39 protein-coding genes, 2 tRNA genes and 6 pseudogenes are annotated in these 47,334 nt (G+C 34.1%); 20 read left to right on the forward strand and 27 right to left on the reverse strand.

What is annotated here, in order from left to right; translation table 11 throughout:
• Positions 1 to 539 (reverse strand): annotated as a pseudogene (locus tag OUY_RS05650) (helix-turn-helix domain-containing protein); the annotation flags it as partial.
• Positions 540 to 617: 78 nt separating this feature from the next.
• On the opposite strand from OUY_RS05650, the gene OUY_RS05655 reads away from it, so the two are divergent.
• A complete protein-coding gene (locus tag OUY_RS05655) occupies positions 618 to 1,352 on the forward strand; it encodes a leucine-rich repeat domain-containing protein (protein WP_139686921.1) in 735 nt (244 codons plus the stop codon).
• Positions 1,353 to 1,438: 86 nt separating this feature from the next.
• Here the strand turns inward: OUY_RS05655 and OUY_RS05660 are convergent.
• Positions 1,439 to 1,510 (reverse strand) — tRNA-Asn (locus OUY_RS05660).
• Positions 1,511 to 1,986: 476 nt separating this feature from the next.
• Positions 1,987 to 3,507, reverse strand: coding sequence for a bifunctional phosphoribosylaminoimidazolecarboxamide formyltransferase/IMP cyclohydrolase (gene purH, locus OUY_RS05665; RefSeq protein ID WP_006013536.1), 1,521 nt, complete (start codon positions 3,505 to 3,507; stop codon positions 1,987 to 1,989).
• Positions 3,508 to 3,658: 151 nt separating this feature from the next.
• Between purH and OUY_RS06770 the strand changes: the two are divergent.
• A pseudogene (locus tag OUY_RS06770) lies at positions 3,659 to 3,814 on the forward strand (WPE palindromic element domain-containing protein); the annotation flags it as partial.
• 87 nt (positions 3,815 to 3,901) lie between these two features.
• Here the strand turns inward: OUY_RS06770 and fmt are convergent.
• From fmt to OUY_RS06625, 8 genes are all read right to left on the reverse strand, one after another.
• A complete protein-coding gene (fmt, locus tag OUY_RS05675) occupies positions 3,902 to 4,801 on the reverse strand; it encodes a methionyl-tRNA formyltransferase (protein ID WP_029237620.1) in 900 nt (299 codons plus the stop codon).
• Between the two features lie 12 nt (positions 4,802 to 4,813).
• Positions 4,814 to 5,170 carry a 50S ribosomal protein L20 gene (gene rplT, locus OUY_RS05680; RefSeq protein WP_063630562.1) on the reverse strand — a complete coding sequence of 119 codons (357 nt, stop codon included), beginning with the start codon at positions 5,168 to 5,170 and terminating at the stop codon, positions 4,814 to 4,816.
• A 21-nt stretch (positions 5,171 to 5,191) separates the two neighbouring features.
• Positions 5,192 to 5,398 (reverse strand): 50S ribosomal protein L35, encoded by a 207-nt coding sequence (rpmI, locus tag OUY_RS05685; RefSeq protein WP_010402777.1) that lies wholly within the window; start codon positions 5,396 to 5,398, stop codon positions 5,192 to 5,194.
• A gap of 98 nt (positions 5,399 to 5,496) precedes the next feature.
• Positions 5,497 to 5,940: a PAS domain-containing protein gene (locus tag OUY_RS05690; RefSeq protein WP_007302082.1), complete on the reverse strand. Its 444-nt coding sequence runs from the start codon at positions 5,938 to 5,940 to the stop codon at positions 5,497 to 5,499.
• 205 nt (positions 5,941 to 6,145) lie between these two features.
• Complete coding sequence (locus OUY_RS06610; RefSeq protein ID WP_246038767.1) at positions 6,146 to 6,559, reverse strand: hypothetical protein; 414 nt, start codon at positions 6,557 to 6,559, stop codon at positions 6,146 to 6,148.
• A gap of 113 nt (positions 6,560 to 6,672) precedes the next feature.
• The gene (locus OUY_RS06615) at positions 6,673 to 6,906 is read right to left on the reverse strand and encodes a hypothetical protein (RefSeq protein ID WP_246038769.1); all 234 of its coding nucleotides are present in this window, start codon (positions 6,904 to 6,906) and stop codon (positions 6,673 to 6,675) included.
• 289 nt (positions 6,907 to 7,195) lie between these two features.
• Entirely contained in the window at positions 7,196 to 7,789 is a 594-nt protein-coding gene (locus OUY_RS06620; RefSeq protein WP_246038771.1) for a hypothetical protein, read from the reverse strand.
• Positions 7,790 to 7,923: 134 nt separating this feature from the next.
• Positions 7,924 to 8,151 carry a hypothetical protein gene (locus OUY_RS06625; RefSeq protein WP_246038773.1) on the reverse strand — a complete coding sequence of 76 codons (228 nt, stop codon included), beginning with the start codon at positions 8,149 to 8,151 and terminating at the stop codon, positions 7,924 to 7,926.
• A 218-nt stretch (positions 8,152 to 8,369) separates the two neighbouring features.
• Between OUY_RS06625 and alaS the strand changes: the two genes are divergently transcribed.
• Positions 8,370 to 10,943, forward strand: coding sequence for an alanine--tRNA ligase (gene alaS, locus OUY_RS05705; RefSeq protein ID WP_139686922.1), 2,574 nt, complete (start codon positions 8,370 to 8,372; stop codon positions 10,941 to 10,943).
• Positions 10,944 to 11,313: 370 nt separating this feature from the next.
• Here alaS and OUY_RS05710 read toward each other — a convergent pair.
• Positions 11,314 to 12,401: pseudogene (locus tag OUY_RS05710) on the reverse strand (IS481 family transposase).
• Positions 12,402 to 12,589: 188 nt separating this feature from the next.
• On the opposite strand from OUY_RS05710, the gene icd reads away from it, so the two are divergent.
• The 6 genes and pseudogenes from icd (at position 12,590) to rho (ending at position 18,771) form a co-directional block, all read left to right on the forward strand.
• Positions 12,590 to 14,017 (forward strand): isocitrate dehydrogenase, encoded by a 1,428-nt coding sequence (gene icd / locus OUY_RS05715; RefSeq protein ID WP_139686923.1) that lies wholly within the window; start codon positions 12,590 to 12,592, stop codon positions 14,015 to 14,017.
• 66 nt (positions 14,018 to 14,083) lie between these two features.
• Positions 14,084 to 15,387 (forward strand): annotated as a pseudogene (locus OUY_RS05720) (molecular chaperone DnaJ).
• A 21-nt stretch (positions 15,388 to 15,408) separates the two neighbouring features.
• Complete coding sequence (gene nth, locus OUY_RS05725; RefSeq protein WP_010402332.1) at positions 15,409 to 16,056, forward strand: endonuclease III; 648 nt, start codon at positions 15,409 to 15,411, stop codon at positions 16,054 to 16,056.
• Positions 16,057 to 16,335: 279 nt separating this feature from the next.
• Positions 16,336 to 16,450 (forward strand): annotated as a pseudogene (locus tag OUY_RS06635) (IS5/IS1182 family transposase); the annotation flags it as partial.
• Between the two features lie 114 nt (positions 16,451 to 16,564).
• Positions 16,565 to 17,170, forward strand: coding sequence for a cell cycle transcriptional regulator TrcR (locus tag OUY_RS05730; protein ID WP_139686924.1), 606 nt, complete (start codon positions 16,565 to 16,567; stop codon positions 17,168 to 17,170).
• Between the two features lie 194 nt (positions 17,171 to 17,364).
• A complete protein-coding gene (gene rho / locus OUY_RS05735) occupies positions 17,365 to 18,771 on the forward strand; it encodes a transcription termination factor Rho (protein WP_139686925.1) in 1,407 nt (468 codons plus the stop codon).
• 272 nt (positions 18,772 to 19,043) lie between these two features.
• On the opposite strand, the gene guaB is transcribed toward rho, so the two are convergent.
• Together guaB and rsmA are read right to left on the reverse strand one after the other, a co-directional pair.
• Positions 19,044 to 20,531 carry an IMP dehydrogenase gene (gene guaB / locus OUY_RS05740; RefSeq protein WP_010402276.1) on the reverse strand — a complete coding sequence of 496 codons (1,488 nt, stop codon included), beginning with the start codon at positions 20,529 to 20,531 and terminating at the stop codon, positions 19,044 to 19,046.
• 123 nt (positions 20,532 to 20,654) lie between these two features.
• Complete coding sequence (gene rsmA / locus OUY_RS05745) at positions 20,655 to 21,449, reverse strand: 16S rRNA (adenine(1518)-N(6)/adenine(1519)-N(6))-dimethyltransferase RsmA (RefSeq protein WP_010402279.1); 795 nt, start codon at positions 21,447 to 21,449, stop codon at positions 20,655 to 20,657.
• 77 nt (positions 21,450 to 21,526) lie between these two features.
• On the opposite strand from rsmA, the gene OUY_RS05750 reads away from it, so the two are divergent.
• The 4 genes from OUY_RS05750 (at position 21,527) to OUY_RS05765 (ending at position 24,626) form a co-directional block, all read left to right on the forward strand.
• Positions 21,527 to 21,599, forward strand: a tRNA-Thr gene (locus OUY_RS05750).
• Positions 21,600 to 21,623: 24 nt separating this feature from the next.
• Entirely contained in the window at positions 21,624 to 22,334 is a 711-nt protein-coding gene (locus tag OUY_RS05755; protein WP_010402280.1) for a triosephosphate isomerase, read from the forward strand.
• 150 nt (positions 22,335 to 22,484) lie between these two features.
• Positions 22,485 to 24,017 carry a Mur ligase family protein gene (locus OUY_RS05760; RefSeq protein WP_139686926.1) on the forward strand — a complete coding sequence of 511 codons (1,533 nt, stop codon included), beginning with the start codon at positions 22,485 to 22,487 and terminating at the stop codon, positions 24,015 to 24,017.
• An 18-nt stretch (positions 24,018 to 24,035) separates the two neighbouring features.
• The gene (locus OUY_RS05765; RefSeq protein WP_139686927.1) at positions 24,036 to 24,626 is read left to right on the forward strand and encodes a COQ9 family protein; all 591 of its coding nucleotides are present in this window, start codon (positions 24,036 to 24,038) and stop codon (positions 24,624 to 24,626) included.
• A gap of 357 nt (positions 24,627 to 24,983) precedes the next feature.
• On the opposite strand, the gene OUY_RS05770 is transcribed toward OUY_RS05765, so the two are convergent.
• Positions 24,984 to 25,184, reverse strand: a complete 201-nt coding sequence (locus tag OUY_RS05770; RefSeq protein ID WP_010405605.1) for an ankyrin repeat domain-containing protein — start codon at positions 25,182 to 25,184, stop codon at positions 24,984 to 24,986.
• A gap of 421 nt (positions 25,185 to 25,605) precedes the next feature.
• Between OUY_RS05770 and OUY_RS05775 the strand changes: the two genes are divergently transcribed.
• Positions 25,606 to 26,946, forward strand: a complete 1,341-nt coding sequence (locus tag OUY_RS05775) for an ankyrin repeat domain-containing protein (RefSeq protein ID WP_010406927.1) — start codon at positions 25,606 to 25,608, stop codon at positions 26,944 to 26,946.
• 938 nt (positions 26,947 to 27,884) lie between these two features.
• On the opposite strand, the gene OUY_RS05785 is transcribed toward OUY_RS05775, so the two are convergent.
• Complete coding sequence (locus tag OUY_RS05785) at positions 27,885 to 28,913, reverse strand: class I SAM-dependent methyltransferase (protein ID WP_010406924.1); 1,029 nt, start codon at positions 28,911 to 28,913, stop codon at positions 27,885 to 27,887.
• Between the two features lie 95 nt (positions 28,914 to 29,008).
• Here OUY_RS05785 and OUY_RS05790 point away from each other — a divergent pair, with 95 nt between their 5' ends.
• Together OUY_RS05790 and OUY_RS05795 are read left to right on the forward strand one after the other, a co-directional pair.
• Entirely contained in the window at positions 29,009 to 29,380 is a 372-nt protein-coding gene (locus OUY_RS05790; RefSeq protein WP_010406921.1) for a hypothetical protein, read from the forward strand.
• The gene (locus OUY_RS05795; RefSeq protein WP_010406917.1) at positions 29,381 to 29,662 is read left to right on the forward strand and encodes a DUF2610 domain-containing protein; all 282 of its coding nucleotides are present in this window, start codon (positions 29,381 to 29,383) and stop codon (positions 29,660 to 29,662) included.
• Here OUY_RS05795 and dapD read toward each other — a convergent pair whose 3' ends face one another.
• Positions 29,663 to 30,505, reverse strand: coding sequence for a 2,3,4,5-tetrahydropyridine-2,6-dicarboxylate N-succinyltransferase (dapD, locus tag OUY_RS05800; protein ID WP_139686928.1), 843 nt, complete (start codon positions 30,503 to 30,505; stop codon positions 29,663 to 29,665).
• A gap of 38 nt (positions 30,506 to 30,543) precedes the next feature.
• On the opposite strand from dapD, the gene OUY_RS05805 reads away from it, so the two are divergent.
• Positions 30,544 to 30,954, forward strand: coding sequence for a zinc-ribbon domain-containing protein (locus OUY_RS05805; RefSeq protein WP_139686929.1), 411 nt, complete (start codon positions 30,544 to 30,546; stop codon positions 30,952 to 30,954).
• 208 nt (positions 30,955 to 31,162) lie between these two features.
• A complete protein-coding gene (gene sdhA / locus OUY_RS05810; RefSeq protein WP_139686939.1) occupies positions 31,163 to 32,962 on the forward strand; it encodes a succinate dehydrogenase flavoprotein subunit in 1,800 nt (599 codons plus the stop codon).
• Here sdhA and OUY_RS05815 read toward each other — a convergent pair.
• The 9 genes from OUY_RS05815 to rpmE form a co-directional block, all read right to left on the reverse strand.
• Positions 32,934 to 34,940 (reverse strand): ankyrin repeat domain-containing protein, encoded by a 2,007-nt coding sequence (locus tag OUY_RS05815; protein ID WP_139686930.1) that lies wholly within the window; start codon positions 34,938 to 34,940, stop codon positions 32,934 to 32,936. The genes sdhA and OUY_RS05815 overlap by 29 nt on opposite strands.
• A gap of 243 nt (positions 34,941 to 35,183) precedes the next feature.
• Complete coding sequence (gene gmk / locus OUY_RS05820; RefSeq protein ID WP_139686931.1) at positions 35,184 to 35,792, reverse strand: guanylate kinase; 609 nt, start codon at positions 35,790 to 35,792, stop codon at positions 35,184 to 35,186.
• 35 nt (positions 35,793 to 35,827) lie between these two features.
• Positions 35,828 to 37,594, reverse strand: coding sequence for a pentapeptide repeat-containing protein (locus tag OUY_RS05825; protein ID WP_139686932.1), 1,767 nt, complete (start codon positions 37,592 to 37,594; stop codon positions 35,828 to 35,830).
• Positions 37,578 to 38,552, reverse strand: a complete 975-nt coding sequence (locus tag OUY_RS05830) for an ankyrin repeat domain-containing protein (protein ID WP_139686933.1) — start codon at positions 38,550 to 38,552, stop codon at positions 37,578 to 37,580. The genes OUY_RS05825 and OUY_RS05830 overlap by 17 nt, the downstream gene beginning before the upstream one ends.
• A gap of 660 nt (positions 38,553 to 39,212) precedes the next feature.
• Positions 39,213 to 40,100: an aspartate carbamoyltransferase catalytic subunit gene (locus OUY_RS05840; RefSeq protein ID WP_010402823.1), complete on the reverse strand. Its 888-nt coding sequence runs from the start codon at positions 40,098 to 40,100 to the stop codon at positions 39,213 to 39,215.
• An 80-nt stretch (positions 40,101 to 40,180) separates the two neighbouring features.
• Entirely contained in the window at positions 40,181 to 41,197 is a 1,017-nt protein-coding gene (locus OUY_RS05845; protein ID WP_139686934.1) for an extracellular solute-binding protein, read from the reverse strand.
• 123 nt (positions 41,198 to 41,320) lie between these two features.
• On the reverse strand, positions 41,321 to 42,583 hold the full coding sequence (locus OUY_RS05850; protein WP_139686935.1) for a hypothetical protein: 1,263 nt from the start codon (positions 42,581 to 42,583) through the stop codon (positions 41,321 to 41,323).
• An 83-nt stretch (positions 42,584 to 42,666) separates the two neighbouring features.
• Positions 42,667 to 43,452, reverse strand: a complete 786-nt coding sequence (locus OUY_RS05855; RefSeq protein WP_139686936.1) for an NAD kinase — start codon at positions 43,450 to 43,452, stop codon at positions 42,667 to 42,669.
• A 24-nt stretch (positions 43,453 to 43,476) separates the two neighbouring features.
• Positions 43,477 to 43,689, reverse strand: coding sequence for a 50S ribosomal protein L31 (gene rpmE / locus OUY_RS05860; RefSeq protein WP_006013575.1), 213 nt, complete (start codon positions 43,687 to 43,689; stop codon positions 43,477 to 43,479).
• A gap of 125 nt (positions 43,690 to 43,814) precedes the next feature.
• Between rpmE and fabD the strand changes: the two genes are divergently transcribed.
• Both fabD and OUY_RS06920 read left to right on the forward strand, forming a co-directional pair.
• Positions 43,815 to 44,780: an ACP S-malonyltransferase gene (gene fabD, locus OUY_RS05865; protein ID WP_179949533.1), complete on the forward strand. Its 966-nt coding sequence runs from the start codon at positions 43,815 to 43,817 to the stop codon at positions 44,778 to 44,780.
• 168 nt (positions 44,781 to 44,948) lie between these two features.
• A pseudogene (locus tag OUY_RS06920) lies at positions 44,949 to 45,898 on the forward strand (IS5 family transposase).
• A 168-nt stretch (positions 45,899 to 46,066) separates the two neighbouring features.
• On the opposite strand, the gene gpmI reads toward OUY_RS06920, so the two are convergent.
• The coding region (gpmI, locus tag OUY_RS05880; RefSeq protein WP_139686938.1) for a 2,3-bisphosphoglycerate-independent phosphoglycerate mutase at positions 46,067 to 47,334 on the reverse strand (1,268 nt) is incomplete at its 5' end.

Below are 47,334 nucleotides of genomic sequence, written 5' to 3' on the forward strand. Positions count from 1 at the left end.
AATACCTTTGATATTACCAACATAATAACTGTCTTGGCTACCTAAGTATCCTGGATGCTCTGTTTCAATTTCTCCATGGGCCTCTTTTTCTTCCTTAGCCTTTTCTAGAGCTGTTATCTGTTCTTCTGTTAAAATGATACCATCCTGAGCTACTTTTGCTTCTAATGCCTTTAACCTCTTTTTAAAATTTTCAAGATCGTTTCTTTGCCACACTGATCTTATTCCACTTGCAGAGATGAGAATTCCTCTCTTTTTCAGTTCGTTTGCTGCTCTTTCTTGTCCGTATGCTGGAAACTCTATTGCTATTTCAACTACTGCTTTTTCTATATCCTCCGACACTCTATTTGCATACAATGGCTTGCTTTTGCTTATCTCGTGTAAAGCCTCTTCTCCTCCTGTTTCATACAGTTCTTTGAAGCGGTAAATGTATCCCTTGAATATCCCATTACTTTACACGCCTGTGATACATTTCCTAATTGCTTTGCAAGTTCTAGCAATCCCAACTTTGGTTTTAGTATTTTTTCTTGTGTTGTATTCATATCTGACACTCCTTTAAAACTTGTCTATATTTTTATCTTACTTTGTTTGCTTGTCAGATCAAGTCTAGACTATTACAGATGAGTTATAGTCAATATGTAAAGGATAATACTTTAGCAACATCAGGTGCTATAATTAATGTTGATAGATTAGTAAACTTTTTAAAAAGCAATACAAACATTACAAGACTTATTTTACGATGTTCAAAAATTAATTATGAGGTTATAAAAGAATTAGCTCAGCTTTCTCATCTTACTTCACTTGATCTAAGTTGCAGTTATGTTGGTACAGAAGGTGCAAAGATTTTAGCAAGCGGGAATCTTATAAATCTTACTTCGCTTGATTTAGGAGGAAACGAAATTGGTGATGAAGGTGTAGAGGCTTTAGCCAGTGGAAATCTTACAAGTCTTACTGAGCTTAAATTATATGATAATAAAATTGGCGATAGGGGGGCAAAAGCTTTAGCAAGTGGAAACATTAAAAAGCTTACTTTACTGAGTTTAGGATGGAATGAAATCAGTAATGAAGGTGCAGAGGCTTTAGCAAGTGGAAATCTTAAAAATCTTATTACACTTAAAGTATATGATAACAGCATTAATTACAGAGGTGCACAGACTTTGGCGAGTGGAAATTTGGTGCGTCTTACTTCGCTCATTTACAATTATTGCAGTATTGATGAAACATTGCCAAAAAATGTCCTTCCTCAATTAAAAAGGAAATGTAATAAAAGAAAAATAGGAGAGGAGCCAGATAGCAAGCTAAGTGAAGCGCAGACATCTTTGCATTTTGACAGTAAAGGCTTTAAACCTATATAACTTCACACGTTTTGTCTGTTTAAGAGACAAAAAAAAGGTAGTGAATTTGGGCTAAAAGTGAAATGTACAGATTGTATAAAATAGTGCTCCCCGGGCCGGATTCGAACCAGCGACCAATTGGTTAACAGCCAACTGCTCTACCACTGAGCTACCGAGGAATAAACTGCTTTCAACTTATCACATTGAACGCCGATTGTAAACGATTTTTATGTAGACTTTAGACCTAGATATCATTCCAGTGCATCGAGCTGTAATCCAGTCTTTCTTACCAACAAAAACTTAGAATAACTTTTGTTCTTAAAAAATTTCTAGATTCCAGACTCATGTTTCAATGTTAAACAAGGTACAATAGAATTGAGTAGGGTAATTTCTAGGGAATTATTATATTCTAGAAAAAGTAAAATGTCATCCAGATAGACTAATGTACAAGGTAAGCTGAATGTCTATAAGGAAAAACAGCAAGGCATTTTAGGATTTGCTATAAATCGCATCAGGAGCTCAAGAGTACAGCTTACAATTACAGATAGGTATAGTTGAGTTTAAAGTAACTACATAAATTTACTACAATTTTCATACCTATAAGCTGCTATGCAACAAAGCCCTGTGTGGGTATAATTTTGACAGGATACAAAGCTTAATGGAGAAAGTTACGAACATCAGTGAAAAACATGGCAATTTTATTCTCATTTGCAGCTGCTATCACGTCTTGATCTTTCAATGAGCCACCTGGCTGAATTATAGCTGTAATTCCATGCTTTGCACTTTCTACTATACTATCTGGAAATGGAAAAAATGCATCCGAAGCAAGCGCTGCGCCTTTACATTTTTCACCTGCTTTTTTTACTGCAATATTCACACTATCTATTCTGCTTGTTTGTCCTGCACCGATGCCAATAGCACAACCGTCTTTTGCTATCACTATTGCATTGGATTTTACATGTTTACATATTTTCCAAGCAAAAATAAGATCTTCCTTCTCTTTTTTTGTTGTAGTGCATTCTGTCACTCGGTTTATTTCTTCTACTTTTACTGTATGGTTATTATTTTCTTGCACTAAGAAGCCGCCAACAACATTTTTGATTTGATATTTTGCATTTTGCTGAAGAGATTGATGAATAATCACTCTTAAATTTTTCTTTTTTTGTAAAATTTTTAGTGCCTCATTGTTTACCGATGGTGCTATCACCACTTCCAAAAATATCTCGTTTAATTTCTCTGCTAGCTTTAAATCTATCTCCCGATTGAAAGCAACTATTCCACCAAAACTGCTTATTTCATCACATGATAGAGCTTTTTCATATGCTTTTAAAGCACTATCACTAACAGCAGCGCCACATGGATTATTGTGCTTTATTATCACTGCTGCAGGTTCTTGAAACTCAGAAATTATGTTAAGTGCAGACTCTATGTCGACTATATTATTATAGCTCAACTCTTTTCCATGTATTTTCTCCAGTGGATACTTGCTAAATTGATTGCTATAAAATGCAGCTTTTTGATGAGGATTTTCACCATATCTGAGTCCTTGTGCTTTACATCCATATAAAGTAAAAAACTCTGGTAACTCATTGCTTTTACCCTGTGATAAAAACCAATTGTAAATATTAGAATCATACTGTGCAGTCAGAGCAAATGCTTTAGTTGCTAGATGTTTTCTATATTCTAATGTTGTCTGATTGTTATTTTTGATCATCTCAGCTTTCAGTGTTTCGTAATCTTGAATGCTAGAAATCACTGAAGTGAAATGAAAGTTTTTTGCTGTAGCTCTAATTAATGCTACTCCACCTATATCTATTTGTTCTATGATTTGCTTCTCACTTGAGTTGCTATTAACCGTTTTCCAAAATGGATATAAGTTAGTTATAAGCAGATCTATCGGCTTAATTTCTAGATTCTGCATTTCCTTTTCGTGCCTTTTTCGATCACAGAGTATTCCTCCATGAATTTTAGGATGTAAAGTTTTCACTCTGCCATCTAGTATTTCTGGAAATTGTGTGTAATCTGAAACTTCTTGCGTTTTTATTCCCGCACCTGATAGCACTTTATAAGTATTCCCTGTTGAGAGAATTTCTATTTGTTGCTGCATCAAAAACGATGCAAGTTCAATTATATTTGTCTTATCGTATACTGATATTAAAGCTCTTTTAATTTTCATATGGAAGGTTTCTTAAGATTATATCTAAGAAAAGAAAATTTGTCTATATATAGCTACTACGTCATACCACTGCGGTATCTCGTGTAGATTCCGCTAACAAGCACATAGCTGTACGAACATTGTGATACAAGAGACCAAGAAAGATGTCATCCCAGTCCCCAGACACTGGGATCCAGAAAACTTCACTTTAAATGAGCACACCAGGTGGCTGTACAATAGAAACTGGATTCCAGTGTCAAGCACTGGAATGACACCATCTACTACTCAAATTACCTGCAAATTGCAATGTTCGTACACCAAAACGCGGTATCTTGTTGTAGATTCCGCTAACAAGCAGCGGAATACCAAATTGTAGAAGTTGCTTTAGCTCTCCTCACCCTCCTTTCAAAGTAGTCTATTCTATAAATTTTTTTGTTAAACTTGATTTTAAGCCACGAACAAAATCTTTAATATCGCAAGGATTTCTTCCTTCCATTTGTACAACTTTAGGAATTAAAGTACCACCTTTTAAACTTATATGCATATTATCATTAATGATCTCACCTTGTCCTGAAGTGAAGGCTTCAAATTCAGCATCAAGTATCTTGATACGTTTATTCTCTACCTTAATGAATGCTTTTGGATAAAATGCTTTAACCTTTCTATAAGCAATTTCACAGGCGTCACTTGCGTAAATTTTATAGTCTTTTACTTTGTCAGCATAGCACGCATCGTTATCGCTCTGTTTTAAGGGAACTTGCTTTTCAATTTCGTTTAGTACTTTCAGCAGTAAATCACTACCTAATTCAGACAATTTATCATACAACGTCTTATAATTATCGCTTTTTTCAATAAGAAATTTTTTCTGTTTTAAAATAGGTCCAGAATCTAATCCTTCATCTAGCTGCATAATGCTAACTCCGGTTTCTTGATCTCCGGCTAAAATTGTGTGCTGTATCGGAGCTGCACCGCGCCACCTAGGCAGCAATGATGGATGAATATTAATACAACCATATTTGGGAATATTTAAAATTTCTTTTGGAAGTATCAATCCATACGCAGCAACAACTGCAACGTCTGGCTTAAAATTTCCAAACTTTTCTTGCTCTATCGAAGATTTTAAAGAGGCAGGAGTACATACCTCTATGTCACTTTTTTCAGCAACGATGTGTACTGGGGATTTTGTTAACCTCTGCCCACGTCCAGAAGGTTTTGGAGCTTTGGTATATACTGCTACTATTTCACTCTGTAATTTCAATAGTAAGTTTAACGCACCAACAGCAAACCCCGGCGACCCCATGAAAATAATTCTCATGGTGTTTTTGCTTTAAGCTAACTTACTATTTACAATTTCTATTAATTTAGCAAAATCATCCTTATGATTAACAGCCATCTCAGCAAGAATTTTCCTATTTAAATCAATTTCAGCAAGTTTAAGACCATGCATAAATCTACCGTAAGTAAGTCCATGTTCTCTTACTGCTGCATTAATACGTATTATCCACAAACCACGAAAATCACGTTTACAGGTTCTTCTGTCTCTGTAAGCATATTGGAGTGCTTTTTCAACTCTTTGTAATGCAATTCTATAACAATTTTTTGCCCGTCCTCTATAACCCTTTGCTAGTTTCAATATTTTTTTATGACGAGCATGAGTAGTGACTCCACGTTTTACTCGAGCCATTTTTATTTTACCTCCATTTTGTTAAATACCATAAGGCATATAAAGCTTAACTATACGCGAGTCAGATTTACTAAGAATCGTCGTACCACGCTGATTACGAATATTAGATTTACTTCTCTTTACCATACCATGTCTTTTACCTGACTGAGTAGAGATGACTTTACCCTTAGCTGTAAGGTGAAAGCGCTTTTTGACAGAAGATTTGGTTTTTAATTTTATTTTCGTCATATTCTAAACAAATTTACAAACACCACTATTTAGTTCTTTATTAGTAATTAAGTATGAGTATAGATAATTTTATTAAAAAATCAAATTAAAATTGTATTTTAAAGCAGCTTGAATGTAATCACACCCAGTATATGTGTTATACCTTCTTTATCTCCAATTGGCAACAATACTTGCCTCATTTTAACACTTTCACTTTCTTCCTCTTCGTTAATTGAGCATTTACTCTCTATTACAGTCTCAAGTTTATCAATAACTGCATCTATTTTATATAGCCGCAAAAATGGTGCATCAATTGCATACTTATCATCGATGTACATCTTTTTTTCAAAACCATAGAATTCAATAGCTTTTTCTCCTGCATTTTCACAAATATAACCTCGATCTTTAACTTCAATGATAAAACAATGCTGCCATGACTCCATGATTTCTGCAGTGTCTATTTCATGTCTTTCTGGCCATTCTCTATCTGATCCTTTTATATCACTCCAATGTTGAGTAACTATATTCACTATTCTTCTTTCTTTGCCTGCATAATTTTCCATTCGAAATTCCACATATAAAACACAGATATGAGGTAAATTTATCGTGAATGTATTGATTTTTTCTTACTAAAGGATGTAGATTATTGAAAATTCTCATCCTGTTTACACAACAGGTAATGATAAATTAAGTATAACAATTAGAGCATAAAAATTATTAAATGAGGAAACTGTGAAATAAAAAAATTCTATTTTTGCAATATTTTGGCTAACGAATAGAATTAGTTCCACTTTCTAAAGTTATTGCACTTAATAAATAACTAGATGGAGTTTCTTCCTTAGCACTACTATGGCTTTTATTTTTTCTATTATAAAACCAACATTTAAATGGTACAGCTGCTGCGATAGCTGCTACCAAAGCTACTGCTACTGCTAACATACCTACTGTGAACACTATATTATTTTTCTCGTTTGAAGGTGTTTCCAATAATTTAAACCCTCTCAAGTTTGTATCATGAATCATAGGATTACCCAAAATATTCGTCGTATTTTGAACACTTTCTATATTTCGCATTGTAATTCCATTGCTAGCGTTTGATTTTTTCATTTCTTCCATTACTTGTTTTAAGTTTGGTAGTTCTGTTGTTGTATTTTCAATATCACCAGCTTCCAGCTTTTGCAAGTTCTAATTACTCAAAAACTCTTTGAGATACTTTTCATAAAACTCTTTGGCATTATATCTTTTATAACTTCGTATTTTCCCACTCTTGAGATCAGAAACAATATCATCAATCATCACTTTGGATTTTCTGCATGCACTATTTCTCCTTCAGCAACAAGAATACGATAAGATGTATCGTCAAGCATACATACATACTTAAGTTTTAAATCACCTCCTCCCAATAGAAAATATATTGTTCTGTTTTGTTCTACATCTCGCAATTCTGATTCAATACTAATCCATCTATTCCTTTTTTCCTTATTGATTGATCTTTTTTTTCCTACAGTATTTTTAAATCTTCTTGACATATATGACCCCCAAGCTGACCAATATTTCCTTATGTATAAAAGATAAATTATTTAAGTCCACATCTTTTCACTAAGATTTTTATATTTTTATTATACTAAATAATACATATATTAATATCTGAATTTCTCATTGCAATTTATTATACCTTAGTAAAAACGATATAAAATTAGAGAAAGAGTTATAAAATTTTTTGTAAGACAGGAAAATTTCTTCTCCTTTGGTTCCAGAGCATATAAGTGCTGTAAGAGCTAAGTTGATGGCACTGTTGTGCCATCAAACTCTGGAATCTTACTCGACACTAATCTGAGAAGATAGATGTGCTACCGATGTAGCATTGCTGAGCAAAGATTCTATTTCTGATGTAGATCCGGAATGCTCAAGTTGAGCTTGTTCAGGAAGGTTTTTCATCGCTTTTTCAACATCGTAGCTACCTTCCCTATTTTTTCTATGCCATACAAAGTATCCTAATCCTGCAAAAGCTACTGCTAGCACTCCACCAAATATACCACCAGCAATCCCTGCTATTCCTATATACTGTCCTCCATTTATTTCGGGTAATTTAGGCCCTTCCACATCTGTGCTATTAAATATAGAATGATCTAACACTTCTTGTGAATTACTATCAAAACGGGAAACACTACTTATATCTTCAGGAGTAATTCCATAACTAGTATTTGATTCTTCTATTTCATTTATTACGTCATTAATCTCTTTAGTAGTTACTTTGCTTGATGCAAAATCGAATTCTTGTTTTGTTAAAGAAGCTGATTCGATAGTTACATCTTCCTGCATCTGATAATCAATTTCTTCAGTAGTAGATTCTCTCAATTGGCTATTTTCATCAGTTCTTTCTTTTAGCTTTTTTGAACTATCCTTACCCAATTCATCTACAAGGTTTTTTAGATATATTTTCTTAAATTCTCTATAATTATATTCTTTACCTTTTTCTATTTCTCCACTCTTAAGACCTAAAATAATTCCATCTATTGTCGATTCACGAATTGCTTGAGGAATGTCTATTGAATTACTATTCCTGTAACCAAGCCTATCTCAGCTGCTCTAGAAGATATAGAGAGGTCTTTTACTGTTAAATTCTCTCCTTTAATTAAAAATTCTACTCTTCTGTTTTGTTTTATACTTTCCAAGTCAGATACAATTCTAATTGTTGGACCATCCATCTCCTGCTTATTTGTTGTTTCTCTCTTTCGCATGCTATTCTTAGTGTTTTGGAATTTTTTTGGCATTTCACACTCCTTAAATGAATTAATAAAAGTATTATTTGAATTAACAAATACTTCTCTATGTTAGTGGATAAAATATTTAAACCTATATCTTTTTATTAAAATTTTTATGTAAAAGTTACCTTTATTATACTAAGTAATGTATATATTAATATTTAGATTGATAAATTGATTTTACTTCTGTTACAACTTATTATGCATAGATAACCTCAGTAAAAACGATGAAGCTAAACGAAATTAGAGAAAGATTTATAAAATTTTTTGTAAATAATAATCATGAGCAAGTTCCTTCTTCTCCTTTGATTCCAGAGCATGATCCAACACTCATGTTTACAAATGCTGGTATGGTACAGTTCAAAAACATCTTTACCGGCACGCAAAAAACTGAAATGAAACGTGCCATCTCAAGTCAAAAGTGTCTCAGAGCAGGTGGTAAACACAATGATCTTGAAAATGTTGGCTATACATCTCGGCATCACACATTTTTTGAAATGCTCGGAAATTTTAGCTTTGGTGATTACTTTAAAGAAACTGCGATAGAATTTGCGTGGAAATTTATTACTGAAGAATTGTCTCTTGATAAAAACAGACTATCCATAACTGTTTACCACGCTGATGATGAAGCATATGAAATTTGGCGTAAGATAAGTGGCTTTTCAGATGATAAAATCATAAGAATTACAACAGATGATAACTTTTGGAGCATGGGCAATACTGGTCCATGTGGCCCATGTTCTGAAATCTTTTACGATCATGGAAATTCCGCTTTACATGAAGACGACAGAATTGTTGAAATTTGGAACCTGGTGTTCATGGAATTTAATAAAGATGAAGAAGGTAATTTACAAAAATTACCAAAAAAATGCATCGATACCGGAATGGGCCTTGAAAGAATAGCAGCTGTTATGCAGAACGTTCATGATAACTATGATATTGACCTATTTTCTGCTCTGGTAAGTAAATCGCAAGAGTACTGTGGAAATACGGAAAATAAAGTAGCTCATAAGATTATCGCAGATCACCTTCGTGCAGCTGCATTTCTCATCGCAGAAGGAGTGCTTCCTGGAAATGAAGGAAGAAATTATGTACTACGCAGATTGATCAGGAGAGCAGTACGTTATATCCACCTACTTGGATATAATGATTCTCTATTGAACCTTGTTTTTCCTGCACTCATAGATGGCACAAGTTTGGCTTATATGGGAGATGCTTATCCAGAGCTAATCAGAGCTAAAAGCTTAATAGAAACAACGTTAAAATCAGAGGAAGAAAACTTTCAAGACACTTTAATGAAAGGCATTAATCTCTTGGACAAATTCACTGCAGATTTAAAATCAGGTGACACTCTATCTGGAGAATCAGCATTCAAACTATATGACACTTATGGATTTCCTTTGGATATCACACTTGATATTTTGAAAGAAAGGAAAATAAATTTTGACCAAAAAGGTTTTGATAATGCAATGAAAGAGCAAAAAGAAAGAGCACGTGCTAATTGGACTGGATCTGGTGAAAAATCTGTTGAACAAGTATGGTTTAATTTAATCGATCAGTTTGGCAAAACGGAATTTGTTGGTTATGAACGTGATGAAGTAAAGGATGCAACAGTACTCGCAATAATTTCCTCTAAAAATGAAGTAATTGATTCTGCAAAAGAAGGAGAAAAGATAACTATTATACTTGATAAAACACCTTTTTATGGAGAGTCAGGTGGACAAGTGGGAGATATTGGAAATCTTATACAGTCTGATGGAAGTATGGTAACAGTCGAAAATACCAACAAGATTAATGACTTGTATTTGCACAGGTGCGTCGGCTCAATTTGTAAAGGTAACACAGTTACAGCTAGTATTAATAAAAAAAGAAGACAAGACTTAAGAAGAAATCATTCAGCTACACATCTTCTACACTTTGCACTCAGAAAAATCTTAGGTGATCACGTTACTCAAAAAGGTTCTCTAGTCGCACCAAATAGACTAAGATTTGACTTTAGTCACAATAAGCCAGTCACTCAGGATCAGCTGTCTTCAGTAGAAGATATAGTAAACTCTCTAATCAGAGAAAATCTTTCTACGTCCACAAAAGTTCAAGGTATGGATGAGGCAATAGACGAAGGAGCGATGGCCTTATTTGGTGAAAAATATGGTGATAATGTTAGGGTTGTAAAAATTGGAGATTCAAAAGAATTATGTGGTGGTACACACGTGGAGCGTACCGGAGAAATTGGTTTGTTTAAGATAGCAGCAGAATGTTCTGTTGCATCTCGAGTCAGAAGAATTGAAGCTTTAACCGGTCAAGAAGCAATTAATTATGTACGCAATAACGAAATTAGCTTAAAAAAAGTTGCAGAATGCGTAAAAGCACCAGTAAATGAAATAATAAGTCGACTCAGTATTTTAAGCCAGGAGCGCAAAGAATTTGAAGTCAAAATAAAAAATCTTTATAAAAAGCTTATCAGTGTAGAAACTGTAAAAAGTACCGAAATAAATGGAATAAATTTCGTAAGCCACACTTTCAATAACGTTCCAGGAAGTATAATAAGGGAATTTGCTCTACAGCAACAAAAACCGAAAACTGTAATAGCCTTCATGGTAACAGAAAAGGATAAAACAGTTTTGATTGTCAAAGTAAGTAAAGATTTAACTAATAAGATCAATGCAAAAGAGCTAGTATCTACTGTAACCAGAAGGGATTGCGGTGGAAATGCCGAACTTGCCCAAACAGGCTGTGATAACAATAAAATAGATGATGCCATTACAGCAATCCATAGCAAAATAACAGCTTGCAAAAACTAATACACCCTACTACCTCGGTATCTTTTAACCGTGAACGGAATCGTCAAGGTATTATGCAAATAGGGGTAGAGAAGACTTAACTGTCAAATGAGCATATCAGGTAATAAGAACTGGATTACAGCTCCATGCTCTGGAATGACATCATTTTATTCATCAAAGTAGCAGCTTTATAACGGCAGTGCACAGAGGCGTCATCAAGTAGCCCTTCATTGTCATCCCAGTGTCAGCTACTCGGATGACACCATCATAGAGATCAGCTACTTGGATGATAAAAGTAAGAAATATCGAAGTGTTGTGCTAGACTTTATACCTCTTGCATTCAAACTCACATAAAACTGTAATAGTCTAGACTTAATCTGACAAGCATGAATTAACTGACAGAAGAATTAACAAAGTCAAAACCAAAATCAACATCCTGTTTAATGCTATCAATATTTTTCTGATAAGCAATATGCATACTATCAAAAAAGGTTTGCATAGGAGTCTTACCATAGCAATATTTACCTGAATGCGGTCTAGATCTATTGTAAGAATGCACCCAATGGTCTACGTCTAACTGAAGTTCTGCCAAAGAGGTGTAAATTTTCTTTCTAAAGATAATATTGTAACATTCATCTTGCATAGTTCTGTGGAACCTTTCACATATGCCATTAGTCTGTGGAGAACGAGCTTTGGTTCGAGAATGATCAATATTTTCTACCCCTAAATATAGCTGGTAAGCGTGATTTTCAGGTCTGCCACAATACTCTGTACCACGATCCGTCAAAACACGTAGCAATGATACTTTCTGTTCATCAAAGAACGGTACTACCCTATCATTAAGAAGATCTGCAGCTGTGATAGCAGTCCTTTCTGTGTAAAGCTTAGCAAAAGCAACTCTGGAATAGGTATCAACAAAGGTTTGCTGGTAAATTCGTCCAATACCTTTGATATTACCAACATAATAACTGTCTTGGCTACCTAAGTATCCTGGATGCTCTGTTTCAATTTCTCCATGGGCCTCTTTTTCTTCCTTAGCCTTTTCTAGAGCTGTTATCTGTTCTTCTGTTAAAATGATACCATCCTGAGCTACTTTTGCTTCTAATGCCTTTAACCTCTTTTTAAAATTTTCAAGATCGTTTCTTTGCCACACTGATCTTATTCCACTTGCAGAGATGAGAATTCCTCTCTTTTTCAGTTCGTTTGCTGCTCTTTCTTGTCCGTATGCTGGAAACTCTATTGCTATTTCAACTACTGCTTTTTCTATATCCTCCGACACTCTATTTGCATACAATGGCTTGCTTTTGCTTATCTCGTGTAAAGCCTCTTCTCCTCCTGTTTCATACAGTTCTTTGAAGCGGTAAATGTATCCCTTGAATATCCCATTACTTTACACGCCTGTGATACATTTCCTAATTGCTTTGCAAGTTCTAGCAATCCCAACTTTGGTTTTAGTATTTTTTCTTGTGTTGTATTCATATCTGACACTCCTTTAAAACTTGTCTATATTTTTATCTTACTTTGTTTGCTTGTCAGATCAAGTCTAAACTATTACACATAAGAACATGTTATTAAATAACTGTAAATATGTCAACTTGTACAGTACTAGCTGCTTGTGCCACTATATCATTTGAATTAACATTAAATCATTTACAGTTAAGGAAGTTATGTCAACATCAGTCACAGTTGCGTATGGTGATGGTATCGGACCAGAAATTATGGAAGCGGTGCTGTCGATATTGCGTGAAGCGAAAGCAGAGATCTCAATAGATATTATTGAAATAGGGGAGCGTGTTTATAGTAAGGAATGGTCTCATGGAATTTCTCCGAGTGGTTGGGAATCTATCGAAAGGACAAAGATATTACTCAAATCTCCAACAACCACCCCTCAAGGCAAAGGGCACAAAAGCTTAAACGTTGCACTCAGAAAGAACTTAGGGCTGTATGCAAACATTAGACCATGCATTTCGTATCACCCTGTTATAGAAAATAAATTCGATAAATTTGATGTTGTTGTAATACGCGAAAATGAAGAGGACGTTTACACCGGAATAGAGCATAGGCTCACTGGTGACTCGTACCAATGCACTAAAATTATTACTAGATCTGGCTCAGAAAAAATATGCAGGTACGCTTTTGAATATGCGAAAAAACATAACAGAAAGAAAGTAACTTGCCTGACTAAAGACAACATAATGAAAATGACTGACGGCGCTTTTCATGCAGCGTTTGATCGTATTGCAAAAGAATATCCGGATATAAAGGCGGAACATTATATAGTTGATATTGGAATGGCACGTGTTGCCACAGAACCCGAGAATTTCGATGTTATAGTAACTGAAAATCTATATGGCGACATATTATCAGATATAGTGGCACAAACCTCAGGTTCTGTAGGGCTTGCAGGAAGTAGCAATATAGGTAATGAATATGCAATGTTTGAAGCGGTTCACGGCTCTGCTCCTGATATTGCAGGAAAAAACATAGCTAATCCTTCTGGTCTTTTAAATGCTGCAGTGCATATGTTGGTCTATATCGGTCAAGTGAGTACTGCAAAGCTAATTTACAATGCATGGTTAAAAACCTTAGAAGATGGAATACACACTGCTGATTTATATAAGGAAAAAAAGAGCAAGCAGAAAGTTGGGACAAAAGAATTTGCACAAGCTGTTATAGATAATCTAGGAAAGAAACCTGCAACATTACTTGAGCTTATAATTAGCAGTGATTTGGATAGTAAAATAAATAAAGTACAAGACCATTACGAACAAGATTACAAAGTTAAAAAGCTAGTGGGTAGTGATATAGCGCTTGCTTGGGACAAATCCAACAATTTTGATCAAATAGTAAGATTATTTGAATCGAGTAATCTGAAAATGATAGCAATATACTCAAAAGGACTTGCAATTTGGCCAGGAGGCTCAAAATCTTCAAGTGACCAAATAACCTGCAGGTTTATCGCAAATAATGAAAAGCAAGCTATTACAAATATTGATGTGAATAACTTGCTAATCAAACTTGAAGAAAATAGCTTTGACGTGGTGAGAATGGATAAATTGTATTTATATGATGGAAAAGAGGGTTTTTTCTCCTGATTATTGCTTAATGTTTTTGTGTTTGCGTAAAACACTAAATATGATATATTTATGTGAGGAATAGTAATGAGTCAACATTTTAAGTTAACTAATCAGGAGTTTCGTGATAATGCTAATCTGTTCGACATATTAGAAATAGAAGCTAAGCAAGTTGTAGACAAGAATTATGAAGAGCTTAGCGCAATTTTGAAGAAGCAGCATAAGAAGTTAATTCTTGTAAACCATCCTGACAAGGGTGGAGACAAAAATAGATTTGATCAGATTTATAAAGCTTATCAAGAGCTAAAAAAGTACATTGAACCTTTGGAGTCAGGAAATCCTTGTGTTAAAGTCAGTGTTGGTGCTGAAAGTAATGGACGTTTAACGGCAAGAGAGTTTTTCACTATAGGAGAAAGTTGTTTAACGAGCTAAAAATCAGTGAGGAAGAAGCTGTAGGTAAAGATTTTGATGGGTTGATTGCTATACTAAAAAGAAATGATTGTTCGTTTGGAGAAGACCTAAAAAGCTATAATGAACTTCAGGCTCAAATAGAGAGGATTTTGCTAAATCCAAATTTAGATAATTTTCAGAAGAGTGTACAAAGTGCAAAGTTAATGCAAGAGTTATATCAATATATAGCAAAGCCAAGCATACAATTATTCAATTATATTACTCCTCTAAAAGAAAAGAGAAGCCTAATTGAAGAAGATAAAAAGACATTAGCATTGAAATTTATAGAGCGCAAAAATGCTCTAATGTTAGTACCAAAAATAAGTTTTCTGCCTTTAGCTATATTAACTACAATTACTATAGGTTGCTATTTTTCATGGTGGATCATAGCACTTAATATCATTATTAATAACGCCTCTCGTTTATTAGTAGGTCATTATATGAAAAAGTATGCCAATTCAGAAATTTCTACTGATGAATTCATAAGTAAGATGAGCTATATCGAGCTAAGCAATAAACTTCTGATCAACTATCCTTTAGCTGCTTTTTCTGTTTATTTAGTTACAATAAATTTCATTGCTAATGGATTAACTGTTGGTGGAGCTGTACTTGGTCCACTATTGTTATTGGCAGTATTAATTGAAGCATTAGCTCCTATTTTCTCAAAAGGTTGTGAAATATACACTGAAAAACACATGAAAGATTTACTAGAAGAGGATCCAAGAGATAGAGTGCAAAAGGAGACTGATCTGTTAGAACGGTATGATCCACGAAAACTGTTAATGCCAATTATCATGCCTATTGTTAGAAAATGTTTTGCAGAAGTGGCAAGCGAGTTTGCTGAAAGGAATTTTTATGAGGTAAAAACTGATATGTCTGATGTTAATACTGAAGGACTACCTCATCCTCGAGCAATTGAATTTGCACAGCAAACAGTATAGTATAAGCTTTTAGCTCTATGCATGGACTCAAAAAAAGTAGAATTAATATTTGAAAAATTTCAACAGTCAAATCCTGCGCCAAAAATAGAGCTAAATTATACCAATCATTTTACGTTATTAGTTGCAATAGTTCTGTCAGCGCGGACGACCGATATAAGTGTTAATAAAATTACAAAGGAGCTATTTAGTATCGCTGATACGCCAGAAAAAATGTTGAATCTTGGGCAAAGTGAGCTGAGAAAATGCATAAGCAGTATTGGTTTATATAATTCCAAAGCAAAAAATATAATCGGGCTCAGTAAAATATTGATTGAGAGGTACAATAGCAAAGTGCCTACTAATTTCGATGATTTGGTATCTTTACCAGGGGTTGGGAGAAAGAGCGCTAATGTGTTCTTAAATTCAGGGCTTGGTATTCCAACATTGGCAGTTGATACTCACGTTTTTAGAGTGAGCAATAGAGTTGGGCTTGTGAAAGAAAAAGATGTACTTAAAACAGAGCAGTCTCTTTTGAATGTAGTGCCAAAAAAATACCTACTTTATGCTCATCATTGGCTAGTTTTGCATGGTAGATATGTTTGCAAAGCGCAAAAACCTTCGTGTGAAACATGCATAATTCATGATTTATGTGAGTTTGAATGCAAGAGGTTAGTATCTCTTCTTTTTTAATTCAAGTAGCTCACAGAGGTGAAAAAGATTACTTTACACATTTTTCCATTTTCCTTATCATAAGACTGAAGGTATTTTATTATCTTCAATCTGTGCAGATTAAACGACAAAAGTATTATACAGTTGGCATCTTATTTTTAATTTTTTGCACTATGTGCACCTTATGTCTTCACAATATTTCTAGGTTTTTACCTACATAAGCTGAAACGAGCTTATAAAACGTTTAAGACAGTATAGAACGCCAATTTTCAGGATTAGAGAGTAACAACTAGCTAACGTGAGAGATCTTTTGCCTGGTTGGAAAAATGTAGGCGATTTTGGAAAAATTGCGAGCGTAAACTTAATACTAGCCTACAAATTTGCTTTTACTTCTTTCCTCCTCAAAAGATTATGAACAGGTTCTAAGAGATAAGAAATATAAACCAAAAAGCCATTGGATGACAAAGTTAATGCTTTTTTAGTTTTAATGGTTTATATTTTATTTCTATAACAGTAAAGGAATATTAAAATGGGAGATATTTTTTCGATGTCAATGGAATCTTCTAAAGACAATAAAGATAGAAATGAACAATTTCTCATGCAAGTAGCTGCTTGGTTGGTTGATAACACTAGCTTAACTTTTGATCAAATAGCACAATGTTGCAAGTTATCCCTTGAAAAAGTACAAGACATAGCTGATGAGGAAATAGAAGTTGAAAAGTATGACCCTATTATTTCTGTAATAATTACTGAAAAAGAAATCGATAATTGCAAAAAAAATCCAAATCGTGTACCAAATTTGATTATAAAAAATATAAAAAAAAGGGCAAAGACGATTAGCTTTCTTGCCTTTGCTTCCACAGCAAGGCGTAGAGATAAACCTAATGCGATTTATTATTTGGTAAAAAAATTTCCTATCTTGAACAATAATGTGATAGCTAAGCTAGTTAGTACAACAAATTACACAGTTGAGCAGGTAAGAGATGGATCTCATCATAACATACTCAATATCAAACCTCAAGATCCTGTACTACTTGGTTTATGTAGCCAGGAAAATTTAGAAGCGGAAGTAGAAAAAGCGAAAGTAGAAGAAGAGAAGAAACAAAGATTAAAAAATATAAATAATAGCTATTGATGATTCTCAAATTCTTGTACTTTGTTAATATTAAATTGACTTGACTTGTTAGTTTTTATCAGTATAATGTAAGTAAAGTATCTAGTTTAATAATAATTAAGTCTAAATACGCACTAAAAACTAGCTCAGCCTAATTTATTGTTTTATACTCACATTTTAGGTTAGTAAGCATCAATTAAAATTTTTGGAGGATTATGACAACAATCAATGAAGATGTCTTAGCAAAAGGAGAGGTTGTAGGTCAACCTGAAAAAAGCGAACAAATTCATAATGCTGACGCAGTAAAACAAATGACCAGTGAAGGTGCTGAAAAAAACAAGAAAACGTTGGACCTGAGCGAGTTGAAAGAGAAAACAGCAGAAGAATTGTTAGAGCTAGCTGAAGAAAGAAAAATTTCAACTAGTGGTAAAGGCAATGGCAGGATGCTAAAACAGGAAATGATATTCAGTTTAATGAAGAAAATGAGTGAAGAAGGAGGCATAACCACAGGAAGTGGAGTAGTGGAAATATTGCCTGATGGTTTTGGTTTCTTACGTTCATCAAGTGCAAATTATGCTCCAAGTACCGATGATGTTTATATTTCCAATGGCCAAATAAAGAAGTTTAATTTACGTACAGGAGATATGGCATGTGGAGAAATAAGGCCACCTGGTGATAAGGAAAGATATTTTACTTTAACTAAGGTTCAAAGTATAAACTCTACTGAAATCAGTGAATTAAGAAAGTACGTCCATTTTGATAATTTGCTTCCGCTTTATCCTGAAAAAAGCCTCATCCTTGAAAACAACAGTAGCGGAGATAATAAAAAAGATATAAACATGCGTGCTGTAGATATAGTTACACCTCTTGGAAAAGGACAAAGAGCATTGATAGTTGCTCCACCTCGTACAGGAAAAACGATATTGCTTCAGCAAATGGCTCACTCTATAGCTACAAATCATCCTGAAATAGAACTAATAGTATTACTTATAGATGAAAGACCCGAAGAGGTGACAGATATGATACGCTCTGTAAAGGGTGAAGTGGTAAGCTCTACATTTGATGAACCTGCCTACCGTCATGTCCAACTTGCTGAAATAGTAATAGAAAAAGCTAAAAGAATGGTTGAACACAAAAAAGATGTAGTGATTTTGCTTGATTCTATAACTCGCCTTGCACGTGCTTATAATGCAGTCATTCCTTCGTCTGGAAAGGTTCTAACCGGTGGTGTAGATTCAAATGCGCTGCAAAGACCAAAACGCTTTTTTGGAGCAGCTCGTAATATTGAAAATGGTGGTTCTTTGACAATCATCGCTACAGCCCTTATAGAAACTGGTTCAAAAATGGATGATGTTATTTTTGAAGAGTTTAAAGGCACAGGTAATGCTGAAATTATACTAGATAGAAAACTTGCTGATAAACGTATATTCCCTGCTATTGATATTACAAAATCCGGAACAAGGAAGGAAGAGCTATTAGTTGATAAGGCCATACTAAATAAAATATGGGTATTGCGTAGGATACTTAACCCTATGGGATCTGTTGAAGCAATGGAGTTTTTACGTGGCAAATTACTTTTAACAAAGAGCAATGCTGACTTTTTTAACTCCATGAATCACTAAAAGTAAGCCAATTCTGATGGAGCAAAAAAGCAAAGCTCTCTTATAGCTAAAATAATTTGGATTTATCAAAATATATTAAGCTGGCAATCTACCTTAAGTTGCTATTCCAACTTATAGCACTGATTTTGATCAAAAATTTTATGTAGTCAGTTTATTTACAATCGATTTTCCAGTGTCAGCCACTTAGATGACATCTTTTTGACTCTTAATATTAATATGTTTATACAATTGTGTACCAGTGTTGAAATGACCCACTCAAAAGGGGATTGTATTTACTCTGAATCAGATGATAAATTAGATGCTTGGTAAGCGTAATTTGGAGCTTCCTGTGTAATGATTATATCATGAGCATGACTTTCTCTTAACCCTGATGAAGTAATAGTGACAAATTTGCAGTTTTTTTTCATCTCTTCTATATTACGGTTGCCAGTGTAACCCATTGCAGCTTGCAACCCACCAATTAACTGACAGATCACTCCTGAAGCTGGACCTTTAAAAGGAACTCTTGCTTCTACTCCTTGTGGGACTAAATCAAGTTTTGAATCTTGAAAATAACGGCTAGCTGACCCTCGTTTCATTGCACTAATAGATCCCATTCCTCGATATTCCTTATATGCTCTACCCTTATACATGATAATCTCACCTGGGCTTTCCTCAGTACCAGCAAAGATTGAACCTATCATCACAGTATCAGCACCAGCTGCAATAGCTTTTGCAACATCTCCCGAATATTTTATTCCACCATCAGCAATTAGTCTGACGTTTTTTGCTCTACACACCTCTGCAACATTCTTGATTGCAGAGAATTGCGGCATACCAACACCTGTAACTATTCTGGTAGTACAAATTGATCCGGGCCCTATTCCAACCTTTACTGCATCAACACCAGCATCAATTAACGCTTCAGCAGCCTCCTTTGTTGTAATATTTCCGCCGATTAATTGCGTATTCGGATACATCTTTTTTATTTCCTTAATGGTGCTGATAACGTTCTCGGAATGACCGTGAGCGGTATCTACAATAACCACATCGACTTCCTCTCCGATCAAAGCTTCACATCTTTCTATACCATCTTTTTTACCAGTACCAATTGCAGCGGCAACTCTGAGTCGACCTTTACTGTCTTTACATGAATTTGGATATCTGTTGTATTTTTCGATGTCTTTAACTGTGATTAGACCTATGCAACAAGAATTTTCATCAACAACCAAAAGCTTCTCTATTCTATTTGCATGCAACAATTTCATTGCTGAGGCGCTGTTTACTGCCTGCTCTCGAACTGTTACTAACTTATCTTTTGTCATTACCTCGGAAACTTTTATATTCATGTTCTGGTCTTCAATAAACCTCACATCTCGATTAGTTAAAATTCCCACTAACTTGCGTTGATCAACTACAGGAATGCCGGAATAATTATACTCTCTCATTAATGAAACTGCTTCTGCAACTGTTTTATCTGGGGAAATTGTAATTGGGTTATACACGATCCAGCTTTCATATTTTTTCACCCTTCTTACTTCTAACACTTGTTCATCTATTGATAAATTCTTATGTATGCAACCTATTCCACCATGTTGGGCAATAGCTATTGCAAAGCCTGATTCAGTGACAGTGTCCATTGCAGAGGATATGAGAGGGATATTTAGTTCTATATTATTTGTTAGATAAGTTCTTGTGTCTGCATCACGAGGCAATACATCAGAATAGGCCGGTAAGAGAAGTACATCGTCAAACGAATAACAAGCTTCCATTTTTTTCATATGCTTTATTTAAAGCTTATACGCCAATTAATGAAATTGCAATAGAGCTTTTGCAAAATTAGCCTGGCTCCAGCTATTTTTAGATCAAAATAGGATAGAAGAGGGATGTAGCTCCTAATATATTTATCGCAAAATTACATTATTTGCTAGCAAACAGAACTGCTCAATAGTTAAGCTTTCTGGACGTTCGTCTCCACTCAGTTTAGCATTCTCAAGAATAGTTGAGACATCACTAGTTATACTTTGCAAGCTATTTCTCAGCATCTTTCTTCTTTGAGCGAACACAGCGCGTGTTAGCTTTGTTAAGGTTTCTAAATTTACTGCAAATCTTGGAGTGGGTAAAGGTTTTACTGTAATTACTGAAGAATATACTTTTGGTCTTGGAAAAAATTCCTTAGGTTCAATATCAAATTCCTTCTTTATGTCGCATAGTAACTGGCTTAGCACTGATAGGGAACCATAATCTTTAGAATTAGGTTCTGCTGTAATACGCTCTGCTACCTCCTTTTGGAACATTAACGTCAAATTCGTAAAAAATTTTATATTATTTAACCACTTTAAAAATAACGCTACTGAGATATTGTAAGGCAAGTTAGCAATGACTTTGACTGGACATTCTACCAGCTCTTTTTCTACAACATTAAGTGCATCTGCTTCTATAATTCTATATTTTCCCTGATGCTCATTTAGCAATTGTTCGTGATGTTTCACTAAACTACTATCTTTTTCTATAGAAAGTAGAAACTTTGGATTATACGCCAATATTTCTCTTGTTAACGCACCATACCCAGGACCAATTTCAATAACATTAAAATCTTTCAGGCTACCAGCTAAGGCAACTATTCTTTTTATTATCTCATTCGATAAAATAAAATTTTGCCCTAGACTCTTTTTTGGCTTCAGTGAAAATTTTTTCATATGATCTTAGTATGCAGTATTTTAAAAATTAGTTGACGAAAATTCATCAATAATTGTATATTGTCAGTGTATTTAATGCCGGCTTAGCTCAATTGGTAGAGCAACTGACTTGTAATCAGTAGGTTGTCAGTTCAAGTCCGACAGCCGGCACTCTTATACATACAAGTAAAGTTGATGTCCTTTTTAATAGTAGCAAATTGGAAAATGAATGGAACACGTTCTTCATTTGTTGACTTTATAGGCAAACTTAACAACAAGAGCAACGAAATTACCTCTAAATTAGTAATTTGCCCTCCTTTTACATCATTTCCAAGCAGTATAGAGTTGAACAATAATATTAAAATAGGAGGACAGAATTGCCATCATAAAGAGTTCGGTTCTTACACAGGTGAAATTAGTGCAGGAATGTTGAAGGAACTAGGATGTAGTTACGTAATACTTGGACATTCTGAAAGGGCTCATGAAAAAGATAGTGAAATAAAACTTAAATCGAAAACAGCAATAGAATCAGGATTACACCCAATCATCTGTGTAGGTGAAAACTCAGAAGATTATAAAAATAAAAAAACAAAAGAAGTAATAGAATATCAATGCAAAAACCGTTTGCCAACACAAGGTGAATATACCATAGCATACGAACCGATATGGGCAATAGGAACAGGAAATGTGCCAAATAATGACGCAATTGCTGAGGTGATAGAGATAATAAAATTGTGTACTGGTAAAAAACACATTATATATGGTGGCTCAGTCAGCTCAGAAAATATAGGAAACTTGCTCAGTATTCCAAATCTATTGGGAGTTTTAATTGGTAGTGCAAGCTTAGATTTTGATCACTTTTATCAAATTATACAACAAGTCAAGAAAAAATTTTCTCTTAATTAATTCTAAAGGATAAATACTCTTATTGTCATGGCAAGGGAGTTGGCAAAATGTGTCAAGGAGTTTTCTATTGGCTAAGGTTGTGACAATAAAGTTAAGCACTGCCAAAAACTATGGAAGAAGTCATTATAATTTGTATTATATCTTTATAAAATGGTTCGCATAAGTTATCTAGAAGTGCAACTAAACAAATACAAAAATCAAAGTGTTGCGGTTTTCGGCCTTGGTAAAACTGGTTTGTCCGTTATTAATGCTCTAACAAAAAGCAGTGCAAAAATATATGCATGGGATGATAATAAAGAGCAAATAGCAAATGCAAAAAAGATATATAAAGAGTGTAACTTTACTCATCCCAATGAGTATAATTGGCATGAGATAAGCACACTAATTTTGAGCCCTGGAGTGCCAATACCAACTCATTGGGTAGTAAAACTTGCAAGAAGCTTTGACTGCAAAATAAAATCAGACATTGAGCTATTTCTTGAAACTAAAACTACAAGCCAGAAGATTGTAGGCATCACCGGAACAAATGGCAAATCAACCACCACGTCACTAATAGGGCACATATTAAAATCCACAGGGAAAAAAGTAGCTATTGGCGGGAATTTAGGTATGCCTATTTTGGATTTAGAAAGAGATGCAGAAATTTATGTAATTGAATTCTCCTCTTTTCAATTGGAGCTAATAAATAAAATTAATGTAGACATTTCTGTATTGCTCAACATCACACCAGACCACATAGATAGACATGGAAGTATGAATAACTACATAGCAACTAAATTAAAACTGATAAACAGTAGCAAGATTGCCGTGATAGGATGTGATAACAAAATTACCGCTGATGTATTCAATAAATTCACTGGGAACAAAATTCCAATTTCAGTAACATATTCCCTGGTGTCATTCCAGCGTGTGACCAGAAAAGAAAAACCATTGCCAACTACTCAGATGACAGAGGGTAGTGCAAGAGATCTAATATCATTGGCAGATAACAATTTGCTTGATTATAGTGAACAGATTACTGTTATAGATCGAAATTATCTGGATCCCAGTGTCAGCTACTTGGATGACAAAAGGAGTGCTGAGATCCAGGATATCTCGCTAAAACTAGAGAATCACAACTTATCAATGAGTGATATGAAAGTAAACCTAGTATCCAATGTAGAAAATATAGTAGCTGCACACGCTGTGTGCAAGTTACTTGGAGTAGATAGCAGCGCTATTGTCAATGAAATCAAATCCTTTCCAGGGCTAAGACACAGAAATGAATTTCTTGGCAAAATACATAATGTACTTTTTATCAACGATAGCAAAGCAACCAATTCAGAATCGACCGAAAAGGCAATTTTATCTTATAAAAACATATATTGGATTGTTGGCGGAAAAAGCAAAAAAGGCGGAATAGAATCATTAAGCAAGCATTTCACCAAGATTAGAAAAGCTTTTCTTATTGGAGAATCAACTGAAGTTTTTGCAAACATTATGGAGAACAAAATAGATTATATGAAGTGCTATAATCTAGAAAACGCATTTAAACTGGCTTTTGAAGAGGCCATAAATAGCAAAGAAGAAGTAGCGATATTACTTTCTCCTGCATGTTCTTCTTTTGATCAGTGGAAAAATTTTGAAGAGCGCGGTGAAGCATTTTGCAGAATGTTTGAAAATCTCAGGTATAATTATATGTGATGTTTAGTATAATATTGTATGGAACAAAAGTTAATAGTAGATGAGCTGATTAAGGTTATTCCATTTGAAGGAATAAGTGATGCAACCTTATTGAAAGTGTGCACGAACCTTAACCTAGCCAATAGTTTTTGTAAATTTCAAAATGGAATATATAGTGCTTTGGAGTACATAGCAGAGGACTTAAATAGCTCAATGGAAACTGAACTTTGGAATTCCAATTTAGAAGATATGAAGGTAAGAGAGCGGATAAAGTTAGCTGTCCAAATACGCCTTTCAAACTATGCTAAGTTACAAAATTACAGAGAGTTTTTAAAAAATGTTTTATCATTCTCTATATTACCCCAAAATACATATTTTTCTAGTAAACTCTTGTACAGAACTGTTAGCGCGATTTGGTATGGCATTCATGATCAATCAACAGATTTTAACTACTATACAAAAAGAGCAATATTAGCTGGAGTGTACTTAAGTACGATACTTTTTTTTATCAATGATTATTCAGAAGATTTTGCAGATACCCTGTCGTTTCTTGACAAACGTATCAACAATGTCATGGCATTTCAAAAGTTTAAAACCCGTTTGAATAGAATGGTAAGAAACTTCTTATAGCCTCTTTACTTATACGAGTTACTCGTATTTATACCTAAAGCTGCCTTGATTTTTATGTTAAGATAATTGAACATCCACTAACAGTGAGCTTAACAAAGAACTTGATTGAAAGCAATACATTAGAAAGTAGTTTTGCTGGAAACTTGAAGTAGACAGAATTGATACACATAAAGCTGATCCATGTACAAAAGTATCTGTTCAGATACATGACTAATGCTGTGTGATCCATAGAGGTTATTACAATAAGAATGTAAGATCAAATAGAAATTTGGATTTGCAGTAGTTTATAGACCTTATTACAATTGCAAAGGATAAATTAGTTAATCTAGGGTTAAACTACGTCTGAGTTGGATAAAACTATACAAAATGACTACTTTTAGCAGCAAACATTAGAGCAGTTTTTCCAAGAGCAGTTTTTTCATAGTCAAAATGAGGTAGACTAAGAGTACTAACTACATAATTAACACCTGCGTTTGCTATTTCTACTAAGTATTTTACTACATCCAAGTGACCTGCTTGAGCAGCATCAAGTAAAAAGAGTGGAGCAACTATCTCCATGAGGCTTCTTTTGCCTTTTTTTGCTTGCTTAATATTTATAGCTAAAACTTCAGGGTGTCATTTCAGTGCGTGACGCAGAGATGTACGGAGATTGAAGATCAGTGCTTGACACTGGAATCCAGAAATTTTTTGAGAACAAAAGTTATGCTAAGTTTTTGTTGGTAAGAAAGGCTGATGTCTGGGCACTGGGATGAAAGTAGTGTGAAATGGGGCTACTTGGGGATGACAAAAAAGAATGTACTGGGATGACAAGAAATAGGGCAAATGTATAAAAATAAATATTTCTATATTCAGGAAATTGTGGACTTTAATATATCGGAATTTAGTAACTTCAATAAATTGTGATATATCTCTTACAGATTCATTCAAACTTAATTAAGTGGGAGTATTGTTAATGCGAAAAGGGTTTAATTAAAATGGTATGGCGTGTGAGGAAGACATACATCAATTGGTAGAAAGTGGATTTGATATTAACTCAAAAGATGTAAGCGGAGTCACTCTCTTGCATAAGTTTACAAAAGAAGGCGATTTAGTTGGAGTAAAATCATTATTAGAGCACGAAGCTGACTTTAATGTTGTGGACAACGAAAATAGAAATCCACTGCATTATGCTATTATGCATGGACACAAAAAAATTGCTAAACTTCTTGTTAATCAACTGACAATTAATTCTAGAGATAAAAATGGATTTACTCCACTTCACCTTGCTACACTACAAGATGACACAGAATTAATGGATTTTTTAATAACAAAAGGCGCAAAAATTAATGAAAAAGATGCTGAGGAAGGCTATACTCCTCTTCACATAGCTTCATTATACGGTTCTAAAAAGAGCGTCCAGATTTTAATTGATAGCGGAGCAAATCTTGAATGTGAAGATAACAACTTTCGTACTCCTTTATTTTTGACCATTTATCAATGTACTACACATTATGAAAGTAGAGCAGAGATTATAGAATATCTGATAAAGAAAGGTGCAAACATAGAAGCAAAAGATGCAGAAAATAATACTACGCTTTTTCTAGCAGCATATAACAACAAAATGCAACTGGTAAAGCTTATTGTAAAGCAAGCAAAAGCTAAGTTAAAAGAGTTTATTTGCACAAAAAATAAACATGGTTTTGATGCACTGGATTGCGCTATTAAGCATAATAATAGGCAAATGGTAACATTTCTTGTTTCAAAGGGAATAGAAGCAGATGACCAAGATTGTAGCGGTAACACCAGGTTACATAAAGCTAGCTATAATGGTGATACTAAAGCAGTTAAGTTCTTATTGGAGCTTAAGGTAAACGTTAATGCCGTCACTAGATGCAACAGAACTCCTCTGCTACTTGCAGCTAAAAAAGGCCATGTAGAAATTGTAAGAATGTTGTTAGCAGTAAAAGCCAATATGAATATTTGTGATCAACAAGGTTTTACACCTCTGCATCTTACTATTCAAAAGGATTATTTTGATATAGCTCAGCTATTAATAGAAAAAGGGGCAATTAATTGTAGTAATGATTATACTGCAATAGATATGTTTATTGACAAGGCTCATAGCAAAAAAAATATTGAAGAAAATTACAAAAAATTTTGTAGGTTTTTGATGCTTTACTTGAAAGAGCTACATAGTAAACACAAAGCCTTTTGTGTACTTTCAATCCTAGCTCTAAGCTTAACAATTATAGGTTTACCATTTATTTTCAAGCCTATTATTAAATATAGAGAAAGAAGTAAAATATATAAAAAAATTAGGGCTATGCTGATTTATATTTAAGTATAACAGGAGAACTAAGCTAATATATGACAATTATCTGCTCGATAAAAATGGAATTAAATGTATCCGTTTAGCAGAGTGGCAAAATAAAATAGACAAAACCATAAAAATAAATGGTGTCATGCAATTTGAGCTTCGGCATAGATCCCACATAAATTTTTTGGTACATATTTTTTCAACATTAATTTCGTATTCCATTCAAAGAATATTAATATTAGCATATAAGTATGAATATTATGCTAATATAATTAATTTTTAGGTATACATGGCAAATTTATGCCTGGAAACAGTTTTTGGTTATTTCCTACACTTTCTTTATAAAAATCACAGGCGCCTGTTATTAGCTAAAGTAAAGGTCAAGTATCTGGAATTCTGGACATAAAATCCTCCTGTATAAAAAGATTAGAAAAAAATGCAGCGCACATATGACAGACGTGTGTATACGCTGAAAAAGATACGCTACGTTTTTTATTGAAAAGTTAACTGAAAGTCTGCAGACAAAGATAGATTTTGAGCTCTTAAAATATCTCTAATTGTCATTATAATCAGATTCAAAATATGCGGAAGTAATTTTTTTGACAATAGATTTCTTGCATAACCAAGTGTTATTCCAGCTGGGATCCAACTAAGTTGGTAAACACTTTACAACGTTTTTTGCGCGAAAAGGCTGGATGCCAGTGTCAGCTACTTGCATGACATCGTCTTGGATGAAAATCAGTACGTGATGCACCAAAAATTGTGCATCAAAAGGGTGTCATTTGAGTAACTTTTTTGTTGTCATGCCAGTGTCAGCTACTTGCATGACACCTATTTGTTCCTATGATAGTCTTATCTGTCTATCTTATTTTGCTACTCTGCTGAACAGATACGTTTCTTTTACCTTTTTTATTCTGTAAATTTTTTAGTATTTGTATGTTTAACATAAGAACTACACAAGACTACAAATGGTGAATCAGCATTACCTTAAAGAGAGTACCCATATTTTCAGTTAACCTTAAAAATTCACTGAAGATCTTATTCTTCTGTTCATTACTTGCATTTTTCATTAAAGCTTGTGCTCTTTCCTTTATACCAAAAAGGTGTAAAAATTCTCTTTGAGTCAAAATCTCACAATTTACGTGCCTTAATGAATCTTTTAATGATTGAAAGTTCACAAGTGCAGTGATGTCACTATTACCGACGTTTTCAAGAAAATTAGTATATTTATGCTGCCTTATCGATTGCAAAGTGCTCTTATATTCAGGATATACATAACCATAATCTATAATCAGGGCAGCTCCTCCGTTATTGACTATCTTATTCTCAAGTTTCTTTAATATTTCGATTCCGGCTAGGCATACTTCCACTACTGCACCATTGAAACCCCCTGTCATTCCAGTCTGGAATCCAGTTTTTGGTCTGGTTAAGCACTGGAGTGATAATGAAAGACTGCCATCATCTTGTTTTATTACTCTATTTTCATACCACTGCCCATCACGATAAACAAACTGATCAATTGGAAGAGCATCAAAGAACTCATTTGCAAAAAAAATAGTTGGCTGATTTGGTAAGTTGTCGACATCTGTGTGCCAATTAATATCTAATCCCTTTAATTTTTCCTTTTGTATTTTCTGTAAAATAGGGCTTATCTCAACTAGATGAATGTCCATTGAGCTAAAAAAACAGCTATATTTTTTGGTGACTCTTATTACATCATGAATGAGTGTTCCTTTACCTGGTCCAAGTTCAACTAGAGAAAATTTTGATGGCTTTCCTAATTTTTCCCATGTATTTATTATCCACACTGCAATTGTTTCACCAAATAGCTGACTAATTTCAGGTGCAGTAATGAAGTCACCATCTTTGCCAAGTGGTAATTTATTCATGTAATAGCCGTACTCTTTATGATATAGAGCAGCATTCATAAAATTACTGATGGATATTGATCCTTGGCTTTTATCAATTAATTCGTGTATATAAGTAAGCATATTATTAATAAATGTTTAACTATAGCGTGCCATACTATAAAATAGTGGAGTATTTATATATATAATATAAGTTTAAAGGCGATAGTGCTTTGGTTATGAATAGTCAAGATACGGATTATGTTACCCTTATACCTCAAGATGATGGTGTTGAATATAAATTTGAAGAAGTTGTCAATTTTGTAGAAAATAAGGTTGTAGGTGCTGATGGATTAACTTTAGCGGAGGTATTTCAAGCATTAGTTAAAATGCTGAATGGTGACCTAGAGTTGGTAAAAAAAGTGTTAGCATATGCTAATATTATGGTAAAGCATGGAATGAGGTTAGCAAAAGAGTCACAATTGAGCAGAGCTGATATTCGCAGAGCTTTAGAAGGGGAAGAAAGTGTTTTCAATAGGCAAGATTTTATCAAAAAACCACCTCTTGTACCTTCTATAAAATCGGTTAAAAAGAAAAGCAGAGGTCTTTAAATGGTTGAGTCTATAAAAAAATTTACTGTACAGTGTGATTTCAAAGGGCAAAGTTCACCTTTTGCAATATACATAGGAGATCCAAAGAGTGATACTCATCCAATTCACTATCAAGATTCCTGGCTTGCAAAGGAGCGTGGAGGAAACATACCTAATAGAGTCAAAGAAAGTCTGCAAAAATTATATAAGTTATCTAAAGAAAATGGAATCTCTTTCTCAGAATTATGTGCATATGCTATTACTGTAGTTAGTAATAATGATAAAAAAAATGACTGCAAGTAGTTAGGTTCTCAATATTTCATTTATAGAAGTTTTTGATCTCGTCTTCTCGTCCACTTTTTTTACTATAACTGCACAATAGGTTGAAATGTTATTTTTAGGTGGAGTAGATCCTGGTACAACTACAGAGTAAGGTGGTACTTCACCATAAAATACCTTGCTTGTTTCTCTGTCAATAATTTTTGTTGATGCTCCAATAAACACACCCATGCCAAGGACTGATCCTTCTCTTATTATAACACTTTCGGCTACCTCACTACGCGCTCCAATGAAGCAATTATCTTCTATAATGACTGGAGAAGCTTGAATGGGCTCAAGAACTCCGCCTATTCCCACTCCACCGGAAATATGGCAGTTTTTCCCTATTTGTGCACAACTACCAACTGTTGACCAAGTGTCTATCATTGTGCCAGAATCAATGTATGCACCAACGTTGATAAAGCTTGGCATTAGAACAACATTTTTACCTATGTAAGCAGATTGGCGGACAAAACACCCAGGAACTGCTCTAATTTTTGAATGGTAAAATTTTTCTTCATTCCATTCACTAAACTTACTACCGATTTTGTCAAACCAGCAATTGGTGTTGTCTATTATTTTGCTTTCCTCAGTGAGGAAATGTAATAATATTGACTGCTTTATCCACTTATGTACTATCCATTCTCCACTTGATAGCTTTTCTGCTACTCTAATTTTACCACTGTCAAGTAACTCAATTACCTCTTTGATTATTAATCTTGCTTCGTGTTTTAGATTATAGTCGTTAAGTTTTTCTTTATCTTTCCAAATATTTTCTATCTCATCTTGTAATTTTTTAGTTGCAAATTTTTCATTTATTATATACATATTGATATCAAATTTATATTATTTTATACGTAAGCACTATGAAAATACAATGTCATAATTGTACTAAAACTTACTTAGTATCTCGTGGGCAAATAGGTGAATCTGGAAGAAAAGTGAAATGTACAAACTGCAATCACATGTGGCATGAGTATCTAAAAGAAATGTCAAGTGAATTGTGTCCTGCTGGTATACAAGAAAAAAAAGCTAACTGGAGGCAAAGTTTAACTCTAGCTTTTGCAACAGTTGCAGGGTTATGCGTTATAATTGTTGGTGGTATCTTTCCAGGAGAGGTAAGTAAGATATATAAAGCAGTTAGTGCATATAAAGCTTCAATAAGCCATAAATTAGGATACAAAAAAGTGCAAACGGAAAATTCAAGTGCGAGAGAACTTGTTGTAAATGAGTTTTATCAAGATTACCTTTTTCTATCTAATTTTAGATCTAATTAAATAGGCATAAGTCATCAATGTTATGCAAATAACTACACTTATTCCTTTATGATAGTGTCATTCCAATTTCAGCTACTTTCATGACGCCCTATGATTGTTATTACATCGTTTACTATAGATTTGTTTCAGAAGCTTACATCCAGAAAACTTGTATAGATTTTTTCTACTTCTGTGATATTATAAGCCTGTGATGATAAAATAAGTGGATATGGATAAGTCAGCGTATGAAATCATAGAGCATGAGTATGATGTGGTGATAGTAGGTGCAGGTGGAGCAGGGCTTAGAGCAACACTTGGAATGGCTGCAACTAATTTTTCAGTTGCCTGCATTTCTAAAATTTTCCCTACACGAAGTCATACAGTTGCAGCGCAAGGAGGAATTAGTGCAGCTTTGAGTAATATTGCTGAAGATGACTGGCGCTGGCATGCATATGATACAATAAAAGGTTCAGACTGGCTTGGCGATCAAGATGCAATAGAGTATATGTGTAAAAATGCTGCCAAAGCTGTGATTGAACTTGAAAATTTTGGTGTACCCTTTTCTCGTACGGAAGATGGAAAAATATATCAGCGTGCCTTTGGTGGAATGACAACTCACTTTGGTAAAGGAAAATCGGCTCAGCGTACTTGTGCAGCAGCAGATAAAACTGGGCATGCAATTCTTCATACTCTATATCAGCAATGTCTTAAATTTAACGCTGAATTTTTTGTCGAATATTTTGTAATCGATTTGATTATGGACAAAGGGACATGCTGTGGGGTGATAGCTTGGTCGCTGTGTGATGGTACGTTGCATAGATTTCGTGCACATTCTGTGGTAATAGCAACAGGTGGTTATGGACGTGTTTATTTTTCTGCAACAAGTGCACACACCTGCACAGGTGATGGTAATGGCATGGTGGTAAGAGCTGGGTTGCCACTTGAAGATATGGAGTTTGTGCAATTTCATCCAACAGGAATATATGGCTCAGGGTGCTTGATGACGGAAGGATGCCGCGGTGAAGGTGGGTACCTCGTTAATTCTCAGGGTGAGAAGTTTATGGAACGTTATGCGCCAAAGGCAAAAGATTTGGCTTCTCGTGATGTAGTAAGTCGAGCAATGACAATTGAAATTAGAGAGGGAAGGGGAGTTGGGCCAAAGAAAGATCACATGTACTTGAATATAGCTCATCTTGATCCGGAAGTAATAAAGCTCAGATTGCCAGGTATTAGTGAAACAGCAAAGACCTTTGCAGGAGTTGATGTTACTAAAGATCCGATACCTGTTATTCCAACTGTTCACTATAACATGGGAGGTATTCCAACCAACTATCATGGGGAAGTGATCACGTTGCAAAAAGGTAAAGAAGAAGTGGTAGAAGGATTATTTGCAATAGGAGAGGCAGCATGTGTTTCTGTACATGGTGCAAATCGACTAGGTTCCAACTCGCTTCTTGATCTTGTGGTTTTTGGTAGAGCTGCCGCGCTTAGGGCAAAAGAAAAATTGAAACCTGATACACCACATAAAAAATTGCATTCAGACTGCACAGACTTGATAGTAGATAGATTTAATAAAATGCGATTTGCTTCCGGAGAGTTCAAAGTAGCAAAAATACGAAGTGAAATGCAGCACACTATGCAGAAATATGCATCGGTATTCCGTGTTGCTGAAGTTTTAGAGGAAGGTAAAAAAGCTATAAAAGAAGTAGCAAAAATGATGCCTAACATTGCAGTTGAAGATTGCAGTATGATATGGAATAGTGATTTGGTTGAAGCGCTGGAGCTTGCCAATATGATTCCACAAGCAGTTATTACCATGGAATGCGCAGCTAATCGCGAGGAAAGCAGGGGTGCTCATGCTCGTGAAGATTTCCCTGAACGTGATGATAAAAACTGGATGAAGCATACTATAGCATGGCTTAAAGAAGAGAAAAGCCAAGTTAGTGTAGAAATTGACTATAAAAAAGTTGCTGAAAAAACTCTGAGCGATGAGATTGATTTCATCGCCCCGGAAAAGAGAATTTATTAGTTAACCCATCTGGTTTATTTATAAATTGACGTAGTATTGATACATAGCTCATTTGAGTAGCTGGGCTTTCTGTATGCTCCGATTGATTTGACGATCTTTGTACTTCTTGCTCTGATGAGTTGTTAGCTAAATTTTGTTGTTCAGTAATATTTTCAGGTTGTTTTGCAGCTAGGTGATCATCTTTACGGCTTTGCTTATCGTTGGTTAATTCCTTAACAGACTTCCTAATGTCGCTAAGTCCCAAAGTGAATATCAGACACACCACTCCTGTTATAGCTATGATGGGTAACGCTGCTTCAATTGCAATTTGTCCTTGGAAGCAAGAAAGTGTTACCATTGTAATAATAGTAGTTGCTACTGTGATTGCTAACAATACACTAGCTCTCCTGCCCGGATCAATGCATTTCCATACAGCAGATGCTCCTTTTTTTACACCAGAACCTAGCTTTTTAATGCCTGATTGACATTTTTTCGAAGCAGTTCCACAGTGGTATTTTTCCTCAAGCTTCTCTTTTAGTTCTTTAGCTTTCTCCTGTGCTTTCTGTGGAGTGCTTGAACAATCTTTTAGATCTCGTAAAGTTAAATAGTACTTTTTAGTATGGAATTCTGGATCTTCTAACCATAAAGAATCAGGGTTAGCACCGTTTTGTAATAATGCTGCACAAAACTTTGTTGTATTATCATAATTAGTTGCTAAATCAAAAATTGTTTCTTGCGATAGGTATTCGATACTTTTTTTTTCTGCTTTTTTCTTTAGTGCTAATTCTAGAGGTGTATTGCCTTGCCTGTTAGTTGCTTTTATAGATTCATCTAATTTATCTTCAGATATTTTTCTTTCTTTTACTAAGGCTGATATTAATTTCAAGCATGTAACTTTTTGCTTCCCTCTCAGCAAGGCAATATGGTGTAAAGCATTATTGCCATTTGCATCTTTAAGGTTGATATCTGCTCCTTTTTTCAATAATTCCTTAAAAGATTTTTCATCTTTATCTTTAATTGCTAAATGTAGTTGATAATTATCATTACTATCTGGAGTATTTATGGTATGGGCTATAACTTCTTCAACTTTTGTTTTTATTTCTGGTTTTCGCTCAGCCAATTTCTCTAAAAATTTAAGATAGTATTCATTTTGCTTTTTAGATAATTTTTCTAAATCCTCTGTAGGTAAGCTTAGCTTGGCTCCATACTTTAACAATTTTGTAAGAAACTTAAGTGTATTATTGCTACTTCTAACTGTATTAGACTCATGTTTCCCTTTTATTATCTTGTTAATTAGTGCTACCTGAAAAGGAGTCTTTCCTTCTTGATTTTCACTATCAACAAGTTGTACTAAATTTTTCTCGTTAGCTATTTTTATCAAGGTATCTAGAAACTTAAGCTTTTGTTTCTTTTTGAGCGATGCAATAAGGTGTAAAATATTATTTCCTTTTTCATCTGTTATGCCACTGACATTTGTGCAATCTTTTAGGTATTTTCTAAATTTCCTGTTGTTTCCATTTTGGATTGCATTTAGTAATTGAACGTCATTATCAGAATCCGATATTCCGTTTATTTCATCTTCAAAATCGCTACCGTAGCCACTGTCTTGTTTGCTGTGCCTACTAAAACAACTTTTAGTGACTTCAGAAATTACTTGTTTTTTTGTTTCATTTGATATTCTTTTCGATCGTTCTATTACTTCACCTAGCACTGGAAGGAAACATTGGACATAATATCTGTGATATTTTTCCTGTTCTCTAAGCGATTCTTCTAATTTAGTTAATACTTCAGGACTAGCGCCTTCCTTAAATAACCTTTTACATTCCTTGAGTGTTCCATCTCGACTTCCTGGTTTTTTATGCTGATGTTTTTCTTTTTTTACCTTTCTCTCTATAATATTATACAATTGCTTGTCTTTTTTATCTTGTTTTTCATTTTTGTTTATATGTTTATCTAGTTTGTTTGCATTAGTAACTGATACACTTAGATCTATACTCATATTAAAACCTCAATATTAAAAGCTATTTGGCGTTAACGAATTGTATTAAACTTTTAAATTGAGCTAGATGTTATCGAAATATAGGTGAAAAGGCAGAAAACTAGTTTCTATTAGAAAATCTATTGTCATAGTCAAATCCCCACTTTAGCACTTGTCTACTATTTTAACTATTTTATCTTAAAAAATAATAAATGTGGCTAAACTGTGAAGCATGAGTGCTCTGAAAGAGACAAACCAATGTTTTTATAGATCTTTCAAACTTGATTTTTCTTCTAATTTTTTAAGCATTCCTTTACTTAGTATTGATTTTATTTCTTCTACGCTTTTATCAAGATCATCATTAATTATTACGTAATCATATTTATTACTTTTACTTATCTCTTTTTGCGCTTCGGCTAATCTACGCTCTATTTCAATTTCATCATCACTATTACGCCTTTGTAGACGCAGTCTAAGCTCTTCCATTGAGGGAGGTAGTATAAAAACACTTACAACTTTTTCTCTTAAGATTTCAAACAAATGAAATGCTCCTTGCCAATCTATATTCAGTAAAACACTTATTCCACTGCTCAGGTTTTGTTCTATAAAATCTTTTGGTATACCGTAAAAATTCTCAAAAACTTTGGCATATTCAAGCATTTGACCAGCCTTACATAGTTCGTGAAACTTTTCTTCAGTAACGAAAAAATAGTCTTTTCCGTTTACTTCACCGGGACGAGGTTTGCGTGTAGTCATAGAAACAGACATAACTAAATCAGTTGATTGCTCAAGTAATTTTTCTGATATAGTAGTTTTTCCAGCTCCAGAAGGAGAGGATAGAATCAGTATTATGCCCTCATTTTTTACGGTCATTTTTCTTTATTTAACAAGTACATTATAGAGCTTTTTTAAGACTTTGTATTTTTTGAATCAAAGTTTAAAAGACTAGAGCCCTCTAAATTAGAATTTGATAAATTGGCATCAATAAGAGAGGAATTATCAAAGACAGTATAACGTAAATCGGCTTTTTCAAGATTTGCCTTATTCAAATTAACGTTTACAAACTTTGCTCTACTTAATATTGAATTAGAAAAATTAGCATTTTCTAAATTCATATCCTTAAACTCAAAGTAAGAATAATTTACATCAAATTTTTTGCCCTGCGATATTTTCTCTTGCAGATCTTTAATTGAAGTTATGGCATTCTCTAGATTTGTAATTTTTGTCTGTCCTTGATTGTCAATCAAAATTGAATTATCAAATTTGCAATCTGTTAAATGAATATCAGCAATTGAACTTTTATATATGCTTGAAGAGAGGAAAGAGACATCACTCACTGTTGAATTACTCAAATTGCTAAGAAAAAAACTAGTCTTTCTAAAGGCATTATCATAAAACACGGAGGATTTGAAATCACTTTCAATAAAGTTTGAATTAGTGACTTTTGACTTAGACCAGCTCGAATTATCAGCTAATAATTTGAAGAATATTGAATTTTCTATCTCACTCGAATCCATATTATGGTGGGAAAGAGTACTATTATAAATTTGAGAGTCTTTAATTTTTGTCTTATACATTGAAGTTGTGGAAAGATCTGAATCTTCTATTTTTGCAGAGGTAAACAATGAATGGTCAAAGAACGAACCATTCATGTCAGAATTCACAACTTTAGTATTATGAAACTTTCCGTGACAAATGTTAGCATCATAGGCGTTAACTTTATACAATTCACTAAAACTAAAATCAATATTAGATAAGTCAGCATCCTGAAGGTCTGCTTCGAAAACATATGCATGTTTTATCTTGGAACCATTTAGTATAGATTTAATGAAGTTTGAATTATCCCCTTTCACATAGGAAATTTGTGAATTGCTTAAATTGGCTTTTTCAAAGTTACTATCAACTATAATAGAAGCATTAAAATAGGCGTTCGAAAGATTGCTACCTGTAAAATCCGATTTTTTTATTTCTGCACCATATATGTTAGCATTTTTTAATGAAGAAAATTGTACCTTGAGCTTATGTGCATCCACTCCAAAGAAACTTGCGTTGTCGAAATTATTTTTCTGCATAACAGTGTCGTTTATTTCACTATCACTAAAATTGATGTAGCTGGCACTTGAGTTTGATAAATTGGAGAAATTCATTTTTACATTCAAAAACTTGGTATGCAAACCAATTATATTACGCATACTTACTTTGTTGAGATTAGAATTGATAAAATCAGCATAACTGATATTAGACTGATCAAATATGATATCTGTTAAATTTGTAGAAGCAAATTTTGAAAAACTTAAATTTGTGCCTTTTATTTTAACGCCATGTAAATTAGCACTGGAAAAATTGGCACCACGTAAATCAACATCGATAAAAGACACATCTGATAAATCGGTGTTAGAAAAATCGGCACCAATTAAACTTACTCCATCAAAAATAGATTTGCTTAAATACAATTGACTAAAATTAGCACCATTTAAATTAGGACCAAAACCTTTCTTAAAATCTTGTGGTATGCTGGCTTTATTACACTGTACTAAAAATTTAGCAAAATCTTTTGTGTTGTAAGATACGTATTTTACATCATGCAGAGCGCTTAAAAAATCATTGATTGCATCATCTCCATAGCATAAATGACCAACTAAAATTAATATCAAAAGTCTAATTATCTTTTGCATCACGCGTGTTTTCTTTTGTTTTTATAGCAAAGTTATACATCTCTGAGTTTTCTTGATTGTTTATTTCTTTATCCTCTAAAAGGTATGGCATCATTTCGGCAATTGCGTTTATTATGTTGATCTGATTCCTTTCGATTGCTATTTCAATAGGGGACTTAAAATTATTATCAACTACTCTAGGATCAGCACCTTGTAATAAGAGAAAGCGAACTGTGTCTATTTCACCTTGTTTCACTGCATAAATTAGAGGAGTATCACCCAATTTATTTCTAAATCTTAGTATTTCTTGAATTGTTAATCCAATTTTTTCTAGCTTATTTATTACTCCTCTTAGACAAATTAAGTTGCCCTTCTTGATGCAGTAAAAAAATTGCTTACTGTAATCATCAGTAAATATAGTTTTAGGAAGGTGCTCATTTAGGCTATCATATTGTCTTTTATATATAGACTTGCTTTTATGTTTTTTTATTTCTTTGTTTAGCTTTGTCCATTTTTCGCTTTCTTCATTTTCTTTGTTCACAGGTGTTATATTGTCAGGCTGTTCTTCTTTCTTTTTCTCTGTTAATTGGCTTGTTGAAAGTTCGGTGTCTTTTTTGCTAATCTCCTCTTCAGGCTGTAGGTTTGTTTGATTATTGTGACTGATTTTCTTCTCTTCAGGTTCTTCTTTTTTTTCTTCTGATAAAGGACTTGTTAGAGCTTTGGTATCTTTTATATTAGTCTCCTCTTCAGACTGTAGGTTTGTTTGATTACTTGAAGGTACTTCTTCATTGATTACATTTGTTGGGTCTGTGATTTCTTTGAGTTCGCTCAGAAGCGGAGAAGTTTTTTCAGCATCAGTGTTGCTTTTCGATACGTCTTCTTGATTTATACTGCTTTCATTTTTATTTTCTTCAGGCTGTTCTGCAGCAAGCAGGTTAGATATAACAATTAATAGTATGAAGAATGCTTTATATTTCATAAACATTGCAAATATAGGCTTAATTAAAATGATACTATAATCAAATGATTAATCTACAGTAAAAAGTGCTTTAGTTATTGTACAAATATGATTATGTAAAAATTTATTTTCTCTTTTATCTAGGTTTTATCTGAAATTGCCATTCGAGTAGCTGACATACAACTGTACGGACATTAAAGAAATCAGTATACAGCTGTATGAACATTGTGGTAATTTGCGTACTAAACAATGTCATCCCAGTGCTCCGACACTGGGATCCATTTTCCATCATCATTAGAAACGTTATATTTTAGCATAACTTTTAACTCACAAATTTAACTGGATGCCAGTGCTGGCTACTTTTATGACATCTATCATTTTATGTTTATAGTATTTTTTGCAAATAAACGTTCGTAGTTGTAAATTAAATGCAAAAAAATACTTGACACATTTGGTAAGTTGATTATTATCAGTAAAAATGAGGGTATTTTAGAGCTCGAAATCCACCTTATTCAAGTCTGCAGACTTTTCAATTAATTTCTCAATAAAAAATATAGCACAGTCTACTTCAGTGCGTACACGTACGCTTAATTTCTGTCATAAGGTGTGTTATATTTTTCTAAATCTTTTCTTTATAGGAGGGTCATTATGTCTAAAATTCCTTAAACATTAATTTTTAACTTAAACATTTATTAAATAGTGCAGTACTGCCTTACGCGTTGCTAATCCAAACTTTACTTGCTGTAAAATAACACAATCTGCTATATCATTGCTAATTTCGATACCTCTATTTATTGGTCCTGGGTGCATAACAATTGCATCTGGTTTTGCGTGCGATAGTTTTTGTGCATCAAGTCCATACAAGTGAAAATATTCTTTTTCTGAATAATTATTATTCATGCGCTCTTTTTGCAATCTTAAAAGCATAATTACGTCAGCATCCTTTATACCTTCGATTAATGAATAGTGAAGTGAATATACTTCAGGAAGATGCTTACAAATCAAAGTTGGTGGAGCAACCAAGCTTATTTTTGCTCCAAACATTTTTAGCAATCTTATATTTGATCTTGCAACTCTACTGTGCAAGATATCTCCACATATTACAACTTTTAGGTCCTTTATTTGCTTTTTATGACTGATAATTACGAGATAATCTGCAAGAGCTTGAGTTGGGTGTTCACTGCTTCCATCGCCTGCGTTGATTAGCGAGCAGTTGACATGCTTTGCCAATGTATTAATAATACCACTACTTTTATGCCTGATTATCATATAGTCAGGATTCATTGCATTTAGTGTTTTTATCATATCTTTTAGATCTTCCCCTTTGTTAATAGAAGAAGATTTTATTGGTAAAGTTATAACATTTGCTCCAAGGCTTTTTGCTGCTATTTCAAAAGATGCGAGCGTACGTGTTGAATCTTCAAAGAATAGGTTTATAACTATTTTATTTTTCAGAACATGGCTATTTTCAACTTTTTCTTCAAGGTATTGGTTGGCTAATTTAGTTATATTTTCTACATCACCGATTGTGAGGTCTGAGATATTTAATAAATTCCTTCTCTTGTCCATAGCTCCTTTTTTGAGCTTATTCTACTTTCTTAATTTCAATTACACAACTCTAAAGTAAAGTAGAAGGAAGCTATAAAATTTTATTTCCACTTACATTCATCTGCTATCATAACAGCCTCAAAGAGATGCTTCTCAAGCTCACTTATAGGCAGAGTACTTTGTAGGTAATTTCCCCAAGATTTTAACACATCAGAAGTTTCAATACCTTCAACAATAGGATATTCTTGATTTTTTTTAGCATATATCTCTTGAGCCTGTTTGCTTACAAAAAACTCCAATAAAGCTATGGCATTTTCTCTGTGTTTTGCGTTTTTTGTTACTGCTGCACCACTAATATTCACCATTACACCGTCACTCGGAAAGAAAGCTCCTAACTTTTCTGTGATATTCTTTTTATTTTCTGATGAAAGGATTCTTGCAAAGTAGTAGCTATTTACTATTGCAACATTGCCTTCACCAGCGGCTACAGCATAAATTTGATCTGTGTCACCACCGCTTGGTTTTCTTGCCATGTTGCTTACAATTCCACTCACCCATTCTTTTGTTTTTTCAAAACCATTTTTTGCAATCATAAAAGCGATCAATGATCGGTTATATGGACTTGTGGAAGAGCGTACTAATATTTTCCCTTTCCATTTTTCATTCGCCAAATCTTCATAGGTACTTAATTCCTTAGGATCTACTGATTCTTTATTGTAAACCAATATTCTAGCTCTTTTTGTGAGACCAAACCAATAATCTTCATTATCTCTAAATTTTGCAGGTATGGCATTTTTTAGAGTCTCTGAATCCACTCGAGATAAGAGCCCTCTTTTTTTGGCTAAAATCAAATTCACCGCATCTGCAGTTAAAAACAAATCAGCTTCACCGCCATTTTCCATACGTAAAAGCAATTGGGAATAATCGTCAATGATATAACGTACCTTGATGCCAGTGGTTTTTGTAAAATCATCAAACAAACTATGTACTAATTCTTCTTTACGAGATGAATAAACGTTTACTACTTGTGAATCATCAATTCCGCTATTTTTATATAAAAAATTAACGACTATCAATAAAGCCGCTACTAAAGATATAAATATTAAACCTTTTTTCATAAACAAACCCCTTCCTTTTTATCATCTCAAGCTATCAAAATAGCAAGGTCTTAGCAAGTGTAAATCTTCAAAACGTTGCAGTTACAGTACTGGAATAGCGATAAAAAGAAGTACGAGCCAGATTTAATTAATAATATAAGTAATATCTGGATGGCCACATCGTTCAGCAACTACTTGTAACAATTTTGAACTAATCTTTTCTTGACTGCTTTTTACAGTTTTAATAGCTGTTTCATTAGGATTTTCACTATTAGCATTTTGTTTATGTAATAACAAATAATCTTTAAAATCAGTTTTGCTCCAATGATGAATTGTGCAAGCTAAAGTGAAAAGCAGTAGAGTGCCTGAAATTGCAACGATTGGCCAGTAAATAGTAGGATTTGTGTATGAACTTACTATATTGCTCAAACCACCTGTTGAATAAAGTGCTAAAGGGAAGGTTATGTTTCCAGTAATAAGAACTGTTCCTAAGATAGGAAGCCATATTCTATCATTGATTAATGAATTTACTTTACTCTTGTAATAGATTGGCTGGCCTGTAAGTTCTACGATGTTTGAATTACTTTTTGCTTTTTCTGGAAGAGAGTGAAACGTAAAGTAAACACGATTACCGTTGCTATATTTTAATACCAAAGACTTGATGCATTTCTCATCTTGCTTAAGTGTATCTAATATCTCACCTAAAACTTCTTGAGTGTCTCTTTTTGTAATCTTGTGCTCCTTAGTACGGACTGCTTGCATAAGTTCCCACGTAATTCCCAAGACTAAACAAGACGCTAATACCACGCCGAATATAGTAACAGGATTTACGCTGCCGATGAATCCAATGAATTCTCTTTGCTTCACAGCTAAAACGATTGACGTAATACAACATGCCGTAATAAGACCTACGAAAGGCATTGTAACTTTCTTCTTTTGCATCGTATATTTTACTTTCTGTAAAAATCTGTTTGTTTTTTTATTATCTCCAAGCAAAGAATTTTCAGAGCCGTCTTTCTTATATGATGGCGGAGAAGTTGAAGGTGTATCGCTATGCTGACTGAGATTTTCAAAAGGTTTTTTTTCACTTTCATTCCTATTACAAGGTTCATTAAATTCCGTTTCTTGTGAAACTGATCTGCTTAGAGTTGGATGTTGACTATCTGTTTGATTATCACGACTCTTTTTTGGAGATTCTGTATTTGGCTCTATGGATGCATAAATAGTTTCTGTATTTGCAACATTCGATTCTTTTTGCCTTTCTTCATCAGAGCTTGATTCGCTAGCCGAATTTGTTTGTAACGCTGTGTTTCTAGGTGCTGGTGTTGGTGGAGTTGCTGCACTATTTTCACTCACCGTTGTATGAGAAGCCAGTGTGACGTTATCTTTATTTCCTGATCCAGGCATATTCGCTCCAAAATTAATTACAATGTTATGTTTATTACGCTATAGTTATTAAGATATAGTGAATACTAATTTAAGAATAAATATTAGTATAAGAACTGCTGATCAAAGATCCTTTCATTCAAAGGGCAATCTTTGTCAAAAAGTAGAGTGACTGTATTTTCGTGATCTTTCTGTATTTTTACCTGCGATATTTCGTGAAATTCCTTGTAATCTGATACTACAAGTGCTGGACGATTTTTCACATCATTGATATCAATTTGCACTATTGTATCATTTGAGATTAGCGCTCCATTCCAACGCCTTGGGTAGTAGCTATTAATGGAAGTCAGTGCAAGTAAATTTGAATTAAGTGGTAAGATTGGCCCACCGGCAGAGAAGTTATATGCAGTGCTACCTGTTGGGGTAGACAATATAATTCCATCTCCTCTGAATTTTTCTACTTTTAGCTTATCATTAATGGTAATATTCATCTCCACTATTTGATTTGCATTTCTAAAGACATACACTTCATTTACTGCGATGTAATGGTGTTTTTTGCCACTTATGTCTGTGGCTTCCATTTTTAGTAAAGTTAGCTGAGTAGGAACTGCATGTTCTATATGATCAATTAGATCTTCAAAGCATTTATTCATCAAAAATCCGACGTTACCGGTATTTATTCCATACACATGTATATCTTTATTTCCTATGACGTAGTTGTGTAGGGTGCGTAGCATAAAACCATCGCCACCAACAACTATCAGCAGATCAACTTCATGCTTACCTGCTTCTGCTATATTGATAAAATTGAGTTTCTGTAGTAGTTTAGATACTTCCTGAGACTTGGGTAACGAAGAAGCAATATAGCCTACATTTTTATATTTATACATGTTAAATCAAAGAGGGGGGGGGAACTAAAAAAGACTCCCGTACTTATCATTAAACTTAGCTATTTTACTATCCTTCTCCCCTGAACCGCTTGTCAAACTTCCAGTCCATGCAGGATGAGTAAGAGGATCTCTATCAAGCTTTATTCTTTGACCTTCTTTTCCATAAGTGGAATAAGTTTCAAACTCTTGACCATCTGTCATAACTATAGTAACTTTGTGATAATCGATTTCTGCCATTGTTCTTACAAATTTCTTACCAGCTAAGATTTTAGTGAATCTGGTTCATTTGGTCAATCATTATTGTGAAATATTGACAAAAAATAAATAAAGTAGTATTCTCAATGAAGAATGAAAAATTTTTTATGATTTTTGCTTTTCCTGGTCAGGGCTCCCAATTTGTAGGAATGGGAAAGAGCTTATATGATGAATTTTCAGTTGCAAGGAACGTATTTGATGAAGTAGATGACATATTGGGTAGAAAGCTGTCTCATTTGATTTTCAATGGCCCTATTGAGAAATTAACCATCACGGAAAACGCTCAGCCAGCTATAATGGCAGTGTCAATTGCAACGCTACGTGTTATGAAGCACGTATTTGGTGAATCTCTTTACAGCGTTCAGTATGTTTGTGGGCATTCAGTTGGCGAGTATGCAGCGCTGTGTGCTGCAGGGGCATTGACGCTTGAGTCTGCGGTCAAATTGCTAAAAGTTCGTAGCGAAGCAATGCATGAAGCTTCACTGAAATGTAAAGGTGGAATGGTTGCGCTACTTGGAGCAGAAATAAGCGAAGTAGAAGGTATATTAAAATCAGCTCAAATTGATTGTGAAATTGCAAACGATAATGGTGGTGGGCAGGTAGTGGTGAGTGGTACTGCAGAGGCTCTTGAGGTCTTACCTGATTTATTCAAAAACTCAAGTGTCAAGAAAATGATAAAATTACAAGTTAGTGGGCCTTTTCACTCATCTTTTATGAAACCTGCTGATGAAAAACTTCTGGAATTTTTAAAAAGCATCAACATAACTCGCCCTTCGATTCCTTTTGTATCAAACGTTACAGCTAAGGAAGAAAGTGATCCAGAGATCATAAGAGCTTTGCTCGCTAAGCAAGTTGTAAGTAGAGTAAGATGGAGAGAGATGGTTTTATATATGACAAGCCATGGCACTAATAAGTTTGTTGAAGTTGGCCCTAACAAAGTTTTATCCAATTTAGTTAAAAGAATTAACCAATCTATCAGTGTGAAAAATATAGATAGTATTGGTGATATTAATAGCTTCTTTGATGAATCATTAGTACTAACAGCGAAAAATTTAAAAGTTGGGTTAAGTTAAAGCATATCTATGTAATATCATTCAAGTAGCTAACACTAGTTCCTTTATGATGGTGTCATTCCAGTGCTTGACACTGGAATGGCTTTGTTGCATAGGTCAAATAAAAAGAACTGGCAGTTACTGACAAAATTCACTATAAGACAAGCATTTAACCTACTAAAGAAAAATATGCCACAAAAAATGAGAGTCAGTAACTGCCATGAATATAACAAATTTCTCCAAGAGAGGGGAAATATTTTTTATTACGTCAATGATGCCATAGAAAATTGGTACGAAAAAGGTCCAAAAATGGCTGGTGGCAACTATATTTATAGCGATAAGGTCGTGATTCTGGTTCACATAATAACTTATTTATTTAGAATAGGTCTGAGACAAACAGCGGGATTTATAGCAGGGTACCTTGAGCAAGTAAGGAAAAACTTGCAAGTTATTAGCTATTCCCAGGCCTCAAGAAGGCTTAAAAAAACTTAACATCAAAATTAATGATCGAAGACATGATAAAAATAATACAGAAGATATTGAGATTGCCATAGATAGTACTGATCTACAATAATATTCCAGGTCATAGCAAGGCAAATGGTACAGATAGAAAGTATCGCCGCTATGAGCAAACAAGAAAACTGCATGTAATGCTAGAGATAGGTAGCAAAAAAGTTATAGCAGCAAAATACAGTGGCGGAGTTTATTCTGACCACTATGGAGCATGTGATCTTATTGCAAGGATTGATGTTAAATATAATATAAGCACACTATATGCAGACAGGGCATATAATCGAAAGAAGTTATACAAACTGTGCGATGAGCTTGACATAAAGACAAGGATTCCTCCGCAAAATAATGCAGTAGAGCATCCAAAGTTGGATTATATGGATGAGAGAAATTCTACAATCAAGCTCATAAAGTCATATGATGAAGATGGTATGAAGAGGTGGAAAAAAGAGATAAATTATGGGAAGAGATCTTATATAGAAAGTTTTTTCTTGCGACTGAAGCAAACATTTGGTTTTAGTTTTAGAAACAAATCTGAGGTTAATCGTGAGAGAGAACTGCTACTCAAGTGTTATTTGCTTAACAAATTTACTGATATAGGCATGGCTAAATTTGAGATAGCTTCATGAATTTATTCCACGTTACCTATTATCCGAAGAGTGATGCAACAAAGACATTCCAGCGTCAAGCACTGAGATGACACCGAATGGGCTACCTAAACGACAAGGGGCTGTTTGAATAGCACCCTTCCGGTGTCTCAAACTACAACAGTTGTGAATAGAGAGTAATACGAAAAATTATACAATCAACGAACTACCTGTCATTTCATTTGGCTTTTTGAGTCCAAGTAGCTGTAAAATAGTAGGAGCAATATCAGATAATTTTCCATCTCTCAGTTTTAAATTTTCACAAGATATAATAAATGGAACTTTATTTAGAGTGTGCGCTGTGTGAGGTGTGTTATTTTCTTCATCGAACATACATTCCACATTACCATGGTCTGCTGTAACAATGAGTGCAGTATTACCCACTTCTTTGACAACGCTGAGTACTTTTGCAAGGCAATCATCTACAGCAAGCACAGCTTGCTCGGCTGCTTTTATATTACCTGTGTGTCCCACCATATCAGGGTTAGCGTAGTTTACAACTATCAGCGCAAATTCTTGAGAATGAATTTTTTTTACAAGCTCTTCTGTGAGCTCAAAGGCTGACATTTTAGGCTGCAAATCATAAGTTTTAACTTTTGGTGAAGGAATTAGTATTCTTTCTTCACCAGAAAAAGGTTCTTCTCTTCCACAATTAAAAAAGAAAGTCACATGCGCATATTTCTCAGTTTCTGCAATGCGCAGTTGCCGTAATTTATTGTCTTCTATTATCTGTCCCAAAGTGTTGGCAAAAGATTCAGGAGGAAAGAGATAAGGGATTTTTAAGTCCGCTTTATATTGCATCATACTTAAAATTGAAGAGAATTTTGCCACTTCAGTATAGCCTGCTTTACCAAGACAAATACTTGCCAATTGTATCATTCGATCAGCACGAAAGTTAGCCAATAGCAATCCATCTTCTGGTTTTATACCTTGATAATCTCCTATTATTGCGGGCCTGATAAATTCATCGGTTATATTATTTTGATAATTTTCATCAATAAGCGATACTGCATCATCATAACGAGGCGCCTTTGCAAATGCGATGGCTTCATAAGCTTCAATTGTTCTTTCCCACCTATTATCACGGTCCATAGCATAATAACGCCCAGAGACAGTGGCGATTCTTATATCATTTTCCTTTATGCTTTCTGTAAATTCTTGAATGCATCTTTTCCCTGAATTTAGCAGTGTGTCTCTGCCATCTAAAAATGCGTGTATTACAACTTTAATTCCGCGCTGTGATATCTTGTTTGCTAAAGCTGAAATGTGCTTTTGATGCGAATGAACACCGCCATCTGATATCAATCCCATTATATGGCATATGCCATTCTTACTTTTTAGATCATTAATAAAATTCTGTAGATTTGCATTATTTTCTATCGTTTCGATTGCTTGATTAATACGCTGAAGGCTTTGCA

Source organism: Wolbachia endosymbiont of Leptopilina clavipes (assembly GCF_006334525.1).
Lineage (GTDB): Bacteria > Pseudomonadota > Alphaproteobacteria > Rickettsiales > Anaplasmataceae > Wolbachia.

What these genes read in the sequence shown, in the direction of transcription:
- OUY_RS05655 (WP_139686921.1), top strand. Translation starts at nt 618, where the DNA reads ATGAGTTATAGTCAATATGTAAAGGATAATACTTTAGCAACATCAGGT.
- purH (WP_006013536.1), bottom strand. Translation starts at nt 3,507, where the DNA reads ATGAAAATTAAAAGAGCTTTAATATCAGTATACGATAAGACAAATATA.
- fmt (WP_029237620.1), bottom strand. Translation starts at nt 4,801, where the DNA reads ATGAGAATTATTTTCATGGGGTCGCCGGGGTTTGCTGTTGGTGCGTTA.
- rplT (WP_063630562.1), bottom strand. Translation starts at nt 5,170, where the DNA reads ATGGCTCGAGTAAAACGTGGAGTCACTACTCATGCTCGTCATAAAAAA.
- rpmI (WP_010402777.1), bottom strand. Translation starts at nt 5,398, where the DNA reads ATGACGAAAATAAAATTAAAAACCAAATCTTCTGTCAAAAAGCGCTTT.
- OUY_RS05690 (WP_007302082.1), bottom strand. Translation starts at nt 5,940, where the DNA reads ATGGAAAATTATGCAGGCAAAGAAAGAAGAATAGTGAATATAGTTACT.
- OUY_RS06615 (WP_246038769.1), bottom strand. Translation starts at nt 6,906, where the DNA reads ATGTCAAGAAGATTTAAAAATACTGTAGGAAAAAAAAGATCAATCAAT.
- OUY_RS06625 (WP_246038773.1), bottom strand. Translation starts at nt 8,151, where the DNA reads ATGCCAAAAAAATTCCAAAACACTAAGAATAGCATGCGAAAGAGAGAA.
- alaS (WP_139686922.1), top strand. Translation starts at nt 8,370, where the DNA reads ATGAAGCTAAACGAAATTAGAGAAAGATTTATAAAATTTTTTGTAAAT.
- icd (WP_139686923.1), top strand. Translation starts at nt 12,590, where the DNA reads ATGTCAACATCAGTCACAGTTGCGTATGGTGATGGTATCGGACCAGAA.
- nth (WP_010402332.1), top strand. Translation starts at nt 15,409, where the DNA reads ATGGACTCAAAAAAAGTAGAATTAATATTTGAAAAATTTCAACAGTCA.
- OUY_RS05730 (WP_139686924.1), top strand. Translation starts at nt 16,565, where the DNA reads ATGGGAGATATTTTTTCGATGTCAATGGAATCTTCTAAAGACAATAAA.
- rho (WP_139686925.1), top strand. Translation starts at nt 17,365, where the DNA reads ATGACAACAATCAATGAAGATGTCTTAGCAAAAGGAGAGGTTGTAGGT.
- guaB (WP_010402276.1), bottom strand. Translation starts at nt 20,531, where the DNA reads ATGAAAAAAATGGAAGCTTGTTATTCGTTTGACGATGTACTTCTCTTA.
- rsmA (WP_010402279.1), bottom strand. Translation starts at nt 21,449, where the DNA reads ATGAAAAAATTTTCACTGAAGCCAAAAAAGAGTCTAGGGCAAAATTTT.
- OUY_RS05755 (WP_010402280.1), top strand. Translation starts at nt 21,624, where the DNA reads ATGTCCTTTTTAATAGTAGCAAATTGGAAAATGAATGGAACACGTTCT.
- OUY_RS05760 (WP_139686926.1), top strand. Translation starts at nt 22,485, where the DNA reads ATGGTTCGCATAAGTTATCTAGAAGTGCAACTAAACAAATACAAAAAT.
- OUY_RS05765 (WP_139686927.1), top strand. Translation starts at nt 24,036, where the DNA reads ATGGAACAAAAGTTAATAGTAGATGAGCTGATTAAGGTTATTCCATTT.
- OUY_RS05770 (WP_010405605.1), bottom strand. Translation starts at nt 25,184, where the DNA reads ATGGAGATAGTTGCTCCACTCTTTTTACTTGATGCTGCTCAAGCAGGT.
- OUY_RS05775 (WP_010406927.1), top strand. Translation starts at nt 25,606, where the DNA reads ATGGCGTGTGAGGAAGACATACATCAATTGGTAGAAAGTGGATTTGAT.
- OUY_RS05785 (WP_010406924.1), bottom strand. Translation starts at nt 28,913, where the DNA reads ATGCTTACTTATATACACGAATTAATTGATAAAAGCCAAGGATCAATA.
- OUY_RS05790 (WP_010406921.1), top strand. Translation starts at nt 29,009, where the DNA reads ATGAATAGTCAAGATACGGATTATGTTACCCTTATACCTCAAGATGAT.
- OUY_RS05795 (WP_010406917.1), top strand. Translation starts at nt 29,381, where the DNA reads ATGGTTGAGTCTATAAAAAAATTTACTGTACAGTGTGATTTCAAAGGG.
- dapD (WP_139686928.1), bottom strand. Translation starts at nt 30,505, where the DNA reads ATGTATATAATAAATGAAAAATTTGCAACTAAAAAATTACAAGATGAG.
- OUY_RS05805 (WP_139686929.1), top strand. Translation starts at nt 30,544, where the DNA reads ATGAAAATACAATGTCATAATTGTACTAAAACTTACTTAGTATCTCGT.
- sdhA (WP_139686939.1), top strand. Translation starts at nt 31,163, where the DNA reads ATGGATAAGTCAGCGTATGAAATCATAGAGCATGAGTATGATGTGGTG.
- OUY_RS05815 (WP_139686930.1), bottom strand. Translation starts at nt 34,940, where the DNA reads ATGAGTATAGATCTAAGTGTATCAGTTACTAATGCAAACAAACTAGAT.
- gmk (WP_139686931.1), bottom strand. Translation starts at nt 35,792, where the DNA reads ATGACCGTAAAAAATGAGGGCATAATACTGATTCTATCCTCTCCTTCT.
- OUY_RS05825 (WP_139686932.1), bottom strand. Translation starts at nt 37,594, where the DNA reads ATGCAAAAGATAATTAGACTTTTGATATTAATTTTAGTTGGTCATTTA.
- OUY_RS05830 (WP_139686933.1), bottom strand. Translation starts at nt 38,552, where the DNA reads ATGAAATATAAAGCATTCTTCATACTATTAATTGTTATATCTAACCTG.
- OUY_RS05840 (WP_010402823.1), bottom strand. Translation starts at nt 40,100, where the DNA reads ATGGACAAGAGAAGGAATTTATTAAATATCTCAGACCTCACAATCGGT.
- OUY_RS05845 (WP_139686934.1), bottom strand. Translation starts at nt 41,197, where the DNA reads ATGAAAAAAGGTTTAATATTTATATCTTTAGTAGCGGCTTTATTGATA.
- OUY_RS05850 (WP_139686935.1), bottom strand. Translation starts at nt 42,583, where the DNA reads ATGCCTGGATCAGGAAATAAAGATAACGTCACACTGGCTTCTCATACA.
- OUY_RS05855 (WP_139686936.1), bottom strand. Translation starts at nt 43,452, where the DNA reads ATGTATAAATATAAAAATGTAGGCTATATTGCTTCTTCGTTACCCAAG.
- rpmE (WP_006013575.1), bottom strand. Translation starts at nt 43,689, where the DNA reads ATGGCAGAAATCGATTATCACAAAGTTACTATAGTTATGACAGATGGT.
- fabD (WP_179949533.1), top strand. Translation starts at nt 43,815, where the DNA reads ATGATTTTTGCTTTTCCTGGTCAGGGCTCCCAATTTGTAGGAATGGGA.